Origin of the sequence: Amycolatopsis sp. NPDC047767 (assembly GCF_040704195.1) — a bacterium.
Classification (GTDB): domain Bacteria; phylum Actinomycetota; class Actinomycetes; order Mycobacteriales; family Pseudonocardiaceae; genus Amycolatopsis.
Map to the genome: position 1 here is coordinate 168,603 of NZ_JBEYSJ010000002.1, position 54,977 is coordinate 223,579.

At 72.2% G+C, this 54,977-nt stretch carries 63 protein-coding genes and 1 riboswitch (2 of these 64 cut by a window edge); of the genes, 27 read left to right on the forward strand and 36 right to left on the reverse strand.

The genetic code is table 11. The features are described 5' to 3' along the window. The 4 genes in view from AB0878_RS03985 to AB0878_RS04000 are tightly spaced (each overlapping or abutting the next) and all read right to left on the reverse strand, a layout consistent with a single transcriptional unit that may run on beyond the window. Positions 1-425, reverse strand: the 5' portion of a protein-coding gene (locus tag AB0878_RS03985; protein WP_366576257.1) for an ESX secretion-associated protein EspG. The gene continues 325 nt to the left of window position 1, outside the view; the window shows 425 of its 750 coding nt (coding positions 1-425); the start codon lies at positions 423-425; its stop codon lies off the left edge, out of view. Continuing rightward, positions 422-1,696 (reverse strand): hypothetical protein, encoded by a 1,275-nt coding sequence (locus AB0878_RS03990; protein WP_366576259.1) that lies wholly within the window; start codon positions 1,694-1,696, stop codon positions 422-424. The genes AB0878_RS03985 and AB0878_RS03990 overlap by 4 nt, the downstream gene beginning before the upstream one ends. After that, positions 1,697-2,314: a DUF3558 domain-containing protein gene (locus AB0878_RS03995; RefSeq protein ID WP_366576261.1), complete on the reverse strand. Its 618-nt coding sequence runs from the start codon at positions 2,312-2,314 to the stop codon at positions 1,697-1,699. Beyond that, entirely contained in the window at positions 2,311-2,703 is a 393-nt protein-coding gene (locus AB0878_RS04000; protein ID WP_366576263.1) for a hypothetical protein, read from the reverse strand. Before AB0878_RS04000 ends, AB0878_RS03995 begins: the two co-directional genes overlap by 4 nt. Positions 2,704-2,887: 184 nt before the next feature. On the opposite strand from AB0878_RS04000, the gene AB0878_RS04005 reads away from it, so the two are divergent. The 4 genes from AB0878_RS04005 to AB0878_RS04020 all read left to right on the forward strand — a co-directional run bounded on the left by AB0878_RS04005 (position 2,888) and on the right by AB0878_RS04020 (position 6,755). Continuing rightward, positions 2,888-3,475, forward strand: a complete 588-nt coding sequence (locus tag AB0878_RS04005) for a helix-turn-helix domain-containing protein (RefSeq protein ID WP_366576265.1) — start codon at positions 2,888-2,890, stop codon at positions 3,473-3,475. Between the two features lie 43 nt (positions 3,476-3,518). Next, the gene (locus AB0878_RS04010) at positions 3,519-4,085 is read left to right on the forward strand and encodes a TIGR03086 family metal-binding protein (RefSeq protein ID WP_366576267.1); all 567 of its coding nucleotides are present in this window, start codon (positions 3,519-3,521) and stop codon (positions 4,083-4,085) included. Positions 4,086-4,311: 226 nt separating this feature from the next. Further along, positions 4,312-5,715: a hemolysin family protein gene (locus tag AB0878_RS04015; RefSeq protein WP_366576269.1), complete on the forward strand. Its 1,404-nt coding sequence runs from the start codon at positions 4,312-4,314 to the stop codon at positions 5,713-5,715. Beyond that, on the forward strand, positions 5,712-6,755 hold the full coding sequence (locus tag AB0878_RS04020; RefSeq protein WP_366576271.1) for a hemolysin family protein: 1,044 nt from the start codon (positions 5,712-5,714) through the stop codon (positions 6,753-6,755). The genes AB0878_RS04015 and AB0878_RS04020 overlap by 4 nt, the downstream gene beginning before the upstream one ends. An 18-nt stretch (positions 6,756-6,773) precedes the next feature. Here AB0878_RS04020 and AB0878_RS04025 read toward each other — a convergent pair whose 3' ends face one another. Beyond that, positions 6,774-7,622 (reverse strand): 3-methyladenine DNA glycosylase, encoded by an 849-nt coding sequence (locus AB0878_RS04025; protein ID WP_366576273.1) that lies wholly within the window; start codon positions 7,620-7,622, stop codon positions 6,774-6,776. 413 nt (positions 7,623-8,035) lie between these two features. On the opposite strand from AB0878_RS04025, the gene AB0878_RS04030 reads away from it, so the two are divergent. Further along, a complete protein-coding gene (locus AB0878_RS04030; RefSeq protein WP_366576274.1) occupies positions 8,036-10,474 on the forward strand; it encodes a hypothetical protein in 2,439 nt (812 codons plus the stop codon). A 270-nt stretch (positions 10,475-10,744) separates the two neighbouring features. Further along, positions 10,745-11,446, forward strand: coding sequence for a hypothetical protein (locus AB0878_RS04035; RefSeq protein WP_366576276.1), 702 nt, complete (start codon positions 10,745-10,747; stop codon positions 11,444-11,446). 81 nt (positions 11,447-11,527) lie between these two features. Here AB0878_RS04035 and AB0878_RS04040 read toward each other — a convergent pair whose 3' ends face one another. After that, positions 11,528-12,352 carry an aldo/keto reductase gene (locus tag AB0878_RS04040; RefSeq protein ID WP_366576278.1) on the reverse strand — a complete coding sequence of 275 codons (825 nt, stop codon included), beginning with the start codon at positions 12,350-12,352 and terminating at the stop codon, positions 11,528-11,530. A 102-nt stretch (positions 12,353-12,454) separates the two neighbouring features. Further along, positions 12,455-13,264: a helix-turn-helix transcriptional regulator gene (locus AB0878_RS04045; RefSeq protein WP_366576280.1), complete on the reverse strand. Its 810-nt coding sequence runs from the start codon at positions 13,262-13,264 to the stop codon at positions 12,455-12,457. A gap of 180 nt (positions 13,265-13,444) precedes the next feature. Here AB0878_RS04045 and AB0878_RS04050 point away from each other — a divergent pair, with 180 nt between their 5' ends. Further along, positions 13,445-13,807 (forward strand): nuclear transport factor 2 family protein, encoded by a 363-nt coding sequence (locus AB0878_RS04050; RefSeq protein WP_366576282.1) that lies wholly within the window; start codon positions 13,445-13,447, stop codon positions 13,805-13,807. 339 nt (positions 13,808-14,146) lie between these two features. Continuing rightward, positions 14,147-14,247: riboswitch (glycine riboswitch) on the reverse strand. A gap of 41 nt (positions 14,248-14,288) precedes the next feature. On the opposite strand, the gene AB0878_RS04055 is transcribed toward AB0878_RS04050, so the two are convergent. Continuing rightward, entirely contained in the window at positions 14,289-14,870 is a 582-nt protein-coding gene (locus tag AB0878_RS04055; protein ID WP_220240879.1) for a MerR family transcriptional regulator, read from the reverse strand. 256 nt (positions 14,871-15,126) lie between these two features. On the opposite strand from AB0878_RS04055, the gene AB0878_RS04060 reads away from it, so the two are divergent. After that, a complete protein-coding gene (locus AB0878_RS04060; protein WP_366576284.1) occupies positions 15,127-15,762 on the forward strand; it encodes a TetR/AcrR family transcriptional regulator in 636 nt (211 codons plus the stop codon). A 55-nt stretch (positions 15,763-15,817) separates the two neighbouring features. On the opposite strand, the gene AB0878_RS04065 is transcribed toward AB0878_RS04060, so the two are convergent. From AB0878_RS04065 to AB0878_RS04090, 6 genes are all read right to left on the reverse strand, one after another. Continuing rightward, the gene (locus AB0878_RS04065) at positions 15,818-16,291 is read right to left on the reverse strand and encodes a bifunctional nuclease family protein (RefSeq protein ID WP_009078856.1); all 474 of its coding nucleotides are present in this window, start codon (positions 16,289-16,291) and stop codon (positions 15,818-15,820) included. A gap of 218 nt (positions 16,292-16,509) precedes the next feature. Further along, positions 16,510-17,268, reverse strand: coding sequence for a MerR family transcriptional regulator (locus tag AB0878_RS04070; RefSeq protein WP_366576287.1), 759 nt, complete (start codon positions 17,266-17,268; stop codon positions 16,510-16,512). Continuing rightward, positions 17,265-17,732, reverse strand: coding sequence for a glycogen accumulation regulator GarA (gene garA / locus AB0878_RS04075; RefSeq protein ID WP_033287853.1), 468 nt, complete (start codon positions 17,730-17,732; stop codon positions 17,265-17,267). Before garA ends, AB0878_RS04070 begins: the two co-directional genes overlap by 4 nt. A gap of 133 nt (positions 17,733-17,865) precedes the next feature. Continuing rightward, positions 17,866-18,249: a glycine cleavage system protein GcvH gene (gcvH, locus tag AB0878_RS04080; protein ID WP_366576289.1), complete on the reverse strand. Its 384-nt coding sequence runs from the start codon at positions 18,247-18,249 to the stop codon at positions 17,866-17,868. 46 nt (positions 18,250-18,295) lie between these two features. Then, a complete protein-coding gene (locus AB0878_RS04085; RefSeq protein WP_220240885.1) occupies positions 18,296-18,889 on the reverse strand; it encodes a CDP-alcohol phosphatidyltransferase family protein in 594 nt (197 codons plus the stop codon). Between the two features lie 112 nt (positions 18,890-19,001). Beyond that, positions 19,002-19,247, reverse strand: a complete 246-nt coding sequence (locus AB0878_RS04090) for a hypothetical protein (protein WP_366576291.1) — start codon at positions 19,245-19,247, stop codon at positions 19,002-19,004. A gap of 323 nt (positions 19,248-19,570) precedes the next feature. Here AB0878_RS04090 and AB0878_RS04095 point away from each other — a divergent pair, with 323 nt between their 5' ends. Next, positions 19,571-20,077, forward strand: coding sequence for a hypothetical protein (locus AB0878_RS04095; protein WP_366576293.1), 507 nt, complete (start codon positions 19,571-19,573; stop codon positions 20,075-20,077). 27 nt (positions 20,078-20,104) lie between these two features. On the opposite strand, the gene AB0878_RS04100 is transcribed toward AB0878_RS04095, so the two are convergent. Together AB0878_RS04100 and AB0878_RS04105 are read right to left on the reverse strand one after the other, a co-directional pair. Further along, the gene (locus AB0878_RS04100; protein WP_366576295.1) at positions 20,105-21,829 is read right to left on the reverse strand and encodes an AMP-binding protein; all 1,725 of its coding nucleotides are present in this window, start codon (positions 21,827-21,829) and stop codon (positions 20,105-20,107) included. A gap of 34 nt (positions 21,830-21,863) precedes the next feature. Next, positions 21,864-22,706 (reverse strand): crotonase/enoyl-CoA hydratase family protein, encoded by an 843-nt coding sequence (locus AB0878_RS04105; protein ID WP_366576297.1) that lies wholly within the window; start codon positions 22,704-22,706, stop codon positions 21,864-21,866. 113 nt (positions 22,707-22,819) lie between these two features. Here AB0878_RS04105 and AB0878_RS04110 point away from each other — a divergent pair, with 113 nt between their 5' ends. Next, positions 22,820-23,695, forward strand: coding sequence for an alpha/beta fold hydrolase (locus tag AB0878_RS04110; protein WP_366576298.1), 876 nt, complete (start codon positions 22,820-22,822; stop codon positions 23,693-23,695). A 4-nt stretch (positions 23,696-23,699) separates the two neighbouring features. Here AB0878_RS04110 and cobA read toward each other — a convergent pair whose 3' ends face one another. Genes cobA through rpmB form a run of 6 tightly spaced genes read right to left on the reverse strand, consistent with a single transcriptional unit; the run spans position 23,700 to position 26,330 of the window. Continuing rightward, complete coding sequence (cobA, locus tag AB0878_RS04115; protein WP_366576300.1) at positions 23,700-24,917, reverse strand: uroporphyrinogen-III C-methyltransferase; 1,218 nt, start codon at positions 24,915-24,917, stop codon at positions 23,700-23,702. Positions 24,918-24,945: 28 nt separating this feature from the next. Then, on the reverse strand, positions 24,946-25,338 hold the full coding sequence (locus AB0878_RS04120; protein WP_366576302.1) for an ankyrin repeat domain-containing protein: 393 nt from the start codon (positions 25,336-25,338) through the stop codon (positions 24,946-24,948). Between the two features lie 40 nt (positions 25,339-25,378). Continuing rightward, positions 25,379-25,615, reverse strand: a complete 237-nt coding sequence (gene rpsR, locus AB0878_RS04125; protein ID WP_364048880.1) for a 30S ribosomal protein S18 — start codon at positions 25,613-25,615, stop codon at positions 25,379-25,381. 5 nt (positions 25,616-25,620) lie between these two features. Next, positions 25,621-25,926 carry a 30S ribosomal protein S14 gene (gene rpsN, locus AB0878_RS04130; RefSeq protein ID WP_366576305.1) on the reverse strand — a complete coding sequence of 102 codons (306 nt, stop codon included), beginning with the start codon at positions 25,924-25,926 and terminating at the stop codon, positions 25,621-25,623. Then, positions 25,926-26,093 (reverse strand): 50S ribosomal protein L33, encoded by a 168-nt coding sequence (rpmG, locus tag AB0878_RS04135; protein WP_003091682.1) that lies wholly within the window; start codon positions 26,091-26,093, stop codon positions 25,926-25,928. Before rpmG ends, rpsN begins: the two co-directional genes overlap by 1 nt. Then, positions 26,094-26,330, reverse strand: coding sequence for a 50S ribosomal protein L28 (rpmB, locus tag AB0878_RS04140; RefSeq protein ID WP_360601704.1), 237 nt, complete (start codon positions 26,328-26,330; stop codon positions 26,094-26,096). 78 nt (positions 26,331-26,408) lie between these two features. Here rpmB and AB0878_RS04145 point away from each other — a divergent pair, with 78 nt between their 5' ends. The 8 genes from AB0878_RS04145 to AB0878_RS04180 all read left to right on the forward strand — a co-directional run bounded on the left by AB0878_RS04145 (position 26,409) and on the right by AB0878_RS04180 (position 32,600). After that, the gene (locus AB0878_RS04145; protein WP_366576308.1) at positions 26,409-27,668 is read left to right on the forward strand and encodes a GTP-binding protein; all 1,260 of its coding nucleotides are present in this window, start codon (positions 26,409-26,411) and stop codon (positions 27,666-27,668) included. Beyond that, entirely contained in the window at positions 27,665-27,928 is a 264-nt protein-coding gene (locus AB0878_RS04150; protein ID WP_366576310.1) for a type B 50S ribosomal protein L31, read from the forward strand. Before AB0878_RS04145 ends, AB0878_RS04150 begins: the two co-directional genes overlap by 4 nt. After that, positions 27,928-28,086, forward strand: coding sequence for a 50S ribosomal protein L32 (gene rpmF / locus AB0878_RS04155; protein ID WP_220240910.1), 159 nt, complete (start codon positions 27,928-27,930; stop codon positions 28,084-28,086). Before AB0878_RS04150 ends, rpmF begins: the two co-directional genes overlap by 1 nt. Beyond that, positions 28,083-29,177, forward strand: a complete 1,095-nt coding sequence (locus AB0878_RS04160; protein WP_366576312.1) for a GTP-binding protein — start codon at positions 28,083-28,085, stop codon at positions 29,175-29,177. The genes rpmF and AB0878_RS04160 overlap by 4 nt, the downstream gene beginning before the upstream one ends. A 215-nt stretch (positions 29,178-29,392) precedes the next feature. Then, positions 29,393-29,836, forward strand: a complete 444-nt coding sequence (locus AB0878_RS04165) for a MarR family transcriptional regulator (RefSeq protein WP_366576314.1) — start codon at positions 29,393-29,395, stop codon at positions 29,834-29,836. Beyond that, a complete protein-coding gene (locus AB0878_RS04170; RefSeq protein ID WP_366576316.1) occupies positions 29,833-31,560 on the forward strand; it encodes an MFS transporter in 1,728 nt (575 codons plus the stop codon). The genes AB0878_RS04165 and AB0878_RS04170 overlap by 4 nt, the downstream gene beginning before the upstream one ends. Next, positions 31,557-32,300: a dienelactone hydrolase family protein gene (locus AB0878_RS04175; protein WP_366576318.1), complete on the forward strand. Its 744-nt coding sequence runs from the start codon at positions 31,557-31,559 to the stop codon at positions 32,298-32,300. The genes AB0878_RS04170 and AB0878_RS04175 overlap by 4 nt, the downstream gene beginning before the upstream one ends. A gap of 27 nt (positions 32,301-32,327) precedes the next feature. Beyond that, complete coding sequence (locus tag AB0878_RS04180; protein ID WP_220240918.1) at positions 32,328-32,600, forward strand: DUF6295 family protein; 273 nt, start codon at positions 32,328-32,330, stop codon at positions 32,598-32,600. Between the two features lie 40 nt (positions 32,601-32,640). Here the strand turns inward: AB0878_RS04180 and AB0878_RS04185 are convergent, their stop codons facing one another. The 4 genes from AB0878_RS04185 to AB0878_RS04200 form a co-directional block, all read right to left on the reverse strand. Further along, a complete protein-coding gene (locus AB0878_RS04185) occupies positions 32,641-34,050 on the reverse strand; it encodes an aminotransferase class V-fold PLP-dependent enzyme (RefSeq protein WP_366576320.1) in 1,410 nt (469 codons plus the stop codon). Continuing rightward, positions 34,047-35,366, reverse strand: a complete 1,320-nt coding sequence (locus AB0878_RS04190; RefSeq protein WP_366576322.1) for an MFS transporter — start codon at positions 35,364-35,366, stop codon at positions 34,047-34,049. The genes AB0878_RS04185 and AB0878_RS04190 overlap by 4 nt, the downstream gene beginning before the upstream one ends. Before the next feature lie 134 nt (positions 35,367-35,500). Then, positions 35,501-36,526: an LLM class F420-dependent oxidoreductase gene (locus tag AB0878_RS04195; protein WP_366576324.1), complete on the reverse strand. Its 1,026-nt coding sequence runs from the start codon at positions 36,524-36,526 to the stop codon at positions 35,501-35,503. Positions 36,527-36,541: 15 nt separating this feature from the next. Beyond that, positions 36,542-37,468 carry an oxygenase MpaB family protein gene (locus tag AB0878_RS04200; RefSeq protein ID WP_366576326.1) on the reverse strand — a complete coding sequence of 309 codons (927 nt, stop codon included), beginning with the start codon at positions 37,466-37,468 and terminating at the stop codon, positions 36,542-36,544. A gap of 90 nt (positions 37,469-37,558) precedes the next feature. On the opposite strand from AB0878_RS04200, the gene AB0878_RS04205 reads away from it, so the two are divergent. Further along, positions 37,559-38,155 (forward strand): TetR family transcriptional regulator, encoded by a 597-nt coding sequence (locus tag AB0878_RS04205; protein WP_366576327.1) that lies wholly within the window; start codon positions 37,559-37,561, stop codon positions 38,153-38,155. 2 nt (positions 38,156-38,157) lie between these two features. Here the strand turns inward: AB0878_RS04205 and dmpG are convergent, their stop codons facing one another. Continuing rightward, a complete protein-coding gene (gene dmpG, locus AB0878_RS04210; RefSeq protein WP_366576329.1) occupies positions 38,158-39,204 on the reverse strand; it encodes a 4-hydroxy-2-oxovalerate aldolase in 1,047 nt (348 codons plus the stop codon). After that, positions 39,201-40,103, reverse strand: a complete 903-nt coding sequence (locus tag AB0878_RS04215) for an acetaldehyde dehydrogenase (acetylating) (protein ID WP_366576331.1) — start codon at positions 40,101-40,103, stop codon at positions 39,201-39,203. Before AB0878_RS04215 ends, dmpG begins: the two co-directional genes overlap by 4 nt. A gap of 41 nt (positions 40,104-40,144) precedes the next feature. On the opposite strand from AB0878_RS04215, the gene AB0878_RS04220 reads away from it, so the two are divergent. The 4 genes from AB0878_RS04220 (at position 40,145) to AB0878_RS04235 (ending at position 44,365) form a co-directional block, all read left to right on the forward strand. Continuing rightward, positions 40,145-40,903 (forward strand): IclR family transcriptional regulator, encoded by a 759-nt coding sequence (locus AB0878_RS04220; protein ID WP_366576333.1) that lies wholly within the window; start codon positions 40,145-40,147, stop codon positions 40,901-40,903. A gap of 120 nt (positions 40,904-41,023) precedes the next feature. Next, positions 41,024-42,868, forward strand: a complete 1,845-nt coding sequence (locus AB0878_RS04225) for a glycosyl transferase (protein ID WP_366576334.1) — start codon at positions 41,024-41,026, stop codon at positions 42,866-42,868. Positions 42,869-42,888: 20 nt separating this feature from the next. Further along, positions 42,889-43,749 (forward strand): DUF4397 domain-containing protein, encoded by an 861-nt coding sequence (locus AB0878_RS04230; protein ID WP_366576336.1) that lies wholly within the window; start codon positions 42,889-42,891, stop codon positions 43,747-43,749. Beyond that, a complete protein-coding gene (locus tag AB0878_RS04235) occupies positions 43,739-44,365 on the forward strand; it encodes a class F sortase (RefSeq protein ID WP_366576338.1) in 627 nt (208 codons plus the stop codon). Before AB0878_RS04230 ends, AB0878_RS04235 begins: the two co-directional genes overlap by 11 nt. Before the next feature lies 1 nt (position 44,366). Here the strand turns inward: AB0878_RS04235 and AB0878_RS04240 are convergent, their stop codons facing one another. The 6 genes from AB0878_RS04240 to AB0878_RS04265 all read right to left on the reverse strand — a co-directional run bounded on the left by AB0878_RS04240 (position 44,367) and on the right by AB0878_RS04265 (position 49,589). Beyond that, a complete protein-coding gene (locus tag AB0878_RS04240; protein WP_366576340.1) occupies positions 44,367-45,530 on the reverse strand; it encodes an LLM class flavin-dependent oxidoreductase in 1,164 nt (387 codons plus the stop codon). Next, positions 45,527-46,546 (reverse strand): ABC transporter substrate-binding protein, encoded by a 1,020-nt coding sequence (locus AB0878_RS04245; RefSeq protein ID WP_366576987.1) that lies wholly within the window; start codon positions 46,544-46,546, stop codon positions 45,527-45,529. Before AB0878_RS04245 ends, AB0878_RS04240 begins: the two co-directional genes overlap by 4 nt. Beyond that, on the reverse strand, positions 46,539-47,267 hold the full coding sequence (locus AB0878_RS04250; RefSeq protein ID WP_366576342.1) for an ABC transporter ATP-binding protein: 729 nt from the start codon (positions 47,265-47,267) through the stop codon (positions 46,539-46,541). The genes AB0878_RS04245 and AB0878_RS04250 overlap by 8 nt, the downstream gene beginning before the upstream one ends. Beyond that, positions 47,252-48,085, reverse strand: a complete 834-nt coding sequence (locus AB0878_RS04255; RefSeq protein ID WP_366576344.1) for an ABC transporter permease — start codon at positions 48,083-48,085, stop codon at positions 47,252-47,254. The genes AB0878_RS04250 and AB0878_RS04255 overlap by 16 nt, the downstream gene beginning before the upstream one ends. Positions 48,086-48,348: 263 nt before the next feature. Next, on the reverse strand, positions 48,349-49,059 hold the full coding sequence (locus AB0878_RS04260; RefSeq protein WP_366576346.1) for an MBL fold metallo-hydrolase: 711 nt from the start codon (positions 49,057-49,059) through the stop codon (positions 48,349-48,351). Positions 49,060-49,076: 17 nt separating this feature from the next. After that, positions 49,077-49,589 carry a DinB family protein gene (locus AB0878_RS04265; RefSeq protein ID WP_366576348.1) on the reverse strand — a complete coding sequence of 171 codons (513 nt, stop codon included), beginning with the start codon at positions 49,587-49,589 and terminating at the stop codon, positions 49,077-49,079. A gap of 40 nt (positions 49,590-49,629) precedes the next feature. Here AB0878_RS04265 and AB0878_RS04270 point away from each other — a divergent pair, with 40 nt between their 5' ends. After that, complete coding sequence (locus tag AB0878_RS04270) at positions 49,630-50,046, forward strand: barnase inhibitor (protein WP_366576349.1); 417 nt, start codon at positions 49,630-49,632, stop codon at positions 50,044-50,046. 62 nt (positions 50,047-50,108) lie between these two features. Beyond that, entirely contained in the window at positions 50,109-50,948 is an 840-nt protein-coding gene (locus AB0878_RS04275; protein WP_366576351.1) for a DMT family transporter, read from the forward strand. Between the two features lie 3 nt (positions 50,949-50,951). Here the strand turns inward: AB0878_RS04275 and AB0878_RS04280 are convergent, their stop codons facing one another. Both AB0878_RS04280 and AB0878_RS04285 read right to left on the reverse strand, forming a co-directional pair. Further along, positions 50,952-51,992: an iron chelate uptake ABC transporter family permease subunit gene (locus tag AB0878_RS04280; RefSeq protein WP_366576353.1), complete on the reverse strand. Its 1,041-nt coding sequence runs from the start codon at positions 51,990-51,992 to the stop codon at positions 50,952-50,954. Continuing rightward, positions 51,989-53,041, reverse strand: coding sequence for an iron chelate uptake ABC transporter family permease subunit (locus AB0878_RS04285; RefSeq protein ID WP_366576355.1), 1,053 nt, complete (start codon positions 53,039-53,041; stop codon positions 51,989-51,991). The genes AB0878_RS04280 and AB0878_RS04285 overlap by 4 nt, the downstream gene beginning before the upstream one ends. Before the next feature lie 114 nt (positions 53,042-53,155). Between AB0878_RS04285 and AB0878_RS04290 the strand changes: the two genes are divergently transcribed. Both AB0878_RS04290 and AB0878_RS04295 read left to right on the forward strand, forming a co-directional pair. After that, positions 53,156-54,847: an ABC transporter ATP-binding protein gene (locus AB0878_RS04290; RefSeq protein WP_366576357.1), complete on the forward strand. Its 1,692-nt coding sequence runs from the start codon at positions 53,156-53,158 to the stop codon at positions 54,845-54,847. Next, positions 54,844-54,977, forward strand: partial view of an ABC transporter ATP-binding protein gene (locus AB0878_RS04295; RefSeq protein WP_366576358.1) — the 5' end (the start) only. Its footprint extends 1,642 nt past the window's final position; the window shows 134 of its 1,776 coding nt (coding positions 1-134); the start codon lies at positions 54,844-54,846; its stop codon lies off the right edge, out of view. The genes AB0878_RS04290 and AB0878_RS04295 overlap by 4 nt, the downstream gene beginning before the upstream one ends.

Sequence of the window (54,977 nt, forward strand, 5' to 3'; positions counted from 1 at the left end):
CCGCCACCGGCACCGACGGCCGGCAGCTGCTCGACAAGGGTCTCGACCAGCCGCTGCCGGTCGATCTCCTGCACGCCCACGTGCTCGCCGTCGGACACGGCGAGCACTGCCTGCAGCCCGCTCGCGGCGACGAGCACACCGTAGGTGCGCCCGCCCGTGGCGACCCAGCCGTAGTACTCCTCCGCCGGCCGCGACAGCAGCGGCAGCCAGTCGAGGAAGTCGACGGTGGCGCGCCCGCGCCGGTCGACGAGGCCCGCCACGGCGAGCGCGTCGTCGACCCGTTTGGCGGCCTCCTCGCGTTCGAGGTCCGACAGCCACACCGGTTCGGGGCGCAGCGTCACGTGCAACGAGCCGACCTGCTCGCGTTCGGCGAGCGCCGCGAGTGCCTCCAGCGGCACGTCGACCCGTCCGGCCACGGCCGTCACTCGCCGATGACCGGCGGGATCGTCCGCTGGTCGGTGCCGAAGAGGGCGTCGGGATCGGGCTCGACGAGGAAGTCGGGCCGGCGGTGCTCGGCGTCCTCCTCCTCTTCCCCGCGGCGGCCGGCGGCACCCGCGGGTCCCATCGCCGTTCCGCGGCTCGCCGAAGCACCACGAGCGGCGGCCGCTTCTTCGGCCGCGACGGCGTTCAGGCCACCGACGCCCGACCGCGTGCCGGCACCGCCCCGCAGTGCCCGGCCTTCCGCCGCACCGCCTTCGCTGCCGGTCCCGCCGCCGAACCGGCCGCCGGACGCACCCCGGCCCGGGGTGCCGCCGGAATCGCCGCCGATGAAGCCGGTCGGGCCGGACGTCGGGCTCTGGCCGGGATCGTTCGGCAGGAACGCCGTGCCGCCCCGGGTGGCGGTCGGGTCCGGCAGAGTCGAGGTGCCCGGCGGGACCACCGTGTTCGTGCCGCCGGTACTGCTCTGCGTCGTGGTCGTGTCCGTCGGGTGGTGTGTACCACCGGTACCGCCCGGATCGCCGGTTCCCCCGGTGCCACCCGGGCCGCCGGTGTGACCGGTGCCGGTGTGGCCGCCCGTGATCACCTGATCGCCGGTGCCGTGGAACCCGGTGGCCGAGGTGCGCCCGCCCGTCCCGGTGCCCGTCGTCCCGCCGTGCGTCGTGCTGCCGAGCGACCCCGGGATGCTCACGTGCCCGGGCGGCGGCGGGGTGGACAGCCGGATCGCCGCGCCGTCGGACTGCAGCGTGCCGTACTGCGTCGGCAGCACCGACTTCGTGCTCGTGGTGACGCCGTTGTACTGGTCCATCACGCGCACGTTGGTGTCGTTGGCGGCGTTGTACTTGTTCAGCTTGTCCTGGTACGAGTTCTGGTCGTGGGCCGCCATGAACGGCCCCGCGATCGGGATCGCCGCCTTCAGCCCCGTCGTCCACGGGCTCGGCTTGTCCGGCTTCGGCGGCACCTCGACCACGGCGTGGCTCGAGTCCTCGAAGCTGCTCGCCTGCATCTCCACCGACGCGTTGGTCATGTCGAGCGGGTCGGCGGTGTCCGCGAACGCCTTCTCCAACGGACCCGCGCCCGCGTTGGCGGCGTCGGCGCCGTTGCCCGTCCAGGACTTCGCCATGCGGTCCTGGAGGTCCTTGATGCTCTGCGCCCGCTCCAGGTACGCCGACGACAGCTCCTGCACCTGCGTGGCCGCGGTCCGCAGCCCCGAGGTGTTGCCGGTTCTGAAGTTCTCGTAGATCTGCTTGCCGTCCACCTAAGCCCCCTTGAGTGTGCCGACGACGGCGCCCGCCACGGTTTCCGCGACCTGGCACGAATCCTGCTCGCCCTGATAACCCTGGGCCGCGGTGGCGAACGCGAGGTCGTCCGCGAGACCCACCCACAGGGTGCAGTTGCCGCGCGCCCTGCGGTCGCTGAGATCGCTGAACACCGCGGGGTGACCGGCCACCGAGGGAGCGGGGTCCACGAAGCCGAGTTGCCCCGCGTCCTTCGCGCGGTAGACGCCGGCGAGGCCGCCCATCCCCTGGTCACGGTTCCCCGTGCCGATGATGATCTGGACGCTGAGCCCTTCCGCACCGATCTGCCAGCCACAACCGGGCCCTGCCTCGGCGAACGGCCCGGTCACGGTCGCTTCGCCCGGCGCCGGATAACGCAGCCCGGCCAGCACGCTCTCCGGCACGAGCGCGCACGGTTTGCCCAGGTATGCGGCCGGATCGAGCGGATCCGCCACCTTCGGTGCACGGGCGTCGGGAGCGGTGCCCGAGGCACTGCCCAGGGCCGGCTCCGCGGTACCCGCGGTGGGTGCCGAACACCCGGCCGCCATCGCGGCGACCACGAGCGCGGCGCACGCCGCCCTCGTGCCGGTTGCCCTCATCGTGCCTGGCCGAGCTCGGCGTTCGCCCGGTCGGTCGCCACGGTCTTGTCCTTCGCCGCCTTCAGCTTCTCGAGGTAGCCCTGCACGTACTGGCGCATCGAATCGTTCTGCTCCTGCAGCGCGCGCAACGAGTCGCCACCGGTGGTGGCGTAACCACTGCTGGCGGGATCCTTGCCGGGAGCTTTCAGCGCCGTGACGATTTCCGTGATCTTGCGGCCGTCGGCCGTGATCTTCGTGAGCTGGTCTTCCCACAGCCCGATCACGGTGTCCAGCTCGGCGGGCTCCATCTCGAAGGAACCGCCACCGCCCCCGCCGCCGTAGACCGGACCGCGGCTCGAGACGTCGCCGAAGACGGTTTGGGCCGCACGGCCCGCTTCGCCGATGATCAAGGCCCGTTCCTCTCCCCAGTCTCACTCACCGTGATGGCGCACAGCGTAGCCACCGGCCACGTCCGTGTCAGCAGAACGTGGCCGAGGTGAGACGAAGAAAGAAGCGGGCCGGTTCCGGCGACTCCACGTCACAGTACGTACGTACGGATTGCGAGAACCCCGTCCCAGATGTCAGGATTCCAGGATGCCACGGGTCAGCCAGGATCACCTCGACGCACGCCGGCGCCAGATCCTCGACGGTTCTCGCGTGTGCTTCGCCCGCTACGGCTACGAGGGTGCCACAGTCCGCCGCCTCGAGGAGGCGACGGGCCTGTCCCGCGGAGCCATCTTCCACCACTTCCGCGACAAGGAGTCGCTGTTCCTCGCACTCGCCGAGGACGACGCCGTGCGGATGGCCGACGTCGTGGCCGAACAGGGCCTGGTGCAGGTCATGCGCGAGCTGCTCTCCGGCGACAGCGAGCACCCCGCCGACTGGCTCGGCACGCGGCTCGAGGTGTCGCGGCGGCTGCGCACCGACCCGGAGTTCCGCGGCCGCTGGGCCGAGCGCTCCGAACAGCTGACCACCGCCACGCGCGAACGGCTCATGCGCCAGCGCGAGGCCGGCAACCTGCGCGACGACGTGGACGTGGACGTGCTCACGGCGTTTCTCGAGCTGGTGCTCGAAGGCCTGGTCTCCCACCTCGCGATGGGCCTGCCCGGCGACGACCTCGGTCCCGTGCTCGACCTGGTCGAGGAGACCGTCCGGCGGCACCGGCCCGGGACCACCCGCTAGTCGCTCACACTGCGCGGCCGGCACTTTCGTGTTGAATGTGGCCGTGGAGATCCTCGACGCGCACGGACAGTCCCTCGCCCTCTTCGACCGGGCCGTGCACGACATCGGACCCGGTGACTGGGCTCGCGACACGCCCTGCGCCGACTGGTCCGTGCGCGACCTCGTGAACCACCTCGTCGTCGAGCAGCTGTGGGTCCCGCCATTGCTCGACGGGGCCACCCTCGACGACGTCGGCGACCGATTCGACGGCGACCGGCTCGGCGACGACCCCGTCGCCGCCTGGGAGACGTCGGCCGCCACGGCGCGCGAAGCGTGGCTGGTGCCCGGCGTGCCGCAGCGCGCCGTCCACGTCTCCTTCGGACTGATCCCGGCCGAGGAGTACGGCTGGCAGATGTCCATCGACTTCGCGGTGCACGCGTGGGACCTCGCGATGGCGCTCGGCAAGCCGAACCCGATCCCGTCGGACCTGGCGGCCCGCCTGCTGGAGGTCGTGCGCCCGTGGGTCGACGACTGGCAGGGCATCGGGCTGTTCGAACCGCCGGTCGCGGTCGGGCGCTCCGCGAACGACGCGACGCGGCTCGTCGCGCTCCTGGGCCGGCAGCCGCGCTGAGCCGCGCCGCTTCACCCGGCTGTCACCCGTCCGGCGTCCGGAACACGTTAAGATTGTCGGCATCGTCGCAGTACAAGCCGATTCCCTTACTAGGAGTGACTCCACACGTGCGCGCCGCGCAATCGCCCGGTGACAGTACCGGGCCGGGTCGAAAACCCGGCTGCCCGCTAGCGTCCACCGCCACCGCCCCCTCCCGTGGCCCCTCCCCCGTCCCGGACGGTGCGGCATGACCCACGTCCTGCTCTCCGTGGCCGGTGTGCTGGTCTTCATCCTCCTCACGATCGGCACCGGCCTCGCCGTCGCCGCCGAGTTCTCGCTGACCGCCCTCGAGCGCAGCACCGTCGACGCCGACGTGCGCCAGGTGGGCGACCGCCGCTCGCTGTCGGTGCAGAAGGCGCACCGCACGCTGAGCTTCCAGCTCTCGGGTGCGCAGGTCGCAATCACCCTCACCACGCTGATCACCGGTTACCTCGCCGAGCCGCTGATCGGCGAGCTCGTGCGGCCGGTCTTCGACGCGGTCGGCCTGTCCGAGGCCGTCGCGGCCGGCGCGTCGATCGCCGTCGCACTGGTGCTGGCCACCTTCCTGTCGATGATCCTCGGCGAGATGGTGCCGAAGAACATCGCGATCGCGCGCCCGCTGCGCACGGCCCGCGCGGTGACCGGCTACCACTCGCGGTTCTCCGCGCTGTTCCGCTGGCTCATCACGCTCATGAACAACAGCGCCAACTTCGTGGTGCGCAAGTTCGGCGTCGAGCCGCAGGAAGAGCTCCGGTCCGCGCGCTCGCCGCAGGAGCTCGGCTCGATCGTGCGTTCCAGCGCCGAGAGCGGGAAGCTCGACACGTCCACGGCGGAGCTGCTGGACCGCTCGCTGCGCTTCGGCGAGCGCACCGCCGACGAGCTCATGACCCCGCGCGTGCAGGTCGAGTCCCTGACCGTGGACGACACGATCAACGACCTCATCGACATCTCGCGTCGCACCGGCTTCTCGCGATTTCCCGTCTACCGCGAGGACCTCGACGACGTGCAGGGCGCAGTGCACGTGAAGCAGGCCTTCGCCGTGCCCGGCGAGGAGCGCGCGACCGTCCGCATCGGCTCGGTCATGCGTCCCGTGCCGACCGTGCCCGAGTCGCTCTCGGGCGACGACCTGCTCAACCGCCTGCGCGACTCCCGCTACCAGCTCGCCATCGTCGTCGACGAGTACGGCGGCACGGCGGGGCTGGTGACGCTGGAGGACGTGGTCGAGGAGATCATCGGCGACGTCCGCGACGAGCACGACCACCGCGAAGCCCCGGCGTCGCAGCAGGTCGGCTCCGACAGCTGGCTCGTGTCGGGCCAGCTGCGCTCCGACGAGGTCAGCGAGGTCACCGGCTTCCGCATGCCCGACGGCGACTACGAGACGATCGCCGGCCTGATCCTCGAACGCCTCGGCCGCATCCCCGCCGAGGGTGACGCCGCCGTCGTCGACGGCTGGCGGCTCACCGTCACGAGCATGGACCGCCACCGCATCGCCGAGGTCGAGGTGCGGCCCGTGGAACCCGGCCCGGCCCCGAACACCGACCAGGACCCGGCCGCCGCGCGGAAGAAGAACGCCACGCCGCGGCCGGTCACCGAACGCGAGGTGGTCGCGTGAACGACTGGCTGAACATCGCCCTCGTCGTGGTCCTGCTGCTCGCCAACGCGTTTTTCGTCGGCGCCGAGTTCACCCTGATCTCCTCGCGTCGCGACCGCCTGGAAGCGTTGCTGGACCAGGGAAAGACCCGCGCGAAGATCGTGATCAACGCCAGCCGGCACGTCTCGCGGATGCTCGCGGGCGCGCAGCTGGGCATCACCATCTGCTCGCTGCTGCTCGGCCGGCTGGGCGAACCCGCCGTGGCGCACCGGCTGTCCGGGTTCTTCGACCTGTTCGGTCTGCCCCAGCAGCTGCTGCACCCGATCTCGTTCGCGATCGCGCTGGCGTTCATCACGATGCTCCACGTGCTGATCGGCGAGATGGTGCCGAAGAACCTCGCCATCGCCGAGCCCGAACGGCTCGCGCTGTGGCTGGTGCCCGCGCACGTGGCGTGGGTGAAGCTCGCGAGCCCGGTGATCTGGTTCCTCAACCTGGTCGCGAACTCGTTCCTGCGCCTGGTGAAGGTGGAGCCGAAGGACGAGCTCGAGACGGCCTACACCTCCGACGAGCTGGCCGAGCTGCTCAGCGAGTCGCGGCGCGAGGGACTGCTGGAACAGTCGGAGCACCAACGGCTTTCGCAGACGTTGTCGTCGGTCGCGAAGACGGTGTCCGACGTGCTCGTGCCCACGGAGCAGCTGACCACCCTCCCTTGTGGACCGACGCTCGGCGACGTGGAGCGCGCGGTGTCCTCGACCGGGTTCTCGCGGTTCCCGGTCTGCACCGACGACGGCATGCTCACCGGCTACATCCACGTGAAGGACGTGCTCGACCTCGTCGGCCAGAGCGCCGACACGAGCGTGCCGGACTCGAAGACCCGGCCGCTCACCGAGCTGCGCGCCGACGCGCGGCTCGACGTGGCGCTCTCGGCCATGCGCAAGGAAGGCAGCCACCTCGCACGGGCGCTCGACGCCGCGGGCAAGGCGGTGGGCGTCGTGGCGCTGGAGGACCTCGTCGAGGAGTACGTGGGCACCGTGCGCGACGGCACGCACGTGACGGCCTGACCGGGCCGCGGGGCCGGGTCAGGCCGTGACGGCGAGCAGCCGCTCGCACTGCTCGATCAACCGGCGCCGCAGCGGGGCGCCACGCTCGGCGAACGCGCGCTGGGCGGCGGCGTACTCCTGCTTGCCCTCGGCCGTCTCGATCCGCACGGGCTCGTAGCCCAGGTCGGCGAGGTCGTAGGGCGAGGCCCGCATGTCGAGCACCCGGATGTCGCGAGCCAGCTCGAAGCAGTCGGCCACCAGCTCGGACGGGATGAGCGGCGCGAGCCGGAACGCGTGCTTGTAGAGGTCCATGCCGGCGTGCAGGCACGCCGCCTGTTCGAAGGCGGGCCGGTCGTGCGCGGCCGGGCTCAGCGTGTTGAGCGGGCGGGCCGCGGCGGTGAAGAAGCGGAACGCGTCGAAGTGCGAGCACGCGATCCGGTGCGCCCGCACCACCCGGTCGGTCCCGGTGGCCCCGAGGCGCAGCGGGTACGTCGCGTGCCGGACCCGGTCCTCGGTGAGCCCGTAGACCATCGCCCACTCGTGCAGGCCGAAGCAGCCGAAGTTCGCCGGCCGGGCCGCGGTGGCCGCCAGCAGCGCGTGGATGCCGTCGATGCGCTCGCGGCGGGCCACCACGTCCGCGGCCGCGACGGGCTCCGGCCCGCCGGCCAGTGCGACGCCGTAGCCCGGCGACCACCGGCGCAGCTGGGTCGGGCGGAACGAGTAGTACGTGAACAGGAAGTCGTGCACCGGGTGCTTCACGCCGTCTCGGCGGCGGGCCAGGTGCTCGCCCACGAGCTCGTCGACGCGCGCCTCGTGCGCCGCGGCCCGGGCACGCCACACCGCCTCGTCGAGCGCGACGAGGCCGGTCGGCGATTGAGCGGGCGGCACCCGGTCAGGATACGGCGGGCATTCGGCGGAGCCGCCGGTGGGCGAACGGCAGAAATGCCGTACCGCGGAAGCGGAACACCCCGAATCGCCGATCCGCCGAATTCGAAGCCCGCGCACCCCGCTTTCGCATTCGGCGGAAAGGCTTGGTCCGGCGTGGAGCAATCGCCTTTTTGGCCATCGGATAAATACGCCGCCACGGCACCGAAAGGCGGCGTCGGCCCCACGTTCAGGTGAACCGGACTCCCGGAAATGCTGGTCAGAGAAGAGCTTCCGGCGCCGGCTGAGCTGTTCGCGTCGCTTTTCCGGGCGCACGGGTGAGGCCGGTTCATCGGCACACCCCGACGATCTACGATTTTTCTTCGACCAGGAAAACCTTTCCTGGAAATCTTTCCCGAACGGATCGAGGACCATTCATGCGAAGACGCGCGCGCGTGCGCCGCCTCGGGCTGTCCGTGCTGCCGCTGTTCCTGGTGGCCGCCGCGTTCCCCTCCTCGGCGTCGGCCGATCCGGCGCCGGCGACCACCGGGTCGACCTTGACGAAATCCGTCCACGGGGTGTCGTCCCCGGCCGGCCACGGCGACACCCCGACCTGGGTCGTCGCCTACGACGACCGCGCCACCACCGCCGGGCCCGCCACCATCACCGACCCCGTCGGCGCCGGACAGACTTACCAAGCCGGATCGCTGCACGTGCCACCCGGCTGGACCCCGTCGTGGTCGACCGACGGCAGCACCTTCACCACCACCGAACCCGCCTCGGGCACCGTCGCGGTGCGGGCGGTCGACCCGCGCTCGGGCCCCGACGCCACCTCGATGTCCGGGGTGCTCACCCCACCCGTGCAGGCGGTCGCCACCGCGACCGGAGGCGACGGGTTCACCCCGATCCTGCAGCGCACCCCGAGCGGCGCCCTGCAGGCCTGGAACGTCTTCCACCACCTCGGCGCGACCGTGCCGAAGCTGGTGTGCAGCGACCTCGGCACCGGCGGGCGCTGCCCGGGCGGGACCTGGCCCAAGCCGCTGAACACCACACCGGGACCGCTCGGCACCGGCGCCACCGGGGACATCGCCTCCACGCTCACCCCGCAGTACGTGCGCGACCCCGCCAAGAGCTCCACGGTCTACTACCCCGCCGTGACCGCCGCGTCGATCGGCGTGGGCTGCCTCGACCTGGCCGCGGCGGCGAACTGCGGGTACTGGCCGCTCCTGGCCACCGGCGGGGCGCCGTCGGCCGTGAACAGCCTCGCCGGGCTGGTCGAAACCGGCGGCAACCTCTACGGCGTGGCCACCACCGGCGCCGTCGTCTGCTGGTCGCTCTCCACGCACGCCGCGTGCGCCGGCCAGCCGTACGCGCCGATCGTGCGCCCGAGCGGTGACCGCCCCGGTTCCGGGGATCTCATGTACGGAGCCTTGGACGTCGTGGCCGGCAAGGTCTTCGCGTCCTCGTCCTACCCGGGCCTCGGGCAGCCGGAACTGGGCTGCTTCGACCCGGCCACCAACGCGGCGTGCGCGGGCTGGGCGAGCCCCCGCCCGACCGGACCCGCCGGCAACTACACCTACAACGCCTACACCGCGTTCGGCACCGACGGCACCACGGCCGGTGTCTGCTCGACGACGAACGGGACCACCGACGTCACCACGTGCTTCACCGTCGCCGGCGCACCACTGGCCACCCCGGCCACGATGGCGAACCTGCCGGCCAACGTGCTGGCGTTCAACCCCGAGGTGGTCATCGACCCCGCCGGTCACCAGCGCAGCTACCTCCCGGTGTGGGGCGGCCCGTACGCGGGCGCGACGTTCTGCCACGACTGGACCACCGCGACGGCGTGTGCCGGGCTGCCCGTACCCGTCACGCACCCGACGGTGGGCGCGACCCGGGACTACGGCTACAGCTTCGACGCCCCCACCGGCTGCCTGATCGGCCTCGGCGACGCCGGCGTGCTGTTCTCGATGGACCCGGCCACCGGCGCGTCTCCGTGCCTGCGCTCCGGTGCCCAGGTGACGCTCGAGCCGGGCGAGTTCTACTGCGACGGCGGCAGCGGCCACGTGCAGGGCTACGGCGTGGCGCGGCTGACCGGCATCACGCCGGCGAACGTCGACCTCACCGCCTCGCGGGTCACCGTCCTGGACCAGGACGGCGCGGTCGTGGCCAACCCGGGCTTCGCCCCCGACGGCTCGGTCGACCTGAGCGGGGTGTCGGCCACCGCCCACACCTCGCTTACGGTGACCACCACGCTCGTGCTGAAGAGCTCCGCCGACTTCACCGGCGGCAACCAGCCGCAGCTCGTCGTCGACTTCACCGGTGACGCGCCACAGGTGTGCTTCCGCGCGGCGATCTCGACCGACTGCAGCGTGAGCGGCGTGTCCGACACCGCGACCGGCACCGACCCGGCCGGGACGTTCACCTCCAACACGGTGGCGCTCCCGGTCGCACCGGGTGCGGCCTGCACCCCCGTGGTGAGCGTCGAGAAGGAGATCTGCACCTCGGCGAGCGCGGCGAAGTGCGGGCCGGGCGGCTCGGGACCCTGGGCGAAACAGGCGCCGGTCGGCGTCCTCGGCCTGCTCGACGCCACGGCGTACTGGCGGATCACGGTGACCGACCACGGACCGGTGGGGATCAGCGGCACGCACGTGGTGGACAGCGTCGAGCCGTCGTGCCAGGCGGCGGACGCGTTCTCGCTGGAACCCGGCCAGTCGAAGCAGGTGTACTGCGCCACCCACGCCCTGCTCAACCTGTTCCCGATCACCAACCAGGCCAAGGTGAGCTACACCCCGGCCAACGCCCCGGCCGGGACCCCGCCGTCGCACTCGGCGTGGTCTTCGGCCAAGGCGTGTTCCCTGTTGTGCCTCCTGTGAGGCGCGTTCGGTGAGCCGCTGATCAAGTCCGGCCCGCGGCGGGGTATTTTCTACACCTCGTCGCGGGCCGGACCCGTTCCCGCCACGGGCTCGGCCGGCTCGCGCTCTGCCGATTCGCGCGCTGCCGTCACCTGCTCGGCGGCATCCGGTGAATTGTGTACAGACCGTGCAACTCTGAGTCATAATATTCACCCAGGGTCGCTAACCTGTTAGAGTGATAACGGTTTGATTGCATAGCAGCGCGTGTGCGCACATCTCGAAAGGACAACGATGGGGCGACACACACTGGCCGAAGAGCCGGTGCCGCACCCTCTCGATCCGCCGAAGCGCCAGCAGGGCCGCAGCGAGACGACGGGCTCACACCGCATCGTCGCCGCGAAGGCGCCGCGCCGCCGGATCGCCAAGTGGCCCATCGCCTGTGCCGGGCTCGTCGTCCTGGTCGCGCTCGGCGTCTTCGGCTGGAACTGGGCCGACAGCGTGCTCAACAACCGCGCCGAAGCCCAGGCTGCCAGCTGCGGCGGGAACCGGACCACCGTCAGGCTCGTCGTGACCCCGCAGGTCGCGAAGCCGGTCGAGGCCGCCGCGAGCCGCTGGGACGCCGATCTGACCCCGGTGCACGGCGCCTGCTTCCAGGTCAACGTCACGACCAAGCCGTCCTCGGTGGTGCTCGACGCGCTGACCGGCAAGACCGACCTCTCGACCATCGGCGGCCTGCCCGACGGTTGGATCCCCGAGTCGTCGTACTGGGTCACGCAGCTGACGAACGCCAAGCCCGAGCTCATCGGCTCGCCGGCAATGCCGATCGGCTCGGGCCCGCCCGCCGACTACCCGTTCGTGGGCCTCGCGGCGGCGTCCGTCGGCGGCACGGCCACCGACGAGAACCAGCAGCGCGCCACGCAGAGCTTCCGCGCGTTCCTCAAGGAGCCCGCCCAGCTGGCCGACTTCGCGGCCGCCGGCATCCGGGCGTCCTGACCCGCGGCTTGGCGTAACGCCGGAACGGCCGGTCCCGGGAACTTCCGGGGCCGGCCGTTTTCGCGCGCCGGGCGGCGCGGCTCAGCCGAAGGTGTCGGGGTCGGCGCCCGTGCGGGTGCCGTTGTCGAGCTCCGCCAGCGCCGCGAGGTCGTCGTCGGCGAGCTCGAAGTCGAACACGGCGAAGTTCTCCCGGATCCGCGCCGGCGTCGCCGACTTCGGGATGGCGATCGTGCCCATCTGCAGGTGCCAGCGCAGCACGAGCTGGGCGGGCGTCTTGCCGTACTTGGCCGCGAGCGCCGTGATCACGCGCTCGCCCAGCAGCCGGCCGCGCGCGAGCGGGCTCCAGGCCTCCGTGGCGATGCCGTGCTCGGCGTGGAACGTACGCAGCGGCAGCTGCTGCAGCCAGGGGTGCAGCTCGACCTGGTTCACGGCCGGGACCACGTCGGTCTCGTCGAGCAGCCGGCTCAGGTGGGTGATGCCGAAGTTCGACACGCCGATCGCGCGCACCCGCCCGTCGCGGTAGAGCTGCTCCAGCGCCCGCCAGGTCTCCACGTACCGGTCGCGGCGCGGCTGCGGCCAGTGGATGAGGAACAGGTCGATCCGCTCCAGGCCGAGCGCGGCGGCGCTGTGGTCGAAGGCGCGCAACGCGTTGTCGTACCCGTGCTGGTCGTTCCACAGCTTCGTGGTCACGAAGAACTCGTCCCGCGGCAGGCCCGAAGCGCGGATGGCTTCACCGACCTCGGCCTCGTTGCCGTACATCGCGGCGGTGTCGATGCTGCGGTAGCCGGCTTCGATCGCGGCGCCGATCACCTTCCCGGCCTGCGCGGCGCGGACCTGGTACACGCCGAAGCCGAGCTGCGGGATGGTGACGGAGTTGTTCAGGGTGAGCAGGGGCGGGTTGGCCATGAAGGCGGATCCTCACTGCGGTGTCCTGGGGTGACCGCTCCGATCCTTCCACTCCCCCGGCCCGGGGGCTCGGCACCCCGCCGCACGATCCAGCGGTCCTGCTCAGGTGCTCGCCCGGGCCCGCAGGTACGCGGCCGTCTCCGGGTTCGCCGGGTAGAAGGACTCGATGACCAGCTCGGCGAGCGTGACGTCGAGCGGCGTGCCGAACGTCGCGACCGTGCTGAAGAACGTGAGCTCCGTGCCCCGGTGGAGGTAGCGCAGCGGGACGAAGATGTCGCCCGGTCCGGGCACCTCGACCTCGGGCACCAGCTGGTCGCACGGGTACTCCCGCAGCTCGGCCAGCAGCTCGGCGAGCCCGGCGTCGGCCGTCTGCTCGACCTGGCGGCGCAGGCGGCCCAGCAGGTGGGCCCGCCACTCCCCCAGGTTCAGCACGTTCGGAGCCATGCCGTCGGGGTGCAGGGTCGCGCGCAGGACGTTCACGGGCGGTGTCAGCAGCTCCGGTGCCACACCCTCGACGAGCACACCGAGGCTCGTGTTGGCGTCGACGAGGTTCCAGCCGCGATCGACGACGGCCGCGGGGTACGGCTCGTGGCCGGTCAGCAGCTGGCGGACGGCGTCGCGCACGGCCGTCAGCTCCGGCGCCCCCAGCTCGGTCTCGCCGTACGCGGGGGCGTAGCCGGCGGCCAGCAGCAGCCGGTTGCGTTCGCGCAGCGGCACTTCGAGGTGCTCACCGAGGCGCAGCACCATCTCGCGGCTCGGCTTGGAGCGGCCGGTCTCGACGAAGCTCAGGTGCCGCGTGGAGATGTCCGCGGCGATCGCCAGGTCGAGCTGGCTGATGCGGCGCCGGTCGCGCCACTCCCGCAGGAGTTCGCCGACCGCGCGCCGTGCGGGGGCCTTCACCGAAGTCGTCACGCCCCCGACGCTACGGGTCCGCTCGCGCTCAGGCCATTACCTCGCGGGTAATCGCCGGAGGCGGCATGCGTCGGGTGCGGTGATTACCTCCGGCGTAATCGACGAACCGCGCCCGGCGCAGCAGTCTTGGCGGCACCAGGACGGCGAACCCGTTGTCCGCCAAGCAAAGGGAGCTTTCCCGTGTCCGACGTGACGAGCACTGTCGAGCAGTACATCGCGATCTGGAACGAGACCGACGCCGAGCGCCGCCGCGCCCTCGTCGCCGAGGTTTTCACCCCCGACGCGTCCATGACCGATCCCCTGGGCTCGGTGACCGGCCACGACGGCATCGACGGGTTCATCGGCGGCGCACAGGCGCAGTTCGCCGGGCTGACGTTCAGCCTGCCCAAGGCGCCCGACGCCCACCACGACCTGGCGCGGTTCCAGTGGTACCTCACCGCGCCGGGCGCCGACGAGCCGCTCGCCATCGGGTTCGACGTCGTCGAGCTGGCCGACGGCCGGATCGCCAAGGTGCACGGGTTCCTGGACAAGATCCCGGGCTGAGGTCGTGGGGCCGGAGCCACGGCGGACCCGTGAGCGGACGGGTCCGCCGTGGCTCCACAGTGGACGGCCGAGTCGGCGCGGATCACCGGAAAGGCGCATCCACGGCGGGAAAACCGGCGGCCGCACGAGACCGGGACCGCTGCGCGGCCCGCCGGAAAAGATCGTGATCCGGAGGTCTGAACCACCCGGCCCCGGCCCGGTGAGCATCGGGTCCGAGGTCCTCCCCACTCTGTCCGTACCCCGTGGGGCGCCTGAGAGTTTCACCCGCGTGGATACGCGGGTTTGCACCGTCGGCGGAACCGGCTGGTGGTGTCCAGCGGGCCCACTTTCCAGAGGCGTCTCGTCCGCGCGGTCCAGGGTGCCTGAGAGGTTCCGGGGAGGACTTGCTCCTTCGGCGCCGAGCTCGTGGATGCCGGCTCGGTCTCTCCCGCGCGGGTTCGTCGACCGCGCAGTCAGGATACCTCGCCCTCGCGGGCGGTGATCACCCGGTGCGGCGGGAGTTGCGGCGCTGGGTGAGTTCGTCCGGGACGACCGATTCGATCACGCCGCCGTCGGCACGTTCGGCGGGGAACTCGTGGATCGTGCCGCTGATCTCCTGCATCGCGCCGCTGACGGCGATGCCGAACACACCCTGTCCGCCCTGGAGCAGATCCACGATCTCCTCCGGCGAGGTGCACTCGTACACCGTGGTGCCGTCGGAGAACAGGGTGACCTTCGCGAGGTCGCGCACGCCGCGCACGCGCAGGTGCTCCACCGCGACCCGGATGTTCTGCAGCGAGACCCCGGTGTCCAGCAGCCGCTTCACGACCTTCAGGACGAGGATGTCCTTGAACGAGTACAGCCGCTGCGAGCCCGAACCGTGCGCGGTGCGAATGCTCGGCGCGACCAGCTTCGTCCGGGCCCAGTAGTCGAGCTGGCGGTACGTGATCCCCGCGATCTGGCACGCGGCGGGGCCGCGATAGCCGACGAGCTCGTCCGGAAGGGAGGCGTCGGGGAACAGCTCACCCTGCTCGCCATCGGCGGCACGAACGGGCGGCCTCTCCGGACTACCAGCCTCGACCACGCAAGCCTCCCTTCGCCCGACCTGGCGGCCGGCGAACGACACCGGTCGAGCCCAGGAGCGGGACCGGCCGGGGAGAACCGCCACGATCGTGCTCCGGTCGGAGAATCACATCGTGGCGATTTACCGCCTTCGACGGTAAGGCCGCGCCGCGGGCCGGTCAACGCGACGCGCGGCGCACCTCAAGCTCGTCTTGAGCCTTTGGTCCGTTCGCCGTACGGGTTTGACACGTTTTACTCAGCCGAGTAACTTATTACTCATGCGAGTAAACTTCGACACGCAAGCAGAGCTCGGGCTGAGCGTCACGGAGGCGACGACCCGGGCGCAGATCATCGCGGCGACCATCGCGACGATCGCCGAGCACGGGTACGCGCGCACCACGTTCGCCAAGATCAAGGAACGCGCGGGGCTGAGCAGCACCCGCATGATCTCCTACCACTTCGCGAACAAGGCCGGGCTCATGCAGGCCGTGCTGAGCACGGTGTCGGAGACGAAGGCGATGTTCCTGCAGGACCGCAGCAAGGCCCTCGACCCCGGCGACCGGCCGGGCAACCTGCGGGCCCACATCGAGACGTCGGTGGCGTTCCTGCGCGACTACCCGGAGTGCGTCCGGGTGCTCGCGGAGCTCTCGGCCAACGCAGACGACGCGGACGGCTGGTCGATGACCTCGGTGCTCGTGGACCAGATGCGGGTGGGCGGTGTGCAGCGCCAGCTCAAGCAGGGTCAGGACGAGGGGGTGTTCGGCGCGTTCGCGCCGGAGGTGATGGCGATGTCGATCGCGCAGGCCATCGACGGGGTGGCAGCGGCCTACGCCGCCGACCCGTCGACCGACCTCGACCGCTACGGGCGGGAAATCGCCGACCTCTTCGAGAGGGCGACCGCTGCGAAGCAGTGAAATCCGGAAACAAGGCGGGAACGTGGTGTGCGGCCGCGTTCCCGCCGCCGGCGGCTCAGGTGTCGGCGCCGCGGAAGTCTTCGGGGGACACGGAGTCGAGGAACTCGCGGAACTTCTCGACCTCGTCCTCCTGCTCGTCCGGGATGATCAGGCCCGCCTCCTCCAGCACCGCGTCCACGGCGTGGATGGGGACCCCGATCCGCAGCGCCAGGGCGACCGAGTCGCTGGGACGCGCGGACACCCGGATGTCGCCGTCGAAGACGAGCTCGGCGAAGAAGGTGCCTTCCTTCAGGTCCGTGATCACGACCTGCTCCAGCTCGCGGCCGAGCGCCCCGATGACCTCTTTGAGGAGGTCGTGGGTCAGGGGCCGGGCGGGTCGTACTCCCTGCTGCTCCAAGGCGATGGCGGTGGCCTCGACCGAGCCGATCCAGATCGGCAGGTAGCGCTCGCCCTCGGTTTCCCGCAGCAACAAGATCGGCTGATTGGCGGGCAGCTCCACCCGCACACCGACGACGCGCATCTCGCTCATCGGGTTTCGCCTCCCTCTCGTGCACACGGGCTGCAGCGCTTGCGACGTACTCGCGCCGTTGGGTTCGACGCTACCCGTCATCCGGGCGCTGTGCTCGCTAGTGGCGGACATTCTCGGTTCGCTGCACCGCAAACCGACTCTCACGGTACGGCATACGGTGCCGAACATTCAGTCATTGACATGTGACGCACACCGGTGTTCGGCCCGTTACGTCCGGTTCAACCACCGGTGACTCCCCGGATCCCCGCTTTCACGAGGAGCGTGTGGAGCGTGACGGACAGCGCGGCCAGCTCCCGGACCACCTCGTCGGCCCTCGCTTTCGCATCCGCGTCACGGTGGCGATACACGGGGGTCACGATCTGCTCCAGCAGGCCGACTTCGCGGTCGGCCGCTGCGCGGAAGGCACGCAGATGTCTCGGCTCGATACCGAATTCGGTCATCGCCTTCACCGTGCGCGCGATCAGCACCGCGTCGGGACCGAAGAACCCCGCCGCACCCGGCCGCACGAGCCCGTACTGCTGCAGCTCGGTGAGCGTCGCGGCGGTGATGCCGGCTCGCGCCAGCAGCTCCTCCTGCGTCAGCCGGATCTCGGGACCGGTCTCGAAGTCGTCGGCGTCGGGCAGCCCGCCGGTGTCGGCCGGGTCGAGCGACACCAGCTTCCGCGGCAGCCGCGGCGCGGGCGCGGCGGGCTCCGCTCCGGAGTCCGCCGCGTCCAGCTGTTCCTTGATGACCTTGAGCGGGAGGTAGTGGTCCCGCTGCGCGGACAGCACGAAGCGAAGCCGCTCCACGTCCGCCGGGGCGAACTGCCGGTACCCCGAGGGCGTGCGGCCCGGCCGGACCAGGCCTTCCGCCTCGAGGAACCGGATCTTGGAGATGGTGACATCGGGGAAGTCGCCGCGCAGCTGCGCCAGGACCGCCCCGATGCTCAACCCGTCGCGCCGGGCCTCCGAACGACCGGGCTGCCCGGCCGCCGTCACTGTGCCCCCTGGCCCCCGTGCCCCGGGCCCGTCAGGAAGACCAGGCGGAACTTCCCGATCTGCACCTCGTCGCCGCCGGCCAGCACGGCCTGGTCGACCGGCTCGCGGTTGACGTAGGTGCCGTTCAGGCTGCCGACGTCGATCACCACGAACTCCCCGCCCTCACGCCGGAACTCGGCGTGCCGGCGGGAAACGGTGACGTCGTCGAGGAAGATGTCGCTGTCGGGGTGCCGGCCCGCGCTCGTGGTGTCGCGGTCCAGCAGGAAGCGCGAGCCCGCGTTGGGGCCCCGCTTCACGACCAGGAGGGCGGAACCCGGGGGCAGGGCGTCGACGCCCTGGACCGGTGCCTCGGCAGCCGGTGCGGACTCCTGGCCTTCGACATCGGCCAGGAAGTCGGCCCGGAAGACAGAGGTCCGCTCCGGAGACTGCTCCGGGGGAACGCCGGGCCCGTCGTTCGTGCTCACCTGAGCTCTCCTCTACACACAATGTTGCCTATGACCAAGAACGTGTAGCTGCCAACGTACCGTGCCTGATCGGTTCGGGACCCCGGGGCTCCCCCTTCGGCGGGCGGAACCCCCGGGCCAGGCCGAACCCGCCTCAGCCGGTGATGAGCGCCTGGTACGCCTCGGCTTCGAGCAGGGCGTCGAGCCCCGCGGGGTCGTCGAGGCGGATCTCCACGAGCCAGCCCTCGCCGTACGGGTCGGAGTTGATCAACTCGGGCGAATCGGAGACCGCGGCGTTCACCGAGACGATCTCGCCGTCGACCGGTGCGAACAGCTCCGAGACGCTCTTGGTGGACTCCACTTCGCCGAAGACGTCGCCCGCGTCGACGTGCTTGCCGACCTCGGGCAGGTCGACGAACACCACGTCGCCGAGCTGGTCCTGGGCGTACTCCGTGATGCCCACGCGGACCAGCGCACCCTCACGCGTGGCCACCCACTCGTGTTCCTCGGTGTAACGCAGCTCTTCTGGAGTGGTCAACGCCCCTCCCCTTCCTCGAACCGACTTCGTCGCGGGCAGTCTTCCATCACCGGCTGCGAAGCGCGCGCACCGCCTGCACGACGTAGAGCGCGCCGGACCAGACGTAGAGCACCCCGCCCCAGACCATGAAGGCGTAGGCGATCGGCCGGGCCACCACGGCCACGGTCGAGCCGCCCTGCGTGAGCAGCAGGAACGGGAAGGCGTACATGAGCACGAACGTCGCGCCCTTGCCGATGTAGGTCACCTCGGGCGGCGCGAACCCGCCGCGGCGCAACACGAGCACGCAGATCGCCAGCACGGCCTCGCGCAGCACGAGCGGCACGACGACCCACCACGGGATGATGTCGCGGATGAGGAACGCGACCAGCGTCGCGAGGATGTAGAGCCGGTCGGCCGCGGGGTCGAGCAGCTGGCCCAGCCGCGACATCTGGTCGAGCCAGCGGGCGAGCTTGCCGTCGAGCCAGTCGGTCAGCGCCGAGAAGACGAGCAGCGCGAGCGCCCAGCCGTCCTCCTTCGGGCCGAGCAGCAGCCAGAGGAACACGGGCACGCCCGCGAGCCGCAGCAGCGACAGGAGATTGGGGACGTTGAACGCCTGCCGCAGCAGGGAAGGCTCCGTCTTGGGCTCGGGGACCGTGGTCACCGGCTCAGCCTAGAGGTGCGGACCGGCACCGACGCCGGTGGTCACGCGGTCGGGTCGCGGGTTCGTGGCGCGCGACCCGACCGCGGGGCTGTGAGGGGAAAAGCGGCGGCGCTCAGCCGGCGCGGCGGTGGCTCCAGCCGCGGCGCTGCAGCTCGGCGTTGCTGAGGCGCTCGGGGCGGCCGCGGTCGTCGTTGCCGACCCAGCGGGCGCGGCCGGCTCGGCCTTCGAGGACGTACGGGCGGCCGCAGCACCACACGACGCTGCAGGGCGCCGTGGGCGGCGTGGCGGGCCGCGCGGTCGGGTCGGTGAGGTCGGACGCGGACGGGGTGCCGGGCTCGGTGGCCGTTTCGGTGGTCATGCTGTGCGGTGCTCTTGTCTCTCGGGGTCGGCGGGTGATCGGGGACGGGAACGCCCTGGGCGCTCCTCACGTATTTCGGTCCGAAGGCGGCGGACGTTAACGACCGCCGCGAAGATTCGTCCGATCGGTGAGGAAGGAATTCGCGCTGTATCAGTGCGTTAACACCAGCTTAACCGTCCACAATAGACTCCCCGCCGGGGGAGCCCGCCGAGGCGGAAGCCCCGGTTCCGGTAACCTCCGCCCGCCGCGCCGGGTGTCGGTGCGGGTCACGGCGCCGGAGGCGGGCCAGAATGCCCGGAAGGACCCCTGGCGAAAGGACCCCGGTGCCCCCGTCGAAGCCCGCGTGGCGGCCGCTGCTCGCGGCCTGGCTCGTGCTGCCGGCGCTCGCCGCCTGTTCGGGCGAACCCGAGCCCCGGGCGGCGGTACCGCCACCACCGTCCGCGACCACGGCGCCGCCGACGACCTCGTCGGCGCACTCGGTCCCTCCCCCGCCGCCTGAAACGACGCAGGCGCCGTCGAGCACGCGTGCGAAGGCCCCGAGCAGCACGCCCGCCGTTCCGGGGTCCTGCGGCACCGTCACGGCCGCGAGCGGGCTGACCTTGTACGTGTTCGACAGCCGGGCCGGCGGGGTGCCGTGCGCCGAGGCCATGGCGCTCGTGCGCGACTTCCACGCGAAGATCGCCGGCCGGCAGGGCACCGGGTCCAACGACGCCGTGAACGACACCGTGTCCGGCTGGCTGTGCACCTCCGGCCCGCCGGCGGCGCAGGGCGGCACCACGTGCAGCAAAGGCGAGCAGACGGTGTTCGCGGCCGTCGTCCCGTCGGAGTGAGGCGGACGGGACGACGGCCGCGCGACCTCAGGCCTTGAGGTCCGGGAAGTCGTCCTCGCGGTACTCGCCCTCGGGCCGGGTGTTCTCGTGCTCGCGCCCGCGCAGCTCGACGCGGCGGATCTTGCCGGAGATCGTCTTCGGCAGCTCGGCGAACTCCAGGCGCCGGATCCGCTTGTACGGCGCGAGGTGCTCCCGCGCGTACGCCAGGATCGCGCGGGCGGTGTCCGCGGTGGGCTCGTGGCCCGCGGCCAGCACGACGTAGGCCTTGGGCACCGCGAGCCGGATCGGATCCGGGGCGGGCACCACGGCGGCCTCCGCCACCGCTTCGTGCTCCAGCAGCACGCTCTCCAGCTCGAACGGTGAGATCCGGTAGTCCGACGCCTTGAACACGTCGTCGGTGCGCCCGACGTAGGTGATGTAGCCGCGTTCGTCGATCGAACCGACGTCACCCGTGTGGTAGTAGCCGTCGCGGAACGCTTCCGACGTGCGCTCGTCGTCGTCCGCGTAGCCGACCATCAGGCCGACGGGCCGGTGCGCGAGGTCGAGGCAGATCTCGCCCTCACCGGCGCGCTCGCCCGTGACCGGGTCGACCAGCGCCACCACGAAGCCCGGCAGCGGCCGGCCCATCGAGCCGGGAACCACGGCCTGGCCGGGGGTGTTGGCGATCTGCACACTGCTCTCGGTCTGGCCGAACCCGTCGCGGATGGTGACGCCCCAGGCCTTCTCGACCTGTTCGATCACCTCGGGGTTGAGCGGCTCGCCCGCGCCGACCACCTTCTGCGGCGGGGTTTTCAACGCTGTCAGGTCGGCCTGGATGAGCATGCGCCACACGGTGGGCGGCGCGCAGAAGCTCGTGACCCCGCAGCGGTCCATCTGCGCCATGAGCGCCGTGGCGTCGAAACGCGTGTAGTTGTAGAGGAACACCGTCGCCTCGGCGTTCCACGGCGCGAACACGTTGCTCCACGCGTGTTTCGCCCAGCCGGGCGAGGAGATGTTCAGGTGCACGTCGCCCGGCTCGAGGCCGATCCAGTACATTGTGGACAGATGCCCGACCGGGTAGGACACGTGCGTGTGCTGCACGAGCTTCGGCTTCGCCGTGGTGCCCGAGGTGAAGTACAGCAGCAGCGGGTCGGCCGCGGCCGTCACGCCGTCCGGGGTGAAACCGGCCGGCTCGGCGTATGCGGTGGCGTAGGCGTGCCAGCCTTCCACCGGCTCGCCGACGGCGATGCGCGTGTAGCCGCCCGCCACGTCGGCGAACTTCGGGGCGTCGGCCGAGCGCACGACCACGTGCTTGGCCTTGCCGCGCTCGACGCGGTCGGCGAGGTCGGCCGGCCCGAGCAGCGTCGAGGCCGGGATGATCACGGCGCCGAGCTTGATCGCGGCGAGGATCGTCTCCCACAGCTCGCCCTGGTTGCCCAGCATGAGGATCAGCCGGTCGCCGCGCGAGACTCCGAGGCGGCGCAGCCACGTGGCGACCTGGTCGGAGCGGGCGGACATCTCCGGGTAGGTCCAGCGGTTCTCGGTGCCGTCCTCCTCGACGATCCACAGCGCGTACCGCTGCGCGTTCGCCGGGTCGCGGGCCACCACGTCGAACCAGTCGAGCGCCCAGTTGAACTCCGCGGGCCGCGGCCACGCGAACTCCCGGACGGCGGTGTCGTAGTCCTCGCGGTGGGACTGGAGGTAGTCCCGCGCCTCCCGAAAGACCTGGTGGGCCTCGCCGGCCCGCTGGTTCCCCGAAGCGCCATTGCTCACGTCGTGCTCCCTCGTGCTCGCGTACGTGCCTGTTCTACTCGCCCTTGAACTCGGGCGCGCGGCGCTCCATGAACGCCTGCACGGCCTCGGCGAGGTCCTTGCTCGGGAGGAACGCGGAGTTCCAGGCCGCGACGTAGCGCAGGCCCTCGGCGACCTGGCGCTCGGTGTTGGCGGCGAGCACCTGCTTGGTCCCCTGCACGACCAGCGGCGGGTTCGCGGCGATGTCGGCGGCGAGCTTGCGCGCTTCGGCCAGCAGGGTCTCCTGGTCGGGATAGACGTCGTTGACCAGGCCGATCTTCTCGGCGCGGGCGGCGTCGACGTCCCTGCCGGTCAGGGCGAGCTCCCGCACGTGGCCCTCGCCGACGATCGTGGCGAGCCGCTGCAGGCTGCCGAGGTCGGCGACGATCGCGACCTTCACCTCGCGCACGCTGAATTTCGCGTCGGCGCTGGCGAGGCGCACGTCGGCCGCGCTGATCACGTCCACGCCGCCGCCGATGCACCAGCCGGACACGGCGGCGATCACGGGCTTGCGGCACTCGGCGATCGAGCTCACGGACTCCTGCAGGCGGCGGACTTCGCGGTGGAAGTCGGTGCGCGGGCCGGCCAGCGCGTCGCCGGCCAGCATCGGGGCCCAGCCGCCCATCATCGCGGGCAGGTCGAGGCCGTAGGAGAAGTGCGCGCCGCTGCCGGTGAGCACGATCGCGCGCACGCGCGGGTCGGCGTCGAGGGCGGCGAAGACCAACGGCAGCTCACGCCAGAAGTCGGGGCCCATGGCGTTGCCCTTCGCCGGGCCGAGCAGGGTGACTTCGGCGACGGGGCCGTCGAGGTCGACCTTCAGCGAGGCGAGATCGGGCAGGGAGTCGGCAGGTGCGGTCATGCCTGTCATCTTGAACCATCCGGTTGACGCTGTGCCAATTCGGTCGCGGGATGCTTTCCTGGGATGGACACGAGAGATCGAAGCGGCCCTCGACCACGAGAGGAAGGTGGCGCATGAGCCCGGCCCCCGTTCTTGCCGTCGACGACCTGCCGGCGGATCCCCCGCCGGCGCGCCGCTCGCGCCCGATCGAGCTGTCCGGCTCGTTCACCTGCGACGGCCAGCGCCTCGCCTACACCGAGTACGGCTCGGGCGAGCGCGTCGTGGTGCTGATGCACGGCATCATGTTCACCCGCCGCATGCACGCGCCCCTGGCCCGCCGGCTCGCGCGCTCGGGCTTCCGCGTGATCACCCTCGACCTGCTGGGCCACGGCGAATCCGACCGGCCGACCGAGTCGTGGCGCTACTCGATGCCGGCGTTCGGCGAGCAGGCCGTGGCACTGCTCGACCACCTCGGCCTGGACGACGCCGTGCTGGGCGGGACGTCGCTCGGCGCGAACGTCGCGCTCGAGGTGGCGGTCGCGCAGCCGGCCCGCGCCCGCGGGCTGGTCGTGGAAATGCCGGTGCTGGACAACGCGATCGTCGCCGGGCTGCTCACGTTCGCCCCGCTGCTGTTCGCCGCGCGCTTCCTGCCCGTGACCGTGCGCGGCGTCGCCCTGGCGGCCAACCTCGTGCCCCACGGCAGCCAGTGGGTCGACGTCGTCACCGACACCCTGACCCAGCAGCCCGCGCCGATGGCCGCGCTCCTGCACGGCGTGCTGTTCGGCCGGATCGCGCCGCCGAAGTCGGTTCGCCGGGCCATCACCACGCCCGCGCTGGTGATCGGCCACGAAGGTGACCCGATCCACCCCTTCGGCGACGCCGACACCCTGGCCGCGGACATGCCGCGCGCCGAGTTCGTGCAGGCGCGCAGCCCGGTCGAGCTGCGCTCCGACCCGAAGCGCCTGACCTCGGCGATCACCGACTTCGCCGAGCGCTGCTACGAAAGCTGACGCGTCACTTCGCCAGTCCGGCCACCGGGCCGAAGACGATCACCGCCGGCGGCCGCACGCCCGCGGCGGCCGCTTCTCCGGCCACCTGCCCCAGCGTGGAGCGCAGCGTGCGCTGCGTCCGCATGGTGCCGTCCTCGACGATGGCGACCGGCGTGTCGGCGGGACGGCCGCCGTCGAGCAGCGCCGAGGCGAACTGGGGCAGGCGTTCGACGCCCATCATCAGCACGATCGTGCCGCGCAGGCCGGCCAGCAGCGACCAGTCGACCAGCGAGCGCGGGTCGCCGGGGGCGACGTGACCCGAGACGACCACGACCTCGTGGGCGACCCCGCGGTGGGTCACCGGCACGTCGGCGACGGCGGGGACCGCGAACGCACTCGTGATGCCCGGGACCATGGTGACCGGCACGCCCGCTACGGCGCAGGCCAGGACCTCCTCGAACCCGCGGCCGAACAGGTAGGGGTCGCCGCCCTTGAGCCGGACGACGAACTTGCCCTCCTTGGCCTTCTCGATCAGCGTGCTGTTGATCACGTCCTGGCTCGCGGCGCGGCCGTACGGGATCTTCGCGGCGTCGACGACCTCGACCTCCGGCGCGAGCTCGTCGAGCAGCTCACGCGGGGCGAGGCGGTCGACGACCACCACGTCGGCGCGCGAGAGCAGCCGGCGCCCGCGGACGGTGATCAGGTCCGGGTCACCCGGGCCGCCCCCGACCAGGGCGACGCCCGGCAGCTCGGTGTCGGTGTCCCGTGGCGCGCGGCCGTCGATGACGGTGCCGGCATGCAGGGCGTCGAGGATGCTGTCGCGCACGGCGGCCGAACGCAGCGGCTCACCGCCGGACAGGACACCGAACAGCAGCCCGCCGTGGCGGCCCGAAGCCGGGGTCACGGCGCTGCCGGACTCCCCCTCGTCGGCACGCACGCAGAACACGCGCTCGCGTTCGGCCTCGGCGCACACGGCGGCGTTGACCTCGGGGTCGTCGGTGCAGGCGAGCGCGTACCAGGCGTCGGCGAGGTCGCCCTCGGCGTAGCGGCGCTCGTGCCAGACCAGCTCGCCCGCGTCGGCCATGGCACTCACCGACGGGGTGGTGTGCGGCGAGACCAGCTCCACCCGCGCGCCCGCGCGGATGAGCCTCGGGAGGCGGCGCTGGGCGACCGAGCCGCCCCCGACCATCACGACGCGGCGGCCGGCGAGCTGGAGTCCGGAGAGGTAGTGCGGGTCGTCCATAGCCGGAAAGTCTGCCTGCCGCGCTCGCTCAGCGCTGCAGCAGGGCCAGCAGCCCGGTGTTGCCGAACATCGCCGCCGCCTCGACCGCCGACGGCGTGCCCGCGTGCGGATCGGCACCACCCGCCACCAGCGCCTTCACGACGTCGGGCTCATCCTTGAACACGGCGCCGGCGAGCGGGCTCTGGCCCCGGTCGTTGACCCGGTTCGGATCCGCGCCGCGCGCCAGCAGCGCGGCCACCGTGTCGACGTGCCCGTGGTACGAGGCGAGCATCACCAGGGTGTCGCCGCGGTCGTTGGCGAGGTTCGCGGGGATGCCGGCGTCGACGTACGCGACGAGGCGTTCCGTGTCGCCCTCGCGCGCCATGGTGAACACGCGGGCCCACAGGTCGAGCTCCTCGTCCGACGGCGTCCCGGAAGCCATGCGCCGAGTCTGGCACGCCGGCTCCCGGGACGCCGGTTCGTCAGCCGCGCGCCGAGTTGGGGTACGGCAGCAGCGCCATCTCCCGCGCGTTCTTGATGGCCGAGGCCACCTGCTTCTGCTGCTTCGGCGTCAGCCCCGTCACGCGGCGGGCGCGGATCTTGCCGCGGTCGGAGATGAAGATCCGCAGCAGGTCGACGTCCTTCCAGTCGACTTCGGTGATCCCCCGGGTGTGCAACGGGTTCGCCCGCTTGCGGGGCGCGCGTTCGTGCTTCGGCATCCGGCTCACCAGCTCGACTTCGAGACGCCGGGCAGCTCGCCGTTGTGCGCCATCTGCCGCATGCGCACGCGCGAGAGGCCGAACTTGCGCAGGTAGCCGCGCGGGCGGCCGTCGGCGGTGTCGCGGTTGCGGATGCGCGTGGCGCTCGCGTCGCGCGGCATCCGCTGCAGCGCCACCACGGCGTCGGCCTTGTCCCGCGCCGACGAGTGCGGCGAGGCGATCACGGCCTTGAGCGCCCGCCGCTTCTCGACGTAGCGGGCGGCGATCACCTTCCGCTGCTCGTTCTTCGCGATCTTCGACTTCTTCGCCATCAGCGCTCTTCCTTGAACTCGACGTGCTTGCGCGCCACGGGGTCGTACTTGCGCAGGACCATCCGGTCGGGGTCGTTGCGCCGGTTCTTCTTCGTCACGTACGTGTAGCCGGTGCCCGCGGTGGACCGCAGCTTGATGATCGGCCGGACGTCGGTGCTCTTCGCCATCTAGAGCTTCACCCCCTTCGCGGCCAGCTCCGCGACAACCGCGTCGATCCCGCGCTTGTCGATCGTCTTCATGCCCTTCGCCGACACCTTGAGCCGCACCGTCCGGCCGAGGCTCGGCACGAAGTAACGGCGGGTCTGCAGGTTCGGCTCCCAGCGCCGTGAGGTGCGGCGGTGCGAGTGCGAGACCTGCTTGCCGTAGCCCGGCTTGCGGCCGGTGACCTGGCACACGGCTGACACGGACCCTCCCGAGTTGATAGTGATATTCGTTTTCAATTACGCTGGCCACCGTACCCCGTCCCGTCGACTGGAGCTTCAGTGACCCCACACCCGCGTGTCCCGCTCGTGCTCGTCAGCGGGCTCGCCGCCGAAGGCAACGACGAGCTCGCCGAACTGCTGCGCCGCGCCGGCCCCGGCGTCGCCGTGGTCCACCACGACCTGCGGCAGATCGGCAGCGGCATCGTCCGCAGGCGGATCCGCCTCGGCCCCCGAGACCAGCTCACCGCGCTGGAGCTCGCCCACGGCTGCGTGAACTGCACGCTGCGCGAAGACCTCCTGCCACTGCTTCGCAGCCTCGCCCGGCGGCCGGAGGTGGACCGGATCGTGCTGCGCCTCGACGAGGCGATGGAGCCGGAGCCGGTGAGCTGGGCGATCGCCAACGTGCTGGTTGGCGACCGGCCCGTGAGCGACGACGTCGAGATCGAGGCCGTGTTCACCACCGTCGACCGCGCCACCTGGCTCGCCGACGCGTCCGGCGACGAGCTGCTCCTGGAACGCGGCCTGCTCGGCTCCCCCGAGGACGAGCGGAGCGTCGCGCAGGTCGCGCTCGCGCAGGTGGAGTTCGCCGACGTGCTGGTGCTGGCGGGCGAGGTGCCCGACGCGTGGTGCGCCGCGAAGACCGCCGCCGTGCTCGACCGCGTCGCACCCTCGGTCCCCCGCGTCGTCCTGAAGGGCGCGAACGCCGGGCTGCTGTTCGCCGCCGTGCCCGCGGACTCGCGGCGCGGCGAGGTGGTCGACCTGCACGGCGCGCTCCTGCGGGGCCAGCCGCCGCTGCACGCCGACTGCGGGATCGAGGTCCTCACGTTCACCTCGCAGCGGCCGTTCCACCCCGAGCGCCTCCACGAGGCGATCGACACGCTGCTGGGCGGCGTGATCCGCACCCGCGGCCGCGCGTGGGTCGCGAGCCAGCCCGACATCGCGTTCTGGCTCGAGTCGGCCGGCGGCGGCCTCGCGATCGGGCACGCCGGCCCGTGGCTCGCCTCGCCCGACGGCCCCGACTGGGCCGACGTCTCCGCCGAGCGCCGCACGCTCGCGTCGCTGCGCTGGCACCCGGTGCACGGCGACCGCGCGCAGGAGCTCGTGGTGGTCACGGACCTGGTGCCACCCCGGGAAATCGAGGACGCACTGCACGCCGCGCTGCTCACCGACGCCGAGCTGGCCGAGGGAGAAGCTGCCTGGCGCAGCTACCCCGACCCGTTCGGCGAGTGGCACGAGGACCCGTGCGAGACGACCGAGACCGACGAAGAAGACGAAGAGCGGCACGTCAACGCCGCGAACCGGAAGGAAGACCCGCAGTGAAACCCGGCATCCACCCCGACTACCACCCCGTGGTGTTCCGCGACTCGGCCACGGGCGACGCGTTCCTCACCCGCTCCACCGTCACGTCCGACCGGACGATCGAGTGGAGCGACGGCAACACCTACCCGCTCGTGGTCGTGGACATCAGCTCGTGGTCGCACCCGTTCTGGACGGGCAACCAGCGGATCGTCGACTCCGCGGGCCAGGTCGAGAAGTTCCACCGCCGCTACGGCCGTCGCGAGAAGGGCGGTGCGCGCTGATGGCCGTGCCGAAGCGGAAGAAGTCCCGCAGCAACACCCGCGCGCGCCGGGCGCAGTGGAAGGCGGCGGTGCCCGACCTGGTGCCGATCACGGTCGACGGCGAGCGCAAGCTCGTGCCGCGCCGCCTGATCAAGCACTTCCAGCGGCTCGACCGGTGAGCGTGCCCGTCACCGTCCTGTCGGGGTTCCTCGGCGCGGGCAAGACTACGCTGCTCAACCACATCCTCGCCAACCGCGAAGGCCTGCGGGTGGCGGTGATCGTGAACGACATGAGCGAGGTCAACATCGACGCCGCGCTCGTGCGCGACAGCGTTTCCCGCACCGAGGAGCGCCTGGTCGAGCTGACCAACGGCTGCATCTGCTGCACCCTGCGCGAGGACCTGCTCGACGAGGTCGCGCGCTTGACCGCCGACGGGCGGTTCGACCACGTGCTCATCGAGTCGAGCGGCATCTCCGAGCCGATGCCGGTCGCCGCCACGTTCTCCTTCCCCGGCGACGACGGCACGCCGGCGCTGTCCGGCGCGCGGCTGGACACGATGGTGACCGTCGTCGACGCCGTGAACTTCGGCCGCGAGCTGGCCGGCGGCGACTCGCTGGCCGAACGCCGCCTGGACCAGTACGAGGGCGACGAGCGCACGGTCAGCGACCTGCTCGTGGACCAGGTCGAGTTCGCGGATGTGCTGCTGCTCAACAAGACCGACCTCGTCTCCCCCGCCGAGGCCGGCCGGCTCGCGGCGGCGCTGCGCCGGCTCAACCCGGGCGCCGACGTCGTGACCGCGGAGTTCGGGCGGGTGCCGCTCGGGCGCGTGTTCGGCACCGGCCGCCACGACCCGCTGCGCGCGCAGCAGGCTCCGGGCTGGGTCGCGGAGCTCAACGGCGACCACGTGCCGGAGACCGAGGAGTACGGGATCTCCAGCGTCGTGTTCCGCGCCGGGCGGGCGTTCGACCCGGTGGCGCTGTGGGATTTCGTCACGACCCGCCTCGACTCGGGCGAGTTCGGCACCGTGCTGCGCTCCAAGGGGTTCTTCACGCTCGCGTCGCGACCGGGCGTGCTCGGCCTGTGGTCGCAGGCGGGCGCGGTGGCGCGGTTCGAACCACAGGGCGTGGCCGAAGCGCCGCAGCAGGAGCTGGTCTTCATCGGCGTCGGGCTCGCCGGCGACCCGCTGCTGGCCGCGCTCGAGGCCTGCCTCACCGACGAACCGGTGGCAGCGGACCCCTTCCCCGAGTGGGAGCCCGTGCACGTCCACTGAGGACAGACGGTTTCGAAGGCCGCGCGACCCGCGTCACAGGTCGCGCGGCCTTCGTGTTCCCGGGAGTTCCTTGATCGTTCACCACCCGGCGTGATCATGCTGTTCGGGCCGGGTCCACGCCGGACACACCCCCGTCTGAACTGGGCGATTCGGTGCGGTTAGGGGTGTTTCGCGAAGGTTGATCAACCCAGGTTTATCAGTCTAGGTTGATTAATGTGCCGGATCGGATCAGCAAGGATCTCGTGGAGGCCGCCGCCGACCTGAGGGTCGCGCTCGGGCGGCTCGTGCGGCGGATGCGGCAGGGCTACGTGGCCGGCGAGGCCACGCTTTCGGAGAGCTCCGTACTCTCGCGGCTCGACCGCGACGGGCCCTCGACGCCCGGCTACCTGGCCGAGCAGGAGCGGGTGAAGCCGCAGGCCATGGGCGTCACCCTGGCCGGGCTCGTCGAACGCGGGCTCGTGAGCCGCAGCCCCGACGCCGCCGACGGCCGCCGCGTCCTGATGTCCGTGACGGCGACCGGCCGAAAACTCCTGACCGACCGGCGTTCCCTCAGCACCCAGCGCGTCGCCCAGGCCCTGGCCGGCGGCTTCAGCGCCGAGGAACGCCACCGACTGCTCGAGGTGATCCCGTTGCTCGAACGCCTGGCGGACGAACTGTGACGACCACGGCCACCAGCCGCGGCGACCGGTACAAGTGGGTCGCCCTCTCCAACACCACTCTCGGCGTGCTCATGTCGACCCTCGACGGGTCGATCGTGATCATCTCGCTGCCCGCCATCTTCCGCGGCATCGGGCTCGACCCGCTCGCGCCGGCCAACATCGGCTACCTGCTCTGGATGATCCTGGGCTACCTGCTGGTGTCCGCGGTCCTCGTGGTCACCCTCGGGCGCCTCGGCGACATGTTCGGCCGCGTGAAGATGTACAACGTCGGGTTCGTGATCTTCAGCGTCGCCTCGGTGGCGCTGTCGTTCGACCCGTTCCACGGCGGCCAGGGCGCGCTGTGGCTGATCGGCTGGCGCATCGTCCAAGCCGTCGGCGGGTCGATGCTCACGGCCAACTCGGCCGCGATCCTCACCGACGCGTTCCCGCGCGAACAGCGCGGCATGGCACTGGGCATCAACCAGATCACCGCGCTGGCCGGGCAGTTCCTCGGCCTCGTCGTGGGTGGTCTGCTCGCCGAGATCGACTGGCGCGCGGTGTTCTGGGTGAGCGTGCCGTTCGGCATCCTCGGCACCGTGTGGTCGATCCGCAGCCTGCGCGAGATCGGCAAGCCGCGGCGGGCGCGCGTCGACTGGGGCGGCAACATCACCTTCGCCCTCGGCACCGGCGTGCTGCTCGCGGCGATCACCTACGGCATCCAGCCCTACGGAAACGCGGCCACCGGCTGGGGCAACCCGTGGGTGCTCGGCGGGATCGGCGCCGGCGTGCTGCTGCTCGTGGTGTTCGGCGTGATCGAGTCGCGGGTGAAGGACCCGATGTTCAAGCTCTCGCTGTTCCGGATCCGGGCGTTCAGCGCGGGCAACCTCGCGGCGCTGCTCACGGCGATCGCGCGCGGCGGCATGCAGTTCATGCTCATCATCTGGCTGCAGGGCATCTGGCTGCCCCTGCACGGCTACGAGTACGAGAAGACGCCGCTGTGGGCGGGGATCTACCTGCTGCCGCTCACCGTCGGGTTCCTCATCGCGGGCCCGGTGTCGGGCTACCTGTCCGACCGGTTCGGCGCGCGGCTGTTCTCGACCGGCGGGCTCGTGCTCGTCGCGGCGGCGTTCCTCGGTCTGCTGGCGCTGCCCGTGGACTTCTCCTACCCCGTGTTCGCGGCGCTGCTGGTGCTCAGCGGGATCGGGCAGGGCATGTTCTCGGCGCCCAACACCTCGGCGATCATGAGCAGCGTCCCCGACCACCAGCGCGGGGTCGCCTCCGGCATGCGCTCGACGTTCCAGAACTCCGGCACGGCGCTGTCGATCGGCGTGTTCTTCTCACTGATGATCGCGGGGCTGGCCGGTTCGCTGCCGGCCACGCTCACCGGCGGGCTGCAGGCCCACGGCGTGCCCGCCGACGTCGCGGCGACCGTCGCCCAGCTGCCGCCCGTGAGCACGCTGTTCGCGGCGTTCCTCGGCAGCAACCCGGTGGCGCACCTGCTCGGCCCGGGTGTCCTTTCCGGACTGTCGCCGAGCGACTCGGCGGCGCTGACCGGCAAGGAGTTCTTCCCGCAGCTGATCTCCGGCCCGTTCCACAACGGACTGGTCACCGTCTTCACGGCGGCCGCCGTGATGGCGCTCGTCGCGGCCCTCGCCTCGGTGTCGCGCGGCAAGCGCTACTTCCACCCCGACCTCGCCCCGCGCGCGGGCGAGCAACGCAGCACCCCGGACAAGGAGAACGGATGAACGACACGCTCACCGCCGGCACCGTCACGATCACCGGCCACGGCGGTGACGAGATCGAGGCGTATCTGGCGCGCCCGCTCGACCCCGCTCCGCGCGGCGGCGTCGTGGTGATCCACCACATGCCCGGCTACGACCCGGCCACCAAGGAGATCGTGCGCCGCTTCGCCGCCGAGGGGTTCTCGGCGCTGTGCCCGAACCTGTACTCGCGCGAGGCGCCGGGCGCGAGCCCGGACGACGCGGCCGCGACCGTCCGCGCCAACGGCGGCGTGCCCGACGAGCGCCTGGTCGGCGACGTCGAGGGCGCGGCCGCGTACCTCAAGAACCTGGACAACGCCAACGGCAAGATCGGCGTGATCGGCCACTGTTCCGGCGGCCGCCAAACGTTCCTCGTCGCGTGCTCGACCCAGGTCGACGCGGCCGTGGACTGCTACGGCGCCTTCGTGGTCAACGAGCCGCCGGCCGGCATGCCCGCGTCGATGAAGCCGCTGCTGGGCCTCGCGCCGCAGCTGTCGGCCCCGCTGCTCGGCCTCTTCGGCGCCGACGACCAGTACCCCGGGCCCGAGGAGACCGCGAAGCTCGCCGCCGAGCTCGACCGCCTCGGCAAGGAACACGAGTTCCACACCTACGACGGCGCCGGCCACGCGTTCTTCGCCGTCGACCGCCCGAGCTACCGGCCGGAGGCCGCCGTGGACGGCTGGGCCAAGATCCTCGACTTCTACGGCCGGCACCTCGCGGCCTGACCCCGCCCTTCAGGAAGGACGTTTCCCATGTGCACCTACCTCACCGAGAAGTTCGCCGTGGAGGGCAGCGGCAAGAGCGCGACCGGCTGGCACAGCGTCAACGAAGCCACCGTCTACGTCGACCACCCGACGCACGCCCGCTTCGCCCACACCGTGAACATCGACTTCCGCAACCCGGCGATGGGCCCGGCCGCGCGCGTCGCGCTGGAACTGACCGAAGAGGACGCCCTCGCCCTCGCCGACGCGATCCACACCGCCCTGGCCTCGGCGCCGGCCGGCTTGGCTTCCCGCAACCAGTAGGCCGCACCGGCTGTCCCGGGTCGATGCCCGGGGCAGCCGGTCAGGGTGTGTACAGCGCGCCCAGGAATTCCAGCAGCAGGCGCTCCCGCAGGGGTTCCGCCGCGGTGGCCAGGAGCGCGTTGATCGGGGCCATCCGCTCGGGCAGGCCGGCGTCGCCGACGAGGCCGGCGGCGGTGAGCAGGCCCGCGAACTGGTCGGCCGTCAGGGTTTGCGGGTCGAGGGCCGCCACGAAGGCGGCCACGGCCGGGTCCACCGGGGTCGGGCCGGTTTCGCGGGCCGCGGCGACCGAGGTGGTCAGGTCGGCGAGGAACGCGGCCTCGCTGCCGTGGTTCGCGGCCGTGATCGTGAGGTGCAGGTTCAGCGGCGAGTGGCCGTGGGCGAACTGCGGCTGCACGTACCAGCCGCGCACCTTCATCTCGTCCGCGACGGTGAACAGGTCGAAGCCGTCGTCCGCGGCCGTGAAGGCGATCAGCGTCGAGTCCGGGTCGCCCAGGATGCGCAGGCCCGCGACGGCCGAGACGCCGGCGCGGATGCGCGCGACCGCCGAGCGCGCCACCTCCGCGAGACGCAGGTAGCCGTCTTCGCCCAGGTGGTTCACCACGGCCCACGCGGCCGCGAGCGGGCCGCCCGAGCGCGTGCTCTGCAACGTCGGGTTGAGCATCGTGTAGCCCGGCCAGGCCGCGCTGGCGAAGTAGTGCGTTCGGCGCAGCTCGGCGTTGGCGTGCAGCAGCACGGAGACGCCCTTGGCGCAGTAGGCGTACTTGTGCAGGTCCACGGAGATGCTCGTGACCCCCGGCACGCGGAAGTCGAACGGCGGCACGTCGGCACCCAGGCGAGCGAAGTACGGCAGCACCCAGCCGCCGATGCACGCGTCCACGTGCATGCGCACCCCGCGCGAAGCCGCGGCGGCCGCGATCTCCGGGATCGGGTCGACCACACCGTGGGCGTAGGACGGCGCGCTCGCCACGACGAGCACGGTCGACTCGTCGATCGCCGCCGCCATCGCGGAAGGCACCGCCCGGAAGGTCTCCGGGTCCACCGGCACCACGATCTTGCGCAGCCCGAACAGGTGCGCCGCCTTGTGGAACGCGGCGTGCGCGGTGTCGGGCAGCACGATGCTCGGCGCGGTGATCTCCGGCCGGGCGTCGCGCGCGGCCAGCACCGCGAGCAGGCACGACTCCGTCCCGCCGGACGTCACCGTGCCGACGGTTTCCGCCCTGCCGCCCAGGAGCCCGGCCGCGCGTCCGACGAGGTCGTTCTCCAGGCGCAGCAGGCTCGGGAACGCCGTGGGGTCCAGCCCGTTGGCCGACGACGCGAGCGCGTGCGCGGCCGCCGCGATCTCGTCCACTTCGGACAGACCGCTGTCGTAGACGTAGGCGAGCGTGTGCCCGCCGTGCGTCGGCAGGTCGCCCGCGCGCAGCTCCCGCAGCTCGGCCAGGACGTCGGTCACCGCTGCGGCTCCACCGGCCGCGGCTCGAGCACCTTGCGGCGCAGCAGCGGGATCGCCAGCGCGATGAGCACGGCGGGCAGCACCGAGGAGCCCACGGTGATGGCCGTGATCGCCGACGACGGCTGCGCGGTCGTCGCGTCGGTGCTCGACACGTAGCCACCGGCCTGCAGCACCAATCCGAACAGGCCCGGGCCGAGCGCCAGCCCCAACGTCTCCGAGGCCGTCCACACGCCGGCCGTGATGCCCGCGCGGGTCTCTCCGGTGCGTTCCTCTTCGGCGCTGATGAGGTCGGGCAGGATCGCCAGCGGGAACACGGAGATCCCGGCGTACCCGATGCCCGCCAGCGCCACGAACACCATCGTCACCGCGAACGGGATGTCCTTGGCGAAGAGGATCCCGAGGAGACCGACGGTGAAGGAGACCGTCGCGATGCGGAAGCCCACGAGCTTGCCCCAGCGCTTGCCCAGCCGCGGCCACAGCGGCATCGTGATCAACGCCGGGCCGACGAAGCCCACGAACAGCACCGTGCGATAGCTGGGGTCGCCCAGCACGTGCTCGGCGAAGTACGGGATCGCGGCGAGCACGGTGCCGATGCCCAGCGCCTGGATGAAGTACGAGCCCATCAGCCAGCAGAACGGGCGCCACTGCGCGATCGTGCGGATCAGCTGCTTGAAGCTCACGGCGTTCGGCCGCAGCGAGCCGACGGGCGCGCCGCGCAGACCGAAGTAGACACCCAGGGTGGCGAGCAGGATGATCACGGCCATCACCAGGCCCATCACCCGGTAACCGGCCACACCTTCGAGGATGTCGGTGATCGCCGGGGCCGCGCCGCCGGACACGAGGATCGCCACGGCCAGCACGCCGATGCGCACGCTGGTGAGCTTCGTGCGTTCCTCGGCCGAGTCCGTGAGCTCCGCCGGCAGCGCGTTGAACGGCACCTGGAAGAACGCGTACGCGGTGGCACACAAGAAGAACACGATCACCACGTAGGTCGCGTCGATCGCGGGCTTGCCGAACCCGGGGTGCGCGAACAGCGCGAAGAACAGCACCGCGACCCCGACGCCCCCGCCCAGCAGGAACCGCCGCCGGCTGCCGGTGCGCACGAGGTCCGCGTCGGACATGCGGCCCGCGATCGGGTTGAAGATCACGTCCCAGGCTTTCGGCACGAACACGATCACGCCGGCCGCCGCGGCGGGCACCGCCATCGTGTCCGTGAGGTAGGGCAGGAGCAGCAGACCCGGCACGGTGCCGAAAGATCCGGTGACGAACGAGCCGAGCGAGTAGCGGAAACGCGTCCGGCGGGGCAGCGGCGCCAAGGGTCCTCCTCGAGGGCGGTCCGACGAACGCAATGCCTAGTGGATCTTCGCCGTTCCCCGGTAGTGGTCGGGGGGAATCGTGCCACCGTCGTAATGCACCGCGAGTACCGGGCCGACCTCGCCCCGTGCCCTGCTCACGACAGGGCTTCGGCCACCTTCGTCAGCGATCCCGCGTCGCCGCGCAGCAGCAGCGTCGTGACCACTGTGTCCTCCCAGGCAGCGAGCTCCTCGCGGATCTTCGCGGCCGGGCCGACGAGCGAGGTGTCCTCGACGAGCGACGTCGGGATCGCGGCGACGGCCTCGTCCTTGCGCCCCGCGAGGTAGAGCTCCTGCACCTTGTCGGCCACCTCCTCGTAACCCAGGCGTGCGAACACGTCGTGGTGGAAGTTCACGGCCTTGGCGCCCATGCCGCCGATGTACAACGCGAGCGCCGGCTTGATCCAGCTCGCCGCTTCCTCCACGTCGTCGTGGACGATCACCGGCACCGACGCGGGCACCTCGAAGTCCTCGGGCTTGCGCCGGGCACCCGGCCGGGCGAACCCCTCGGCGAGAGCCTTGCGGTAGAACGCGTCGGCCTTGGGCGAGAAGAACAACGGCAGCCAGCCGTCGCAGATCTCGGCCGACAGCGCGACGTTCTTCGGTCCCTCGGCCGCGAGGTAGATCGGGAGGTCGGCGCGCAGCGGGTGCACGGTCGGCTTGAGCGCCTTGCCCAGCCCGGCACCGCCCTGCAGCGGCAGCTGGTAGAACTGCCCGTCCAGCGTCACGGGCGCCTCGCGCGCCAGCACCTGCCGGATGATCCCCACGTACTCGCGCGTGCGGGCGAGCGGCTTCGGGTACGGCTGGCCGTACCAGCCCTCCACCACCTGCGGGCCCGATGCGCCGAGCCCGAGCACGAACCGGCCGCCGGAGAGGTGGTCGAGCGTCAGCGCCGTCATCGCGGTGGCGGTGGGCGTGCGCGCGGACATCTGCACGATGTTGGTGCCGAGCTTCACGCGGCTGGTCGACGCGCCGGCCCAGGCGAGCGGGGTGAACGCGTCGGAGCCGTAGGCCTCCGCCGACCACACCGAGTCGAACCCGAGGCGCTCGGCCTCGAGCACGGCCTCCAGCGCGCCCGGCGTCGGGCCACTCCCCCAGTACCCGAGGTGATAACCCAGCTTCATGCAGCCCTCCGTGCTTCAGATGTTCGGCGAGTAGTGCTCGGGATTCCCGCGCTCCCCGACGGGCGGCAGGTTCCTCCGTGGAGTGTCGACCACGGGCGCGTCCGCGGCCACCGCACCCCTCGCCCGCCGCCAGCCGGCGCGCGCCCGCGGGTGGTAGCGGCGGTCGTGCGGCACGAGGGAGAACACCGCGTTGATCGCGCGCCCGGCGAAGCGGTGCCGGCGTTCGTCGCGAGCGGTCCAGGTGAAGCCGAGCAGGTCGCGGATCTCCGGGTCGTAGAGCCCGACCGTGAGCCACACGAACTGCTTCGCGATCACCGCCGAGACCGGCCGCCACAGCACGCCGGGCAGCCACGGCAGGAACGGCGGCTTCGCGATGCCGCGCAGATCCAGGACGTCGCGGGTGGCCTTGTTGTCCTCCAGCACCTCGGCGCACATGCGCTTCCAGTACCGCCGGAAGTCCTCCCAGGACTCGGGGACCGGCCGCATCGTCAGGTCGTACATGCGCCACCAGCGCACGTGTTCGTCGAACAGCCTGCGCTTGTCCTCCTCGCCGATGCCACCCATGAAGTTCTCGGCGATGAGGATCGTGCTGACGAAGAACGTGGCGTGGGCCCAGTAGAAGGTGTCCGGGTCGAGCGCGTGGTAGCGGCGGCCTTGCGCGTCGACGCCTTTGATCCGGTTGTGGTAGCCGCGCACTTCGAGCGCCGTCCGGTGGGCGCGCGGGCCGTCGTAGACCACGCCGCCGATCGGGTAGAGCGAGCGGAACAGCCGCTGCCAGCGTTCCTCGAAGAACCACGAGTGCTGCTCGACGCCGGCGCCGAGACCCGGGTGCATGTTCTGCATCGAGCCGGCCCACAGGGCGATCAGCAGCCCGCGCCAGTCGCCGAAGTAGCGCCACGTGAGCGAGTCCGGCCCCAGCGGTTCGGGTTCCTCCCCCGGCATGGCGGCTCCCTGCGATCGTGCCGATGAACTGACTACGCCTGTTGTCAGGTTAGGATGTGACAACAGGCGTGGTCAACTACGGGAGTGGGTATGCCGGGCCGCACGTGGGCGGGCACGACGCTGGACGATCGGAAGGCGGCGCGGCGGGACCAGCTGGTCGCCGCGGGCCTCGACCTGCTCGGCACCGAGGGCTCCGCCGCGGTCAGCGTGCGCGCGGTCTGCCGCCAGGCCCACCTGACCGAGCGCTACTTCTACGAGAGCTTCACCGACCGCGAGGAGCTCGTCGCGGCCGTGTACGAGCACGTCGGCGAGCGGGCGCGGGAAGCTTTGGTCGACGCGATCCGCGACGCACCCGATCCGCGGCAGCGGGCGGAACGCGCGGTGCGGGCGTTCGTGGCCCTCATGGTCGACGACCCGCGCCAGGGCCGAGTGCTGCTGCTCGCGCCCCTGACCGATCCCGCGCTGACCAGCCGCGGCCTGCACCTGCTGCCGGCCTTCGCGGCGCTCGTCGGCGAACAGCTCTCGCACGGCGACGAGACCGACCGGCAGCTCGTCTCGATCGGGCTGGTCGGCGCACTGAGCAACGTGTTCATCGCCTACCTCGACGGCACGCTGCGGGTGAGCCGGGACCGGCTCGTGGCCCACTGCGTCCGGCTGGTACTCGGGGCGGACGAGTTCGGCCACTGAGCTCATGCGGCTCGTTCCGCCCGCAGCCGCAACGCGATGTCGATGATCATGTCCTCCTGGCCGCCGACGTACCGCTCCGCGCCCACGCGGTAGAGGATCTCGTGCGCCGGCACGCCGTAGCGCTCCGCCGCGCGTTCGGCGTGGAGCAGGAAACTCGAGTACACACCGGCGAAGCCCTGCACGATCGACGAGCGGTCCATCACCGGCAGCCGGGTCAGGTACTTCTTCACGACGTTCTCGGCCGCGGCCATCAGCACGTCCTTGTCGACGCCGGTCGGAATCCCGAGCCGCTCGAACGTCGCCGCGAGCACCTCCGTCGGCGAGTTCCCCGCGCCCGCGCCGAGGGCGGCGAGCGAGCCGTCGATCTGCCGCGCGCCGGCCCGGTGGGCGAGCACGGAGTTGGCGACGCCGAAGCTGAGGTTCTGGTGCCCGTGGTAGCCGACCTGCGCGTCGTCGCCCAGCTCCGCGACGAGGGCGGCGACGCGGTCGGCCGCTTCTTCGAGGATGAGCGCGCCCGCGGAGTCGACCACGTACACGCACTGGCAGCCGGCGTCGGCCATGATCCGGGCCTGCTTCGCGAGGTCGTCCGGGGCCGACCGGTGCGCCAGCATCAGGAATCCCACGGTTTCCAGGCCGAGGTCACGGGCTGCACCGAAGTGCTGCACGGACACGTCGGCTTCCGTGCAGTGGGTCGCGATGCGGGCGGCGCCGGCGCCGAGGTCCGCCGCGGCACGCAGGTCGGTGACGGTGCCGAGGCCGGGCAACAGGAGCACGGCGATCTTCGCGTGCTTCGCCTCGTCGACGGCCGCGGCGATCAGCTCGCGTTCGTCGGTGCCGGAGAAGCCGTAGGTGAAGGTCGAACCACCGAGGCCGTCGCCGTGGGTCACCTCGATGAGCGGGATCCCGGCGTCGTCGAGCGCGCGGACGGTGTCGCGCACCTGGCGTTCGGTGAAGCGGTGGGCCATGGCGTGGCTGCCGTCGCGCAAGGTGGTGTCGACCAGTCGCACCGGCGGGTTCCCGGCGGGCTGGTTCCCGAGGGGCGCGCTCATGCCGTCACCAGTTCCGCGGCCACCAGGTCGCCGACGCGGGCCGCGGCGGCCGTCATGATGTCGAGGTTGCCGGCGTAGGTCTGCAGGTAGTCGCCGTTGCCCGCGACTTCGAGGAATACGCCGACGCGCGCGACGCCGTTCCACTCGGGACGCGGCGGATCGAACTGCGGATCGGCTTTGAGCGTGTAGCCGGGCACGTACCGGCGGACCTCGTTGACCATCCGGTGGATCGAGTCCGTGATCGCCGCGAAGTCCGCGTCGGGGCCGACCGCGCAGAACACGGTGTCGCGCATGATCATGGGCGGGTCCATCGGGTTGATGACGATGATTGCCTTGCCCTTGACGGCGCCGCCGACCTGTTCGAGCCCGCGCGCGGTGGTTTCGGTGAACTCGTCGATGTTCGCGCGCGTGCCCGGTCCGGCCGAGCGCGAGGACACGGACGCGACGATCTCCGCGTACGGCACCGGCGTCACGCGTGCGACGGCGTGCACGATCGGGATCGTCGCCTGGCCGCCGCAGGTGATGAGGTTGAGGTCGGGCACGTCGAGTCGCTCCGGCGGAGTCACGGCGGGGCAGGTGAACGGGCCGACGGCCGCGGGCGTCAGGTCGATCGAGCGGATGCCGGCCTCGGCGTAACGCGGCGCGTGCGCGAGGTGCGCTTTCGCCGACGTCGCCTCGAAAACGAGCTGCGGCAGTTCGCCTTGGCGCAGGAGCCAGTCGACCCCGTCCGCCGACGTCTCCAGGCCGAGCTTCGCCGCGCGGGCGAGCCCGTCGGACGCCGGGTCGACGCCGACCATGTACCGCACGTCGATCTTCTCGCTGCGCCGCAGCTTCGCGAGCAGGTCCGTGCCGATGTTGCCGGGGCCGACGATCGCTGCCGTCACCTTGCGTTCCGCCATGTTTTCCGACGGTCCTCGCCGCGGCGGTGCACACTCAACCCGTGCGTACCACTGGACGGAACGGCGCCGAAGGCCTCGTCGCCTCGCGCGTCGCGGCGATCCTGGGTGCCTTCCGCCCGGGCGACGACACCGTCGGCGTGTCGGAGCTGGCGCGGCGGACGGGGCTCGCGAAGACGACCGTGCACCGCCTGACCCGCCACCTCTGCGACACCGGCCTGCTCGAACCCGACGGCAGCGCGCTGCGGCTCGGGCTGCGGCTGTTCGAGATCGGCCAGCTCGCGATCCGCCGCCGCGGTCTGGTCGAGGCCGCGCGGCCGTCGCTGGCCGACCTGCGCGAGGCCACGCGCAACACCGTGCACCTCGCCATGCTGGAGGGCACCGAGGTGGTCTACCTCGACGTGCTGCGGGGTCCGGACGCCCCGGATGTGCCGTCGCGCATCGGCGGCCGCTTCCCGGCCCACGCCACCGGCGTCGGCAAGGCCATCCTCGCGTTCTCGCCGGAACCGTCGGTGGCACAGGTGATCGACGCCGGTCTCCCCCGCATCAGCCGGCGCACCATCACCGCACCGGGGTTGCTGCGCCGCCAGCTCGCGCGCGTCCGCGCCGAGGGCGTCGCGTTCGAACGCGAGGAGTCCGGCGTCGGAGTGGTCTGTGCCGCGAGTCCGCTGCTCGACGCCGCGGGCACGGCGGTCGCGGCGATCTCCATCACCGGCTGGGCGACGAGGATGCGCACGGAGCGTGTCGCCCCGGCGGTGCGCACGGTCGCGCTCGCGTTGTCGCGGTCGTTTGTCCAGACCTGAATGGCCTGAGCAGTCGGAAAAATTCGTGCTGCACAACGAGTTACGCCGGGGTTAGGCCGTTCGGATGACCTCCGGCGCACAGGTCTGGTCTCGTGATTCTCCGTAACTACGATCGTCCGGATGGCCCAGCAGAGCTGGGGGATCACGTTCCCGGGCCGGTCCCCCGCGCCGATTTCCCGAAGCCGCGGCGATCCCGCCGCGGCAGCCGGAACCCGCCTGCTGTCGCTCGATCTCCTCCTGGGCGTGCTCGCCCTCGCGGGCGGTCTGCGCGTGGTCTACCTCGCCGCGACCACGCCGGCGCTGCCCGGGGAAGCCACGACTGTCGCCCGCGCCTACGCCCTCGGCCACCTCACGGCGTTCGGTGGTTCGACCACGGCCGGCGTGAGCCCGTTCGGACGGCTCCAGCTCGCCGGGTACACGATGCTTTCCCACGCCTTCGACCGCGCGGCGACCCCGGCCGCCGCGGTGCGCGAGGCGATGGTCGTCGCCGCGGTGGTGACGACGGTGCTGCTGTGGCTGCTCGCCCGCCGGCTCGGCCTGCCGCGCTGGGCGGGCCTGCTCGCCGCGGTGCTGTTCGCCGGGTCGCCGCTGGCGATCGGGCTGCAGCACGTGGTGGTCGTCGAGCACCTGGCGGTGATGTGGGCGCTGGCCGGCCTGTGCCTCGTCGCCACTCCGCTCCGTGCCGCGAACGAAACCGGCGACCACAGTGGACCGGCGCCCCGCTCGCCCGGCGAGGACGTGCTGGGCGCGGGCTGCCTGTTGGCCTCCGTGCTGACCTCACCGCCGGCGTTGCTCCTGCTGCCCGCCGCGGGCTGGCTGCTGCTGCGCCGTTCCCCGGCACGGGCCGGGCTGGTCGCGGTGGTGGTGAACCTCGGCCTCGGCGTCGCCTTCGGCCCGCTGGCGGCGTGGTTACGCCCTGTCCTCGCCACGGGCGGCGAGCCGGCCCTGCCCCGGTGGCTGGTGTTCGACCCGGCGCTCACGGCGGTGTCGGTGCTCGCGTTGATCGCCGGTCTGTTCGTGGCGACGGTACGGCCGCTCGCGGTGTCGGGTTTGCTCGTGGCCGGTCTGCTCACGGTCCCGGATCTGCCGGCCACCGCGGTGCTGGCCCTGCTGCTGCCCCTCACGCCGCTGGTCGCGGCCGGGGTGGCGCACGCAGTGGTCGCGGCGCACCACGAACCGGAGCACCGGCACGCGCCCGCACGGCCCGCGGCCGGCGTCGCCGTGGGCGTGGTGGTCCTGACCGCGGCGTTCGGGCTGAGCTGGGCCCACGGATTCACCGCGCTGCGCCCCGGGCCCGCCGGCGCGGACCCGGCCGTCGAGGCCCGGACCTGGCTGCAGGCCAACGCGGCGGGCTCCCGCGTGCTCGTCGACGACACCACCTGGACCACGCTGGCGGCCGGCGGCTGGCCGACCGGGCTGCTCGTCACGGCGGCCGGCGCGAACCCGCCGCCCGACTGGGCCGCGCTCACCCCAGCGGCGCTCGCCCGGACGTCCACAGTGGACGCTCCCGACGCGGCGGCGGTGTTCGGCAACGGCGCGGGACAGGTCACCGTCGCCCGGCTCGGGCCGCCCGTGCTCGCGCCGGAGCAGAACGGCGAGAAGACCGCGCGGGCCCTCGCGGGCGCCGCGCTCACCAGGTCCGGACGCGTGAACTGCGTGCCGGAAACGCGGGCCGTGCTCAGCCGGGGCGATCTCGATCCCCGGCTGATCTCGACGCTGGCGGCGTTCGCGTCGCAGCAGCCGGTGCGGGTGGCGGCGTTCCCGCCCGTGCCCGGGGAAGACGCGGCGGGGCAGCCGCGCCGGCAGGTGCTCGTCACCGGCGCCGACGACACGGCCGCCCGCTTCTACGCCGGGCAGCGCGCCGTGTTCCGCCCGGCCTCGGTCGTGCGGACGGCCGGCGGCGTGCTCGTCACCTACCCGCCGTTCGCCCCGCCCGGCCTGCTCACCTCGTTCACCGCACCCTGATCCTCCGAAAGGTCCCTCCGATGCGTCTTCGAACCTTCCTGAGACCCGCCGGTCTCCTCGCGGCCGCCGGGCTGCTGCTGGGCACGATCGCTCCCGCCGCGGGCGCCGCCACCGGCCCCGGACCCGGCGTCGGCTGGATCCGTGTGGGGCACCTGTCGCCGGGGGTGCCGCCGGTCGACATCTACTTCGCGCCGTTCGGGCAAACCGAGAAGGTGGTGATCCGCAAGGCGGGCTACGGCGCCGTCACGCCGTACTCGTCGCTGGACCCGGGTCAGTACACGCTCTCGATGCGGCCCGCCGACGCCGCGCCGACGACCGCGCCCGCGCTCAGCGCCACGATCTCCGTGGAGCAGCAGAACGCCTACTCGCTGCTGGTGTTCGAGAACGGCCCGGACGGGACGCTGCACGGCAGCCTCGTGACCGACGACCTCACCGCGCCCGGTGCGGGCAAGGGCCGTGTGCGCGTGGTCGAGGGGTCGGCGGCACCCGCCCCGGTGACCGTCGGCGCGGCGGGCGGCATGGCACTCGCCACGAACGCGGCCTACGGCGACACGACGCCGTACGCCGAGGTGCCGGAAGGCACCGTCCCGGTGCAGCTGACGAGCGGCAGCGTCAAGGCGGACGCCGACGTCCCCGTGGCGGCCGGTTCGTCGACCACCTTGCTGGTGACGCAGGACAACGGCGCGCTGAGGGCGACCCCGATCTCCGACGGCGCCGGCCTGCCCAACCCGCCGAAGCTCGGCGTCGAGACCGGAGGCGGCGCCACCGCGTCCGGCGGCGACCACTCCGAACGGTGGTTCGCGGGCGGCGTCGGGCTGTTCCTGCTCGTGCTGGTGCTCACGCCGCTGGTCCGGCGGATTCGGGAAGGCCGTGCGCGCTGACCTGATCCGGGTGTGCTGCGCGGTCACGCTGGTCTGCGCCGCGTGCACGCCGGCACCGTCCACAGTGGTCCCGGCCGTGACGCCGGCCTCCGCTCAGCCCACCGCCACTGTGCCGACCTCGCCCGTTCCGACCGCGGGCAGTGTCGGACCGCTGCTTCCTTCGGCGGACGTGCGCCCGGTCCGCCTGACGATCCCGGCGATCGCGATCGACGTGCGCGGGCTGGTCCCGCTCGCCCTCGGCCCGGCGCACGAGCTGCGGGCGCCGGCAAGCTTCGCCGACGTCGGCTGGTACGCCGCCGGCCCGGCACCGGGTGATCCCGGGCCGGCGGTGATCGCCGCCCACGTGGACTCCCGGTCCGGGCCGGCGCCGTTCTTCCGCCTGCGCGAGCTTCGGCCCGGTGACGAGATCCGCGTCGAGCGCTCCGACGGCGCCGCCGCCCGCTTCGTCGTCGACGCCGTGCAGCGCTACCCGAAGGACGCTTTCCCGACCGACGCCGTCTACGGTCCCGCCCCGGGCGCCGCGTTGCGCCTGATCACCTGCGGCGGCGCGTTCGACGCCGCCGCGCGGTCCTATCGCGACAACGTGGTGGTCTACGCCTCGACCCGCTGGACCTGACCTACTGGGCCGCCGTCGCGCTCCGCTGCGCAAGCTCTTCCCGGAACCGCAGCACGGGCTCGCCGGCCAGGAGACCGCGCCGGGCCAGCGCCGGCCGCACGCCCTCGCCGAACCAGTACGCCTCCTCCAGGTGCGGGTAGCCGGACAGCACGAACTCCGAGACGCCGACCGCGTGGTACTCCTCGATGAGGTCGGCGATCTCCTCGTGGCTGCCGACCAGCGCCGTACCCGCGCCGCCGCGCACGAGGCCGATGCCGGCCCACAGGTGCGGGTGGATCTCGAGCCCGCGCGCGCCCGCGTCGAGGCGGCCGCCGTGCAACGCGACCATGCGGCGCTGGCCCTCGGACTCACTCGCCGCGAGTTGCGCCTGCGCCTGCGCGACCTGCGCCGGGTCGAGCGCGTCGAGCAGGCGCTGCGCTTCGGCCCACGCCTCCGCCGACGTGTCGCGCGCGATGGTGTGCAGGCGGACGCCGAACCGGACGGTCCGGCCCTCGGCCTCAGCCAGCGCGCGCACCTTCCCGATCTTCTCCGCGACCTGCGCGGGCGGCTCGCCCCACGTCAGGTAGACGTCGGCGTGACGCGCGGCCACCGGCAGCGCCGCGGGCGAGGAGCCGCCGAAGTACAGCGGTGGCACCGGATCGGGCGCGGCCAGCGTCGTCGCGCCCGCGACTTCGAGGTGCTCGCCGGAGAAGTCGAACGGACGGCCCGACCACACGCCGCGCACGATCGTGAGGAACTCGTCGGTGCGGGCGTAGCGGGCGTCGTGGTCGTGCCAGTCGCCGAAGCGGCGCTGCTCCACCGCGTCGCCGCCGGTCACGATGTTGAGCAGCACCCGGCCCGACGACAGGCGCTGGAACGTGCCGGCCATCTGCGCGGCCAGCGTCGGCGAGATGACGCCGGGCCGGAACGCGACGAGGAACTTCAGCCGGCGCGTCTCGCGGATCAGCGCGGCCGTGGTGAGCCACGCGTCCTCGCACCACGTGCCGGTGGGCGTGAGCACGCCTTCGAACCCGAGCTGCTCGGCCGCCCGGGCGATCTGGGCGAGGTAGTCGAGGTCGGCCGGTCGCTGCGCGGCCCGGCCCAGGGACTTGTTGGCGTGGAAGCGTTCCACGATCGTGCGGCCGTCGCCGCTCGTCGGCAGGAACCAGTGCAGTTTCAGGCTCATCCGTTGCTCCTCACGGCTTCGATGTCGGGCCCGTAGCGGCGGTCTGCGAACGCCGCGAAGTCGACCTTCCCGGGCAGGGTGCCGTCTTCGGTGAAGGCGTCGGCCAGCTGCTGCTCCGAGGCGACGACCGAGTCGTCGAGCGGGATCGGCTCGTCGCGGCCGGCGGACACGGCCTTCTCCGCCACCGCGGGTTCCAGGCCGGTCTCGGCGGCCCACGCCTTCGCCCAAGCGTCGCGGTGGGTGTTGGCCCACAGCTGCGCCTTGACCACGCGCTTCACGAAGTCCTGGATGGCGGAGTTGCGTCCCGGATCGGCGAGTGCGGCGGTGCTCGCGGTCTCGAACGCGAGCCCGTTGGAGCTGCCGCGGCCGTCGGAGAGCACGCGGGCGTGGGCGTCGAGCTGCGCCTGAGCCGTGTAGGGGTCCCAGATCGCCCACGCGTCCACCTGGTGCTGGGTGAAGGCCGCGTAGGCCTCGGACGGCTGCAGGAACGACAGCTTCACGTCCTTCGTGGACATCCCGGCGCGCTTGAGCGTGTTCAGCAGCTGCCCGTGGGCGGAGCTGCCCTTCGACACCGCGATCGTCTTGCCCCGCAGGGAAGCCACGTCCTTCAGCGGCGAGTCCGGCGGCACCAGGATGGCCTCGCGCTCGACGTTGCTCTTCGCGACGCTGACCACCGAGATCTTCGCCTTGGCCGCGGCCGCGAAGATGGGCGGCGTGTTGCCGACCCGGCCGATGTCGATCGCGCCGGCCGAGGCCGCTTCCAGCAGCGGCGGTCCGGACGTGAACGTGGACCACTCGATGCGGTAGGGCACGTCGGACAGCAGGTTCGCCGCCGTGAGCAGCGACTTCACCCCGCCTTTCTGGTCGCCGACGCGCAGCGTCACCTTCGCCAGGTCGGCCGCCGAAACGGGGGCGGGCACGGGCGCGGGGCCGGTCGCCGCTCCGGACGAGGAGCAAGCGGTGAGCCCGCCGAACAACAGCACCGCGGCTGCGGCGGCGCGGACGGTGTTACGCAGGTGCACCTTCGATCACTCCCAGGTCGGCCAGCACGCGTGAGCGCACGTCGGCGTGGTCGGTGGCCGTCCGCGGCCGCGGGTGGCCGAGGACGTGTTCGGAGACGATGCGGCCCTCGTCGAGGACCAGCACGCGGTCGGCGAGCAGCAGGGCCTCGTCGACGTCGTGGGTCACGAGCAGCACCGCGGGTTCGTGCGTGCGCCACAGCCGTTCGACGAGCCGGTGCATCGCCAGGCGGGTCAGGGCGTCGAGCGCGCCGAACGGTTCGTCGAGCAGCAGCAGGTCCGGTTCGCGCACGAGCGCGCGGGCGAGCGAAACCCGTTGTGCCTCACCGCCGGACAGCGTCAGCGGCCAGTCGTCCTCGTGCCCGGACAGGCGCACTTCCTCGAGCGCCTGCTCGGCGACGCGGCGATCGCGCGAGTGGTTCCCGCCGGCGCGGCGCAGGCCGAGCACGACGTTGCGCCAGACCTTGCGCCACGGCAGCAGGCGCGGCTGCTGGAACGCGACCGACACGGTGCCCTCGACGTGCGCGGTGCCGTCGATTTCCGTGTCGAGCCCGGCGAGCACGCGCAGCAGCGTCGACTTGCCCGAGCCGCTCCGGCCGAGCAGCGCGACGAACTCGCCACGGCCGATCTCGAGCTCCAGTCCGTCGAGGACGGTCCGCTCGCCGAACCGTTTCGTCAGGTCGCGCACCGCGACCACCGGCGTCACGGGGCCAGCCATCGCAGCGCCCTCCGTTCCAGGAGCCGCACCAGCGCGTCGGTCACGAGGCCGAGGATCGCGTAGACGATCAGGCCGACGACCACGACGTCGGTGCGGAGGAATTCGCGGGCGTTGTTGATGAGGTAGCCCAGGCCGGCGTCGGCGTTCACGGTCTCGCCGACGATCAGCGCGAGCCACGCCAGCCCGAGCGACTGCCGCAACCCCACCAGTGCCTGCGGCAGCGCGCCGGGCAGGATCACGTGCCACAGCCGTTCACCGCGCGTGAAACCCAGTGCCCGCGCGGCTTCGACCAGCCGGGCGTCGGCCGTGCGGATTCCCGAGTGGACGTTCAGGTAGAGCGGGAAAGCGACCCCGAGGGCCACGAGCACGATCTTCGTCTCCTCGCCGATCCCGAACCACAGGATGAACAACGGGATCAGCCCGAGGAACGGCAGCGTCCGCAGCATCTGCACGGGCGGGTCGACCAGTGCCTCGCCCCAGCGCGACAGCCCGGCGACGATCCCGAGCAGCACGCCGACGACGGCGCCGAGCGCGAACCCCGCTCCGACCCGGCCGAGAGACACGACGAACGCGTTGCCCAGCTCGCCGGTGCGGGCGAGGTCGACCGCGCTGGTCAGCACCGTCCACGGGGCGCTGAGCTTCTCCGGTGGCAGCACGCCGGTGGAGCTCGCCAGCTGCCACGCGGCCACGAGCACGACCGGGCTGATCCAGCGCCGCAGGGAAATCCGGCGCCTGGCGGGTCGTTGCGCGGGCCTGGGCGGCCCGGTGGCTTCGGGTTTTCGGGCGCGCGTCAGCACACCCGTGGTGGAAATCGACACGGATTTCTCCCGGGTACGGGTTTTTGCTACGGGGAAAGGGGAAACGCTCAGCAGGAACGGCAGATCGCGCTCGCCTGCTGCCGGAGGTCGACGTGCAGGCGGCTCACGAGCAGCGCGCCGAGGTTCATGACCCGAGCTTCACCCGATCCGGCGGACCGCGTCAACAAAGCCCACGCCGGCTCCCAGGCACTGGAACCGGCACGGCGCTTGTGCCGCCTGTGCACGCCCGGAACGGCGCCGGCGATCCGAGGAGTGGGACGGCGTCAGGCGCCGAACATCCGGTGCCACTCGTCGAGCGAACGCGGCCGGAACACGAAGTTGGTGTCCTTCACGTGGGACAGCGCGGCCGACGGCTCGGCCGAGTACTGGTGGCCCGGGTAGACGACGGGGTCGCCGGGCAGCGTCGCGAGCCACTGGAGGCTGCGGTAGATCGCGTCGGCGTCACCGCCCGGGAAGTCGGTGCGGCCGCAGCCCTCGAGGAACAGCGTGTCGCCCGAGACGAGCCGGTCGCCGACGAGGAAGCACTGGCTGCCCGGCGTGTGGCCGGGGGTGTGCAGCAGCCGGATGTCGATCGCACCGACGCTGAGCACGTCGTCGTGGTCGTGCGCGCGCAGGTCGGTGCCGGACACGCCGGTCACGCGGCGGACCCACTCGGTCTCTTCGGTGTTGACGTGGATCGGCACCTGCTCGATCGCGAGCAGCTCGGCGATGCCGGGCAGCGAGAAGCCCATCATGTCGCCGCCGACGTGGTCGGGGTGGTGGTGCGTGGCGAGCACGCCGGTCAGGCGCATGCCGTCGTCGTGGAGCACTTGCACCAGGTCGCCCACCGCGTAGGCCGGATCCACGATCACGGCCTCACCCGACTCGCGGTCGCCGATCAGGTAGGCGAAGTTGACCATCTGCGTCGCGACCGGGTCCCCGACCGCGAAATCCCGGCCGGCGAGCAGTTGGCGGAAGTACAGCTGGTCTGCCATGGGCGCAGCCTATCGGCTCACTCCCCCACCTCACCGTCGGCCAGCTCGCGCAGCGCGTCGAGGTGCCCGACGTGGCGGGCGGTCTCCTGCACGACGTGGGCCAGCACCCACCGCACCGTGAACGCCCCACCGCGGCGCGTCCGGTCCCCGGGCGTGAGCCCCGCCAGCGCCGCCGCCGACCGCTCCCACTCCGCGCGGTAAGCGGCGACCACCGACGCCGGGTCGTCCTCGCCGGCGAGGTCCCAGCTCGGGTCCGCCGAACCCGCCCACAACGACGGCGCGTCGGCCCCACCGGCCTCGATCGAGAGCCACCACCGCTCGACGGCCGTCAGGTGCTTCAGCACGCCGAGCGCACTCATCCGCGGCCAGCTCGGCAGCGGTGCCGCGGCCGCCTGCTCCCGGCTCAGGCCCGCGACCTTGTTCACCGCGGTCGCCCGCAGGAAGTCCAGGAACCGCAGCTGGACGGTCAGCTCGTCGCCGCTCAACGGGTCGGGCCAGGCCCGCTCGGCCTTCGAACTCGTGTTCGACATGGCCGGCAGCCTACAACGCGGGGCATGGCATGCTGGCACCATGACCGGCCACGACGACCTTCCGGTCCTGGTCATCGACGGGTCCCGGTTCTCCGACTTCGCGGGCTTCACCCGCGAGTTCTCCGGGCTGCTCGACGGCTACCGCTGGCGAGGGAGTCTCGACGCGTTCAACGACGTGCTCCGGGGCGGCTTCGGCACCCCGGACGGCGGCTGGGTCCTGCGCTGGCTCGACTCACGGACGTCTCGGGCCGCGCTCGGTCACGAGGCGACGATCCTCCGGCTGACCGAGCTGCTCCGGACCTGCCACCCGTCGAACCGGCCCTCGATCGAGGCCAGGATCGCCGCCGCGCGGCGAGGTGCGGGCCCGACCCTGTTCGACGAGATCGTCGGCATCATCCGCAGCCACGGGCCGGGCGGTCGCGAAGCCGAGGACCGCGTCCTCCTCGAGCTGGCCTGAGGGCGCCTCCGCCGGGGGAACGGCCTGACCTCCGTCACCCCGCCCGGAATAGGGTGACGGTCATGGTGTGGGGACTGCTGTGTGCGCTGCTCTCGGCCGTGGCGTACGGCGTCGCGTCGGTGATGCAGGCCGTGGCGGCGAAGGCGACGCCCGACGCGGGCGCGGGGGTCGACCCGCGGTTGCTGCTGCGGGTGCTGCGGCAGTGGAAGTACGTGGCGGGCCTGGGGCTGGACGTGCTCGGGTTCGTCGCGCAGATCGCCGCCCTGCACGTGTTGCCGTTGTTCGTCGTCCAGGCCACGCAGGCGGCGAGCCTGGCGGTGACCGCCGTGGCCGCGCGGGTGTTCGGCGTGCGGCTCGGGGCGCGCGAGTGGGCGGCCGTCGCCGTGGTGTGCGCGGGGCTGGCGTTGCTGGGTTCGGCGGCGCAGAGCGAAGGTTCGGACCAGGTGGGCCTGGGCTTCCGGCTGGCGCTCGCGGGCGCCGTGGTGGTGCTCGGGCTGGCGGGGATCGCGGCGGGCAAGGCCGGGCGCCGCGTCCGCACGCCGGCGCTGGGGCTGATCGCCGGGCTGTGCTTCGGGCTGGTCGCGGTGGCGGGCCGGGTCATCCCGAGTCTCGCCCCGCTCGACCTGCTGACCGACCCGGCGCTGTACATCCTCGCGGTGTCCGGTGGCCTGGCGATGCTGTTCTACGCCACGGCGTTGCAGCGCGGCAGCGTGACCACGTCGACCGCGATGATGGTGCTCGGCGAGACCGTGCTGCCCTCGCTCATCGGCGTCGTGCTGCTCGGCGACCGCACGCGGCCCGGCTTCGTCGTCGTGGCGATCGCCGGGTTCGTGCTCGCGGTCACCGCGGCGCTCGCGCTGGCCCGCTTCGGCGAGCCGGCGCCGATCGAGCAGCCCGTCTGAGGCTCAGCCGCGGTTGCGCCGCCACTGGTTCGACAGCAGCCACATCAGGTAGAGCCCGCCGATCGCGCCGGTCGCGATGCCGACCGGCAGGCCTTCCTCGCCGAACACCAGGCGCGTCACCAGGTCACTGGCCACGAGCAGCAGCGCGCCCATCAGCGCCGAGGACACCAGCGCCGGTTTCGCCGAGCGCGCCAGCCGTTTCGCCAGCTGCGGCGCGGCGAGCGCGACGAACGCGATGGGTCCCGTCGCGGCGGTGGCGATCGCGCACAGCGTCACGGCCACCGCGAGCAGTACCGCGCGGCTGCGCTCCACCGGCACCCCGAGCCCCTTGGCCGAGTCGTCGCCCATCTCCAGCAGCGCGAGCCGCCGGCCGTAGCCGAACGCGAGCGGCAGCAGCACCGCGACGGCAATCGCGACCGGCCAGATCTCGTCCCAGCCGCGGCCGTTGAGGCCGCCGACCAGCCACGCCTGCGCCGCGTACGCGTCCTGCAGCGAAGCCCGCGTGATGAGGTACGAGTTGGCGGCCGTGAGCATGGCCGCGACCCCGATGCCGACCAGGATCATCCGGAACCCCTGCAGCCCGCGCCGGTAGGCGAGCAGCCCGACGGCCAGCGCCGTGAGCACGCCACCGGCGAGCGCGCCGAGCGCCACCTCGCCGGAACCGCCGTGCGCCAGCACGATCACGAGCAGCGCACCGGTCGCCGAGCCCTCGGTGAACCCGATGACGTCCGGGCTGCCCAGCGGGTTTCCGGACAGGCTCTGCAGCACACCACCGCTCACCGCGAGCGCCGCGCCGACCAGGACCGCGAGCAGCAGCCGCGGCAGCCGCAGCGTGGTCACGATGAACTCCGTGCCCGCGTCGCCGAAGCCGAAGAGCGTCTTCACGACGTCGAGCACCGACAGCGGGTAGTCACCCGTCGTCATGCTCACGGCGCTCAGCCCGAACAGCACCACGGCGAGCACGATGCCCACCACCCACGCGCGTGGTGTCACGCGCAGCGAAACCCGCCGCGTCCGGACGGGACGGTCCTCGATCGCGGTCACAGGCGCGCCAGCTTCCGGCGCCGGCACAGCGCGATGAACACCGGCGCGCCGAGGAACGCGGTCACGATGCCCACCTGCAGTTCCTCCGGCGGGTTGAGGATGCGGCCGATCACGTCGGACCCGATCAGCAGCACCGGCGAGAGGATCATCGAGTACGGCAGCACCCACCGCTGGTCCGGACCCACCAGGATCCGCACGGCCTGCGGCACCGCCAGCCCGATGAACGCGATCGGTCCGATGGCCGCCGTCGAAGCCCCGCACAGCAGGGTGACCGCGATCGCGCCCAGGACTCGTGTGCGGCCGATGTGCGCGCCGAGCGCCTTGCCGGTCTGCTCGCCCAGCGCGAGCACGTTGAGCGGCCGCGCGAGCAGCAGCGCCAGCACGATGCCGATCGCGATGAACGGCGACACCTGCACCAGCACGTCCGCGCGCCGGCCGCTGAGCGAGCCGACGTTCCAGAACCGGAACTGGTTGAACGTGTCGGGGTCGATGAGCAGCACCGCGCCGATGTAGGCCTGCAGCACGGCGGTGAGCGCCGCGCCCGACATCACGAGCCGGTCGGGCGTCGCGCCGCCGCGACCCGCGGTGCCGAGCAGGTAGACCACCACCGAGGCGACGGCGGCGCCGAGGAACGCGAACCACACGTAGCCGAGCACGGTCGTGACGCCGGCGAACGCGATGGCCGAGACCACCGCGGCGGCCGCGCCGTTGTTCACGCCGAGCAGGCCCGGGTCGGCGAGCGGGTTGCGCGTGAGCGCCTGCATCACCGCTCCCGCAAGGCCGAGAGCTGCGCCGACGAGGGCGCCGAGCAAGGTCCGCGGCAGCCGCTGGTCGTGGATGATGACCGCGTCGGCGCTGCCGTCGTTGTGCCAGAGCACCGACCAGGTCGAGCCGAACGGGATGCTCTTCGAGCCCACCCAGAGGCTCACCAGCATGACCAGCACGAGCAGCGCGACAGCACACACCAGGCCGCCGCAGCGCAGGGTTCGGCCCCGCCCCCGGTGCGCGGGTGGCCCCGCCGCCACGGGTGGGCTGACGCTGACGACCACCGACACCTCCTGCGGACCGGGCACTCCTTCGCGGGCGGTTCTTAGACTAGCCTTACCTATCAAGACGCGGTGCAGGCGGCACGCTGGGCAGGTCGAGCGAAAGGGAGGGCGCCGGTGACGACGGCTGCAGCGACGACCGGGCGGGACGTGCTGCGGCGCGCGATCTCCGGACAGCGGGGGGCCGTGACGCTCTCCTCGATCCTCGCCGCCGCGCACCAGGGCGGCGAAGCTCTGGTACCCGTGGTGATCGGTGTGGTCATCGACCGTGCCGTGGCCGACAGCTCCGTGCTCACCCTGATCACCTGGCTCGGGGTGCTCGCGGTGGTGTTCCTGGTGCTGTCCTCCAGCTACCGCTTCGGCGCGCGGGCCGCGGAACGCGCGGCCGAGCGCGCCGCGCACGACATCCGGCTCTCGCTCTCCCGGCGCGTGCTGCATTCGCGCGGTGGCACCGAAACCGGCGCGCTCGCGGGTGAGCTGGCCAGCATCGGGACCTCGGACGCGCGGCGCGTCGGGATGATCAACGCAACGCTGCCGTTCGGGGTCTCGGCGCTGGCGGGCCTCGTGGTCAGCGCGGTCGTGCTGCTGCGGATGTCCGTGCCCCTCGGCCTGCTGGTTCTGCTCGGCACTCCCCCGTTGCTGTTGCTCGCGCACCTGATCGGCAAGCCGCTGGAGAAGCGCAGCGAGGTCGAGCAGGAGCGCGCGGCGCACGCGTCGGGTGTCGCGGCCGACCTGGTGGCGGGGCTGCGCGTGCTCAAGGGCATCGGCGCGGAACCGGCCGCCGTCGATCGGTATCGCCGCACCAGCCGGGATTCGCTGCTGGCCACCGTCCGCGCCGCCCGCGCGCAGGCGTGGCACAACGGCGCGCTGCTCGCGTTGACGGGCATCTTCATCGCGCTGGTGGCGCTCGTCGGCGGGAACCTCGCGGCCAACGGTGACATCAGCGTCGGCGACCTGGTCGCGGCGGTCGGGCTCGCGCAGTTCCTGCAGACCCCGTTCTCGATCTTCGCGTGGGTCAACGGCCAGTTCGCCCAGGGCCGCGCGTCCGCCGGGCGCGTCGCGACCGTGCTCAACTCGCCGCTCGCCGTGCCCGAGGGCACCGCTTCCCTGCCGGCGCCGGCCGCGGGCGGGATCGAGCTTTCCCGCGTGACACACGGAAAGCTGCGGGAGCTGGACCTGGCCGTGCCCGGCGGACAGCTGCTGGGGATCGTCACCGCGGACCCGGCGATGGCCACCGACCTGCTCGACTGCCTGGGCCGCTTCGCCGATCCCGGCACCGGCACGGTGCGCGTCGACGCGGTCGACCTGTCCACTGTGGACCCGGACCGCGTCCGGGAGGTGGTGCTCGTGGCCGCCCACGACGCCGATCTGTTCGAAGGAACCCTGGAGGAGAACGTGCGAGCGGGCGGTCCGGCGGTGCCGGACGGAGTGCTGGCGGCCGCGGCCGCCGACGAGGTGGCGAGCACGCTGCCGTCCGGCGCGGCCACGGCCGTCACCGAACGGGGGCGCTCGCTCTCTGGCGGGCAACGGCAACGGGTCGCGCTCGCACGGGCGCTGGCGGCGGACACACCGGTGCTCGTGCTGCACGACCCGACCACCGCCGTCGACACGGTCACCGAAGCCCGGATCGCCGACGGCATCGCCCGGCTGCGCCGCGGCCGCACCACGATCGTGGTCACGACCAGCCCGGCGCTGCTCGCGGCCACCGAGCGCGTGGTACTGCTCGACGAGGGGCGGGTGGTCGCCGAAGGTGAGCACGCCGGCCTCGTGCGCGAGCGCGCCGACTACCGCGCGGCGGTGCTTTCATGACCACCCGCGAACTGCTCCCGACCGCGGACGGGCACCGCATCCGCGCGGTACTGGGCGAACTGCTGCGCCGCTCGAAGGCGCGCGCCGCCGGGTCCTTCGCCTTCGTCGTGGCCGCCACGGCCGTCGGCCT

Coding starts and splice junctions, on each gene's coding strand:
- AB0878_RS03995 (WP_366576261.1), bottom strand. CDS start 2,314: ATGAGGGCAACCGGCACGAGGGCGGCGTGCGCCGCGCTCGTGGTCGCC.
- AB0878_RS04005 (WP_366576265.1), top strand. CDS start 2,888: ATGCCACGGGTCAGCCAGGATCACCTCGACGCACGCCGGCGCCAGATC.
- AB0878_RS04015 (WP_366576269.1), top strand. CDS start 4,312: ATGACCCACGTCCTGCTCTCCGTGGCCGGTGTGCTGGTCTTCATCCTC.
- AB0878_RS04030 (WP_366576274.1), top strand. CDS start 8,036: ATGCGAAGACGCGCGCGCGTGCGCCGCCTCGGGCTGTCCGTGCTGCCG.
- AB0878_RS04035 (WP_366576276.1), top strand. CDS start 10,745: ATGGGGCGACACACACTGGCCGAAGAGCCGGTGCCGCACCCTCTCGAT.
- AB0878_RS04040 (WP_366576278.1), bottom strand. CDS start 12,352: ATGGCCAACCCGCCCCTGCTCACCCTGAACAACTCCGTCACCATCCCG.
- AB0878_RS04060 (WP_366576284.1), top strand. CDS start 15,127: ATGCGAGTAAACTTCGACACGCAAGCAGAGCTCGGGCTGAGCGTCACG.
- AB0878_RS04065 (WP_009078856.1), bottom strand. CDS start 16,291: ATGAGCGAGATGCGCGTCGTCGGTGTGCGGGTGGAGCTGCCCGCCAAT.
- AB0878_RS04090 (WP_366576291.1), bottom strand. CDS start 19,247: ATGACCACCGAAACGGCCACCGAGCCCGGCACCCCGTCCGCGTCCGAC.
- AB0878_RS04105 (WP_366576297.1), bottom strand. CDS start 22,706: ATGACCGCACCTGCCGACTCCCTGCCCGATCTCGCCTCGCTGAAGGTC.
- AB0878_RS04110 (WP_366576298.1), top strand. CDS start 22,820: ATGAGCCCGGCCCCCGTTCTTGCCGTCGACGACCTGCCGGCGGATCCC.
- cobA (WP_366576300.1), bottom strand. CDS start 24,917: ATGGACGACCCGCACTACCTCTCCGGACTCCAGCTCGCCGGCCGCCGC.
- AB0878_RS04120 (WP_366576302.1), bottom strand. CDS start 25,338: ATGGCTTCCGGGACGCCGTCGGACGAGGAGCTCGACCTGTGGGCCCGC.
- rpsR (WP_364048880.1), bottom strand. CDS start 25,615: ATGCCGAAGCACGAACGCGCGCCCCGCAAGCGGGCGAACCCGTTGCAC.
- rpsN (WP_366576305.1), bottom strand. CDS start 25,926: ATGGCGAAGAAGTCGAAGATCGCGAAGAACGAGCAGCGGAAGGTGATC.
- rpmG (WP_003091682.1), bottom strand. CDS start 26,093: ATGGCGAAGAGCACCGACGTCCGGCCGATCATCAAGCTGCGGTCCACC.
- rpmF (WP_220240910.1), top strand. CDS start 27,928: ATGGCCGTGCCGAAGCGGAAGAAGTCCCGCAGCAACACCCGCGCGCGC.
- AB0878_RS04175 (WP_366576318.1), top strand. CDS start 31,557: ATGAACGACACGCTCACCGCCGGCACCGTCACGATCACCGGCCACGGC.
- AB0878_RS04180 (WP_220240918.1), top strand. CDS start 32,328: ATGTGCACCTACCTCACCGAGAAGTTCGCCGTGGAGGGCAGCGGCAAG.
- AB0878_RS04195 (WP_366576324.1), bottom strand. CDS start 36,526: ATGAAGCTGGGTTATCACCTCGGGTACTGGGGGAGTGGCCCGACGCCG.
- AB0878_RS04200 (WP_366576326.1), bottom strand. CDS start 37,468: ATGCCGGGGGAGGAACCCGAACCGCTGGGGCCGGACTCGCTCACGTGG.
- AB0878_RS04205 (WP_366576327.1), top strand. CDS start 37,559: ATGCCGGGCCGCACGTGGGCGGGCACGACGCTGGACGATCGGAAGGCG.
- dmpG (WP_366576329.1), bottom strand. CDS start 39,204: ATGAGCGCGCCCCTCGGGAACCAGCCCGCCGGGAACCCGCCGGTGCGA.
- AB0878_RS04215 (WP_366576331.1), bottom strand. CDS start 40,103: ATGGCGGAACGCAAGGTGACGGCAGCGATCGTCGGCCCCGGCAACATC.
- AB0878_RS04225 (WP_366576334.1), top strand. CDS start 41,024: ATGGCCCAGCAGAGCTGGGGGATCACGTTCCCGGGCCGGTCCCCCGCG.
- AB0878_RS04230 (WP_366576336.1), top strand. CDS start 42,889: ATGCGTCTTCGAACCTTCCTGAGACCCGCCGGTCTCCTCGCGGCCGCC.
- AB0878_RS04240 (WP_366576340.1), bottom strand. CDS start 45,530: ATGAGCCTGAAACTGCACTGGTTCCTGCCGACGAGCGGCGACGGCCGC.
- AB0878_RS04250 (WP_366576342.1), bottom strand. CDS start 47,267: ATGGCTGGCCCCGTGACGCCGGTGGTCGCGGTGCGCGACCTGACGAAA.
- AB0878_RS04260 (WP_366576346.1), bottom strand. CDS start 49,059: ATGGCAGACCAGCTGTACTTCCGCCAACTGCTCGCCGGCCGGGATTTC.
- AB0878_RS04265 (WP_366576348.1), bottom strand. CDS start 49,589: ATGTCGAACACGAGTTCGAAGGCCGAGCGGGCCTGGCCCGACCCGTTG.
- AB0878_RS04270 (WP_366576349.1), top strand. CDS start 49,630: ATGACCGGCCACGACGACCTTCCGGTCCTGGTCATCGACGGGTCCCGG.
- AB0878_RS04275 (WP_366576351.1), top strand. CDS start 50,109: ATGGTGTGGGGACTGCTGTGTGCGCTGCTCTCGGCCGTGGCGTACGGC.